The sequence below is a fragment of the Serratia sp. 121840015-1 genome (assembly GCF_053627655.1).
In genome coordinates, this window is record NZ_JBSEYF010000002.1 from 341,554 (window position 1) to 399,224 (window position 57,671).

The window sequence follows — 57,671 nt, forward strand, 5'->3', positions numbered from 1 at the left end:
CCCTTCGATATCGGTATCGATGCCGGCCATGATGCGCAGCAGGGTGGACTTACCGGCGCCGTTCAGGCCCAGTACGCCGATTTTGGCCCCAGGGAAGAAGCTCAGGGAGATGTTTTTCAAAATATGACGCTTCGGCGGTACGACCTTGCCGACGCGGTGCATGGTATAGACGTATTGAGCCACGTTGCTCTAAGCCTCTCTATATCAGTATTTATAGGATGTCTGGCGGCATGAGTGTAGCCCGTTTCGATCTCGGATCCCAGACATCGCTCAGCGATCGCTAAGTATAACCGTTTATGCGCCGATAAAGGCGCATATTGGTGGCTTATGGCGTGACGACGATCGCGACGCGGCGGTTTTCCGCGCGGCCGCTGGAGGTGCGGTTGTCGGCAACGGGATCGCGCTTGCCCATGCCGCGGGTTTCGATATTGGCGCGCGGAATGCCGACGCTGGCCAGCAGATCGGCCACCGCATCGGCGCGGCGCAGCGAGAGTTGGTCGTTATAGCTGTCTTCACCGTAGTTGTCGGTATGGCCGTCCAGGCGGAACTTGGTGATGCCGACGCTCAGCAACGCACGGCCCATCTTCTGCACCGTCTCGGTGCTTTCCGGGTTCAGCTTGCCGATGTTGTTGCCGAACAGCACTTTATCCGACAGGCCAAACTCCCAGCCGTTGTCAGTCAGCTTGAAGCCCTGCGATTGCAGCAGCGCAACCTGCTCGGGCGTCAGGCCCTGCGGCTTGCTCTGGCAGCCGGCGAGCGCCAGCAGGGCGACGAACACCATCGTCAGCAGTGAAAAACGACCTTTAAACAGTTGCTGTATCATAGTCAAAATCCCTAGTTCAAGTGTTATAGCCGGGGCTCTTATTTATGTATAGCCAGCCGCCAGCCTCCGTTATAACGATGCTTTGCCTGATACATCGCATCGTCAGCTTCGTGCAAAAGACCCTGAGGCGTCGAGGCGTGATCAGGGTACAGCGCAATACCGATACTCAGAGAGGTAATGACCGCCTCGTCGTTCGGCAAAATGACCGGTTGCGTCATGCAGTCGATGATGTTGTCAGCGATCTGCAGGACATCTTCCGTGCCGTGTACCGGCGCCAGCAGCACGGCGAATTCATCCCCGCCCAGACGCGCGACCAGATCGGTCTCGCGCAGCTGCGCGCGAATGCGTCCGGCAATGGTGGTCAGCACCGCATCGCCTGCGGCGTGGCCGTAACTGTCGTTCACTTCCTTGAAGCGATCGCCGTCGATAAACAGCACCGCCAATTTTGCCGGCGGCTCGATATCGCCCAGGGCGCGGCTCAGCCGCCCTTCGAAGAAGGCGCGATTCGGCAAGCCGGTCAGGCTGTCGTGCGTCGCCCGGTGGGCCAGCGAGTCGTTCTCCTGCTTCAGGTGGGCCTGCCAGGCCTCCAGCTCGTCGAGCAAACCGTTGAAATCGTTGCTGAGCTCATGCAGCTCGGCGATCGGCGCCGACGGCACCCGCAGGCCGAAGGTGCGATCGCGGCGCACCGCGTGCGCCACGTTGGCAATGTCGTCCAGCGAACTGACGATGCCGACCAGCATGCGGCGCGACAACACCAGGGCGCACAAGGTACTGAGCACCAGGCAGGCGATCATGCCGACCATGCCGCGCAACAGGAAACGCAGCAGGCTGCCGCCGTTGCCGCTCAGCCAGACCTGGCCGACCTGCTTGCCCTCGTGGGTGATGGGCAGGATGACCGGTTCGGGCAGCGCCCAGTGCGCGACGATCTGCTCCAGGCCGTGCAGCGGCCCATCGGTGGGATGGCGCCAGTTGGCCAGCATCTTGCCGTTGTTGTCGAGGATCCGCGCGTCCGATACTTCTTCGTTGGAGGCGATCAGCATCAGCGCCTCGCGCGCGGCGGTGCGGTCTTCAAACACCACGGCGGCCTCGACGGTATAACTGATGGAGCGCGCGATCAGGTGCAGGTTGTGGTTGGCATAGGCGCGCAGTGCAAACAGCGCCACCAGCGTCAAAAAGATGCCGGCGGTGCCGACGGCGATCAGCGCCAGCCCAAGATGCACCCGCTGCAGCACTCGGCCCAGCGTCGGGCGCGCATTGCCGGAGCGGTTTTTACGCAACAGCCTCATAGCGGCGGCGCCTGTTTGCGTGCCAGCTGCAGCACGTTGGGGTGGACGCGCACGCCGCTGCGCGCCAGGGCGTCCAGGTTGACCTTGAAGCTGGCCTGATCCCCATCGATCTGCAGGCAAAATGCGCTGCCGGCGGAGCATTCGCTATCGTTCTCGCTGATGCTGAGAATGGAGTTGCCGGAAATGCGCTGCATGAAATTTTGTCTCTGCGCGGCGGTGATGTTCCCTAAGTAGATAACATCGCAGCCGGTACTCAGCGTTGGGCTGTCGAACGGCACGCGCTCGGCTTTAATCGGACGCGGGGCGCTGAGCAGGATCGGATCGAACAACCCTTCGGCATACTGGGTGGGTGCGGTCACGCACAACCGGATCGGATTGGGTTCACGCGACCAGCGGGCGTAGCTGATGATGCCGACCACCACGGTCGTTACGGCGTGCGTGCGCTTTTGATAGGGATCATCGGCGGCGCGCGCAGGCCCGGGCAACGTCAGCAGCACCAACAAAACGATCAGCAACAGGCGACCGATATTCAGGCGTGCGGCATGGAAGCCCGGCACGGGGCTTTTTGCGCAACGCATCGCTATCGCGGTCTTACTTGCCATTTTCACCCGCCATTCCGGCCTGATCCACCGCCCGCAGGCCGTGGCCTGACAAGGAAAAATCCGGCCCGCTTGAAGGGACAATCGTTTTGCTGAAAGCTGTCAGTCGCACTGCCTAATGAACACTATCTAACCCATAATTGGCGCGGATTGTATTATAAGATGTCTTCGTTGGGCGCTTTATGTGCTGTTTTCTCGGAATTATCCTACTTATTTTTGATAGTATAAAAATGCCTACCCGGGTTTGCCACCGCTTTTCTGCAAAGTTGGCGCGTTTGGCCAGCTGTCAGGCGATTTGCGCAACGACTGCGTCATTTCGAAAATGTAATAATGTGATAGCTAATAATTAAAAAAGTATTTTACTTCTCCAATAAGCACCGGGGCGGCTAATAAAAATCCGGTGGCTGGAAATATCCCGCCGGCCTGATTTGTCAGCCAAAGTAAACGTTTTTTACCTGGCTCCCGTCATGGCGATACACTTCTTCTTCTACAGTATTGAATGGATAAGCGATTGCGCTGTCTATGGTAGATATCTGCGTCCGGGCCGTGCGCCCGGCTTTATTTTGTCCCGCGGCGCCGTGGCGCGGCGGTCACCGGGGAGCTGGGCGGCTCCTGCGGTATAACCAGTGAGGAAAGAGCGAGGATGGTCAAGGTGGACAAGCGACGGCTGTTGGCGATGGGGCTGTGCCTGACGGCGTTTTCCGGCGCGGCGCTGGCGGATTCTCTGGATGCGCAACGTCAGCGTTACCAGCAGATCAAACAGGCGTGGGACGGCAATCAGATGGACGTGGTGGCGCAGCTGATGCCGACGCTGCGCGATTACCCGCTTTATCCTTACCTGGAATACCGCGAGTTGACGCAGGATCTGAGTCAGGCGGGGTTCTCCGAGGTGAACGACTTTATCAAACGCAACCCGACGCTGCCGCCGGCGAAATCACTGGCGCCGCGCTTCGTCAATGAGCTGGCGCGTCGCGAAGACTGGCGCACCCTGTTGGCCTTCAGCCCGCAGCCGCCCAAACCGGTGGCGGCGCGCTGCAACTATTACTACGCCAAGTGGGCCACCGGCGATCAGCAGGCGGCCTGGAGCGGCGCCGACGAACTGTGGCTGAACGGCAAAACGCTGCCGAGCGCCTGCGATCGGCTGTTCAGCGTCTGGCGCGGCGCGGGCAAGCAGACGCCGCTCGATATTCTGGCGCGCATGAAGCTGGCGCTGAAAGAGGGCAACAGTTCACTGGTCAGCAACCTCTACAGCCAACTGCCGGCCGACTACCAGACCATGGGCAACGCCCTGGTGCGCTTGCAAAACGATCCGACCACCGTGGAAGCCTTCGCCCGCAGCGTGGGGCCGACCGACTTTACCCGCGCCGCCACCGGCATCGCCTTTGAGCGCCTGGCGCGGCAGGATGTGGAAAACGCGCGGGCGATGATCCCGACGCTTGCGCGGCTGCAGAAAATGAGCGACGACGAGCGGCTGGGGCTGGAAGAGGCGGTGGCCTGGCGCCTGATGGGCAACGATGCCACCTTTGAACAGGCGCAGTGGCGCGATCAGGTGATCCTGCGCAGCCGTTCGCCTTCGCTGCTGGAGCGCCGGGTGCGCATGGCGCTGGGTAACGGCGATCGGCAGGGCGTGGCGACCTGGCTGGCGCGCCTGCCGGAAGAGTCGCGCAACAAGGATGAGTGGCGCTACTGGCGCGCCAGTCAACTGATGGACGAAGGGAAACGCGCCGAAGGCGAGGAGATATTGCGTAACCTGATGACCGAACGCGGCTTCTATCCGATGGTGGCGGCGCAGAAGCTGAACGCCACTTATCCGGTGATGGTGGCGGTGGCGGCCAAGCCGCGCGCGTCGCTGACCGACGGGCCGGAAGTCGCCCGGGTGCGCGAGCTGATGTACTGGAATATGGACAACCTGGCCCGCAGCGAGTGGGGCTCCTACGTCGCCAGCCGCAGCCGGCCGGAACAAGAGGCGCTGGCGCGTTACGCCTTTGAGCAAAAATGGGCCGATCTGAGCGTGCAGGCGACCATCGTCGGCAAGCTGTGGGATCACCTGGAGGAACGCTTCCCGGTCGCCTGGCCGCAGGAGTTCCGCCGCGCCACCGATGATAAGGGGATCACCACCAGCTATGCGATGGCGATAGCGCGTCAGGAGAGCGCCTGGAATCCGAAGGCACAGTCGCCGGTTGGCGCTTCCGGCCTGATGCAGGTGATGCCGCGCACCGCGCAGCATACGGTGCAGATGTTCAACATCCCCGGTTACGTCGGCCCGAGCCAGCTGTTCGATCCGCAGACCAACATCACCATCGGCACCAGCTATCTGGAGTCGGTCTATCAGCAGTTCGGCCGCAACCGCATCCTGTCGACCGCCGCCTATAACGCCGGGCCGTCGCGGGTGAACACCTGGCTGGGCAACAGCGCAGGGCGGATAGATCCGGTAGCGTTCATCGAAAGCATTCCGTTTTCGGAAACCCGCGGCTACGTCAAGAACGTGCTGGCCTATGACGCGTTTTATCGCTATCTGACGCACCGGCCGGCCAAGGTGCTGACCGACGCCGAGTGGCAGAGACGTTATTGATTTTGACGGCCCTATGGTATGCTGCTGTACTAGTTAAATAGTATGGTGGCTGCCATGACGCAATTATCGTTAAACGACCCCGCTCTTTCAGAACAAGGCAATGAGGATTGGCTGCGCTTCGTCGCGCTGCTGCAGAATTCGTTTGCGCAAGAACTGCATCAACCGCTGCTGCAGCTGATGCTGACGCCGGACGAGCGCACCGCGCTGGGCACTCGGGTGCGGATCATTCAGGAACTGATGCGCGGCGAGATGAGCCAGCGTGAGCTGAAAAATGAACTGGGCGCGGGGATTGCCACCATCACCCGCGGATCGAACAGCCTGAAAGCGGCTTCACCGGCGCTGAAACAGTGGCTTGAGCAGCAGTTGCTGCACGACGCGCCCTAACAGGCTCGGGGTTATTGCTGATAGATGGCGTTGTGGAACGGCACCAGCGCCAGCAGCAGTGCCTGATGATAGACGCTGGTGCGGCTCAGCCGGCCGTCGGTGAAGACGCCGATGGCGCCGCCCTGACGCTTCACCTCGGGGTTGCCGGTGATTGCCGCCATTTCGCTGCCCAATTCGCGACCGTCGCGAATACCTTGTAAGATGACTTCCGGCAGCATTAGGCTCGCCGAGCGGGATTCGCCGCGGATGTGCGGGTTCTCGATGGTCATCCAGGCGAAGGTCATATTCTCTTCAATCCCGGCTTCTACGCCGACCCAAAAATCGGCCTCGGGCCTGACCTGGCGCGCTTCCATGACGCGTTGGCGTGAGCCGGTGCGCGTTTCGTGATTGCCTATCGGCTGCAGCGAGACGCCGCTGGCGACGTCGACGGCTTCAATGCGATAGTGGCCCGCGCCGAAGACGTCGTCGAAGGCCAGTTGAATAGCCTTGATCTTTGCCGGGTTGGTAGTTGCAGCGACAACATGGTACATAACGGGTTTGATATCCTTCTGGCCGATACGCCGGGCAGCGGCAAAAGCGCCGCCGGGCCGGGGATAAACGCAAATTTCACGCAGTATAACGGAAAACAAAAATGTTACAGGTATACCTCGTTCGCCATGGCGAAACGGAATGGAACGCGGCTCGCCGCATCCAGGGTCAGTCCGACAGCCCGTTAACCGCCATGGGTGAACACCAGGCCCGTCTGGTCGCCAGGCGCGTCAGCAAAGAAGGCATTACGCATATCATTACCAGCGATCTGGGGCGCACACGCCGCACCGCGCAGATCATCGCCGAAGCCTGTGGCTGCGAAGTGATTTGCGATCCGCGTTTGCGTGAGCTGCACATGGGGGTTCTGGAAGAACGCCTGATCGACAGTTTGACGCCGCAGGAAGAGCAGTGGCGCAAACAGATGGTCGATGGTACTCCTGACGGCCGTATCCCTCAAGGCGAATCCATGGAGGAGCTGGGCGAGCGCATGCGCGCTGCGCTGGAGAGCTGCCTGATGCTGCCGGAAGGCAGCAAGCCGCTGCTCGTCAGCCATGGCATCGCGTTGGGGTGTTTGATCAGTACGGTGCTCGGGCTGCCGGCCTATGCGGAACGTCGCCTGCGCTTGCGCAACTGCTCACTGTCGCGCGTCGATCACCAGCAGAGCCCGTGGCTGGCTTCCGGCTGGATCGTGGAAACGGCGGGCGATGTCACGCATCTGGACATGCCCGCGTTGGACGAACTGCAGCGTTAACGTCGAATCGGGATCAGGTAATCGCACTTGATCTCGATAGGCGCCTGATGCGGACGGCGCTCGCCTTTCGGATAGAAACGCTCGATGTCGTGCCCCTTGCGGCGCGTCAGCTGGAGCGCCGGCAGGCAGGTGCCGTACACCGTCAGGATGAAGTCTTGCAGCCCCTCGGTGGGCCCTTCGTAGCTGAACATCGCAAATTCCCCGCCCGGCAACACCAGCGGCTGGCCTTCCTGTACTTTGTCAGGCACCTGATCCGGCTCCAGCGCCGTGGTGTACAGCACTTCCTGTTCGTCGTCCTTCTCCTGGCTCGGGCGCGAGTGATGCAGCCCGTACAACACCGGCGGCAGGGTATCGACGTCACCGAGGAACTGGCGCCAGAACTGCGAGCGCAGTTCGGTGCGCACGGTGGTGATCTGTTCCAGCGTACAGGAGTAGCTTTGGGTCAGGCCAACCAGATGCTTATCCGGCAACGAAACGAATTCCGGCTGCGGCAGGGTGAAGGCCCCCAGACGGATCGGCGGACAGATGCCGAACGCGTTCCAGTCTTCGGCGCGGCGGTACAGCGCCGGCGTTTGCGCAAACTGTTTTTTGAAGGCGCGGGTGAAGGTCTGCTGCGAGTCGAAACGGTATTGCAGGGCGATATCCAAAATCGGCCGGCCGGTCAGACGCAGCGCGACGGCGGCTTTGGACAGCCTCCTTGCCCGGATGTAAGCACCGATGGCGTTACCGGTAATATCTTTGAACATCCGTTGCAGATGCCATTTGGAGTAGCCAGCCTTGGCCGCCACGTTATCCAGCGACAAGGGTTGGTCCAAATGGCTTTCCAGCCAGCTAAGCAGATCACGAATGATACCGGCTTGATCCATAGATCTTCCTCGTAAAGCTTGGGGGTAGGAACCCGAACTGTTGATTCGTCACGCTGGTGCTGCGCTATCAGACCGATCCATGAGCCATTATGCGTTGCACTCTTTGCCTCTGCTGCGCATGCCGCGCCAGAGTTGGATTGGGGTACACCGTAGTGGGCGCAAAGAAATAACGACGCCGCATCATAGCAATTTTTTTACTCCGCGACTCTCAAAGATTTTTGTCACGCTCTGTGCTAAAACGGACGGTGCGGACCCGTAAAAAACCGATTCCGTGAGCTTAGACATAAATAATGGCGATCGCCGAACCTATTTTTGCGGCAAGGTTATATCGGAGTTAAGTAAATGAAAAAAGGCTGGATATTTTTATTCGGTTTGGTTTGCGCAACCGTTGGCAGCGCGCAGGCGGAGCAGGTAGGTTCCGTTGATACGGTGTTTAAATTGTTGGGGCCAGACCACAAAATCGTGGTGGAAGCGTTCGACGATCCGGATGTTAAAAATGTAACTTGTTATATCAGCCGCGCCAAAACGGGCGGCATCAAAGGCGGCCTGGGGCTGGCGGAAGACACCGCCGACGCGGCCATTTCTTGCCAGCAGGTGGGGCCTATCGAGCTGAGCGACAAGATCAAAAACGGCAAGGCGGAAGGCGATGTGGTATTCCAGAAACGCACCTCGCTGGTGTTCAAGAAGCTGCAGGTGGTGCGCTTCTACGACGCCAAGCGCAATTCGCTGATTTACCTCAGCTACTCCGACAAGGTGATCGACGGCTCGCCGAAGAACGCGCTGAGTGCGGTGCCGATCATGCCGTGGGCCGAGACGAAATAAAAAAACGGGGTTCAGCATGCTGAACCCCGTTTTCATGACGGCAGGCCGGAATTACTCTTCCAGATCGCCGCAGAAGCGGTAGCCTTCGCCGTGAATGGTGGCGATGATTTCCGGCGTGTCCGGCGTCGATTCGAAGTGTTTGCGAATGCGACGGATGGTGACGTCCACGGTACGGTCATGCGGCTTCAGCTCGCGGCCGGTCATTTTCTTCAGCAGTTCGCCACGGGACTGGATCTTGCCCGGGTTTTCGCAGAAGTGCAGCATGGCGCGGAATTCGCTGCGCGGCAGCTTGTACTGTTCGCCGGCCGGGCTGATCAGCGAGCGGCTGTTGATGTCCAGCTCCCAACCGTTGAACTTGTAGCTCTCGACCAGGCGGCGCTCTTCGCCCAGGCTGCCCAGGTTCATGGTGCGCGACAGCAGGTTGCGTGCGCGGATGGTCAGCTCACGCGGGTTGAACGGTTTGGTGATGTAATCGTCGGCGCCGATTTCCAGGCCGAGGATTTTATCCACTTCGTTATCGCGACCGGTCAGGAACATCAAGGCGACGCTGGCCTGTTCGCGCAGTTCGCGCGCCAACAGCAGGCCATTTTTGCCTGGCAGGTTGATGTCCATGATGACCAGATTGATATCATTTTCAGACAGGATATTGTGCATCTCTGCACCATCATTGGCTTCATGAACAATGTAGCCTTCCGCCTCGAAAATGCTCTTCAGGGTGTTACGAGTGACTAACTCGTCTTCGACAATCAGAATGTGCGGGGTCTGCATATTTGCTACCTAAAATTGCCAACAAAATAGAAAATCGGAAGTACAGAAGTCTCTGTTTTCTTAGAGGAGGGCAGAGATAGCGCCACGTTCCCTCTCAGCAAATGACTAAAGTACGTAAACTCGTTCTTGATGCACTTTCCATCTCATGTCAACAAGATCGCTAGCCTGGTGGGGATGCTGTTCCCTACAACCCCTTGGGGTGCCAAATCGGCGCATATCCTAACCCCATTAACAGCAATATAACAGCGCGTGCCGAATTCATCACCCAACAAAACTACGCTTTGTTGACATATATCAAATTCAATTGTAGCACGTTAACAGATTTGTGAAAAACACTTACAGAAATGCCAGTTTAAGTCACAGAACCTCAAATTCTGTGAACGATTCAGCATTATCCGGCCCGATAGGATACAATTATTCGCTTATTGATCATCGTCTTGTTTTAACTCATTGATAAATAAATGCAGTAAAACATAAGCACGAATAATGACTATTACGACGGGTTTATTAGCTCAACGAGCCGTTTAATCTTGTTTGTTGCTATTAACGCGTTTATTGTTACGCAATTGTAAATATAAGCGGGCGCTGCGCCACCGTCAAAAACGCAGGCCCGCCTTCGGTGGAAGAGTGATGCAGCTTCATATTGTTTTAGTGGCTCCGGCGCGGCCGGAAAACGTTGGCGCGGCGGCGCGCGCGATGAAAACCATGGGCTTCACGTCGTTGCGCATCGTCGACAGCGAGGCGCACCTGCAGCCGGCGGCGCGCTGGGTGGCACACGGGGCCGGCGAGATCCTCGACGGCGTGCAAACGTTCGCCACGCTGGAGCAGGCGCTGGCGGACGTGGATTTCACCGTCGCCACTACCGCCCGCAGCCGCGCGCGCTTTCACTACTACTGCACGCCGCCTGAGCTGCTGGAGCAGTTGAGCGAGCGCCGGCAATGGGTCGGCCAGGCCGCGCTGGTGTTCGGTCGCGAGGATTCCGGCCTGACCAACGAGGAGCTGGCGCTGGCGGATTTGCTGACAGGGGTGCCGATGCAGGCGGACTATCCGTCGCTTAATCTGGGGCAAGCGGTGATGGTGTACTGCTACCAGTTGGCGAGCTTGATGGGCGTCAGCACGCCGCAGGAAACGGCGGCGTCGGAAGGGCAGCTCAAGGCGCTGCGCCACCGCGCCGATGCCCTGTTGAACGCATTGGAGGTCGGCGACGACCAAAAATTGCGCGACTGGCTGCACCAGCGGCTCGGCGTGCTGCAACAGCGAGATACGGCGATGTTGCATACGTTGCTGCACGACATCGAAAAAAAACTCGCCAAGTGATAGCGGCTTCATCAAGCAGTTACCCAGCGTAATCAACTGGTAAATAGGCTTTAATTTGTTTTTTTGTTCTGTCGTTTTGCTTTTCACCTGTTGCATCGCGCATTACCGCCGCTGAACGGAAAATAAGCAAAAAAAAGAAATCGTTTGACTTGGGATAGCGATTGCTTTAACCAATAGAGGGGACAGAGTATTTCATGAGACAGACAGACAACATGCGCAATATCAGCCTGAATACCACAATTATTACCACCACCGATACCACAGGTAACGGGGCGGGCTGACGCGCACAGGAAACACAGAAAAAAGCCCGCACCTAATCAGTGCGGGCTTTTTTTTCGGCTTAAATTCGGAGAGATCACACATGCGAGTGCTGAAATTTGGCGGAACCTCGGTGGCGAATGCAGAACGTTTTCTGCGCGTTGCCGACATCATGGAGAGTAACGCGCGTCAGGGACAGGTAGCCACGGTCTTGTCCGCCCCCGCAAAGATCACCAACCATCTGGTGGCGATGATCGACAAAACGGTGGCAGGCCAGGACATTCTGCCGAATATCAGCGACGCCGAGCGGATCTTTGCCGATCTGCTGAGCGGCCTGGCGCAGGCGCTGCCGGGTTTTGAATACGACAGGCTGAAGGGCGTGGTCGATCAGGAGTTCGCGCAGCTCAAGCAGGTGCTGCACGGCGTTGCGCTGCTGGGGCAGTGCCCGGACAGCGTGAACGCGGCTATTATCTGCCGCGGCGAAAAGCTCTCCATCGCCATCATGGAAGGGGTATTCCGCGCCAAGGGCTACCCGGTCACGGTGATCAACCCGGTGGAGAAACTGCTGGCGCAGGGCCACTACCTGGAGTCCACCGTGGACATCGCCGAGTCCACGTTGCGCATCGCCGCGGCGGCGATCCCGGCCGACCACATCGTGCTGATGGCCGGTTTCACCGCCGGTAACGACAAGGGCGAGCTGGTGGTGCTGGGCCGCAACGGCTCCGACTATTCCGCCGCCGTGCTGGCCGCCTGCCTGCGCGCCGACTGTTGCGAAATCTGGACCGACGTCGACGGCGTGTATACCTGCGATCCGCGCACCGTGCCGGACGCCAGGCTGCTGAAATCGATGTCGTACCAGGAGGCGATGGAGCTCTCCTACTTCGGCGCCAAAGTGCTGCACCCTCGCACCATCACGCCGATTGCCCAGTTCCAAATCCCTTGCCTGATTAAAAACACTTCCAACCCGCAGGCCCCCGGCACGCTGATCGGCAAAGACAGCACCGATGACGCGATGCCGGTGAAAGGCATCACCAACCTGAACAACATGGCGATGATCAACGTCTCCGGCCCGGGCATGAAAGGCATGGTCGGCATGGCCGCGCGGGTGTTCGCCGTGATGTCGCGCGCCGGCATTTCGGTGGTGCTGATCACCCAATCCTCTTCCGAATACAGCATCAGCTTCTGCGTGCCGCAGGGCGAACTGCAGCGCGCCCGCCGCGCGCTGGAGGAGGAGTTCTATCTGGAGTTGAAAGACGGCGTGCTGGATCCGCTGGACGTCATGGAACGCCTGGCGATCATCTCGGTGGTCGGCGACGGCATGCGCACCCTGCGTGGCATCTCCGCGCGCTTCTTCTCCGCGCTGGCGCGCGCCAACATCAATATCGTCGCCATCGCCCAGGGCTCTTCCGAGCGTTCAATTTCGGTCGTGGTCAGCAATGATTCCGCCACCACCGGCGTGCGCGTCAGCCACCAGATGCTGTTCAACACCGATCAGGTGATCGAAGTGTTCGTCATCGGCGTCGGCGGCGTCGGCGGGGCGCTGATTGAGCAGATCTACCGCCAGCAGCCGTGGCTGAAGCAAAAACATATCGACCTGCGGGTGTGCGGCATCGCCAACTCGCGCGTGATGCTGACCAACGTGCACGGCATCGCGCTGGACAGCTGGCGCGACGAGCTGGCCGGCGCGCAGGAGCCGTTCAATCTCGGCCGCCTGATCCGGCTGGTGAAGGAGTATCACCTGCTGAACCCGGTGATCGTCGACTGTACCTCCAGCCAGGCGGTGGCCGATCAGTATGTGGACTTCCTGGCGGACGGTTTCCACGTGGTGACGCCGAACAAAAAGGCCAACACCTCGTCGATGAACTATTATCAGCAACTGCGTGCGGCCGCCGCCGGTTCGCACCGCAAGTTCCTCTATGACACCAACGTCGGCGCCGGTTTACCGGTGATTGAGAACCTGCAAAACCTGCTGAACGCCGGCGATGAGCTGGTGCGCTTCTCCGGCATCCTGTCCGGTTCGCTGTCCTTTATCTTCGGCAAGCTGGACGAAGGGCTGTCGCTGTCGGCGGCGACCCTGCAGGCCCGGGCCAACGGCTACACCGAGCCGGATCCGCGCGACGATCTGTCCGGTATGGACGTGGCGCGCAAGCTGCTGATCCTGGCGCGCGAGGCCGGTTACAAGCTGGAGCTGAGCGATATCGAGGTCGAGCCGGTGCTGCCGCCGTCCTTCGACGCATCGGGCGACGTGGATCAGTTCCTGGCGCGGCTGCCGGAGCTGGATAAAGAGTTCGCGCGCAACGTGGCCAACGCCGCCGAGCAAGGCAAGGTGCTGCGCTATGTCGGCCTGATCGACGAAGGGCGCTGCAAGGTGCGCATCGAGGCGGTGGACGGCAACGATCCGTTGTATAAAGTGAAGAACGGCGAGAACGCGCTGGCCTTCTACAGCCGCTACTATCAGCCGCTGCCGCTGGTGCTGCGCGGCTACGGCGCCGGTAACGATGTGACCGCAGCGGGCGTGTTCGCCGATCTGCTGCGCACACTGTCATGGAAGTTGGGAGTTTAATATGGTTAAGGTGTATGCACCGGCCTCGATCGGTAACGTCAGCGTCGGTTTCGATGTGTTGGGCGCGGCGGTTTCGCCGATCGACGGCACGCTGCTGGGCGACTGCGTCAGCGTCGAAGCCGCCGAGACGTTCAGTCTGCAAAATGCTGGGCGCTTCGTCAGCAAGCTGCCGGCCGAGCCGAAAGAGAACATCGTTTATCAATGCTGGGAGCGTTTCTGCCAGGAGATCGGCCGCGAAGTGCCGGTGGCGATGCGGTTGGAAAAGAACATGCCGATCGGTTCGGGGCTGGGCTCCAGCGCCTGTTCGGTGGTCGCCGGGCTGATGGCGATGAACGAGTTCTGCGATCGGCCGCTGGATAAGACGACGCTGCTCGGCCTGATGGGCGAGCTGGAAGGCCGCATTTCCGGCAGCGTGCATTACGACAACGTGGCGCCTTGCTATCTGGGCGGTCTGCAGCTGATGCTGGAAGAAGAAGGCATCATCAGCCAGGAGGTGCCGTGCTTCGACGATTGGCTGTGGGTCATGGCCTATCCGGGCATCAAGGTCTCCACCGCCGAAGCGCGCGCCATTTTACCCGCGCAATACCGTCGTCAGGATTGCATCAGCCACGGCCGCTATCTGGCCGGCTTTATCCATGCCTGCCACACCCGTCAGCCGCAGCTGGCCGCCAAATTGATGCAGGACGTGATCGCCGAACCGTACCGCACCCGGCTGCTGCCGGGCTTCGCCGAAGCGCGCAAGGCGGCGCAGGAGATCGGCGCGCTGGCCTGCGGCATCTCCGGTTCCGGCCCGACGCTGTTCGCCGTCTGCAACGACGGCGCCACCGCGCAACGCATGGCCGCCTGGCTGCAACAACACTATCTGCAAAACGACGAAGGTTTTGTTCATATTTGCCGTCTGGATACCGCAGGCGCTCGACTACTGGGATAACGCATGAAACTGTACAACCTTAAGGATCACAACGAGCAGGTCAGCTTCGCGCAGGCGATCAAACAAGGCTTGGGCAAGCAGCAGGGGCTGTTCTTCCCGCTGGAGCTGCCGGAGTTCGAACTGACCGAGATCGACCAGCTGCTGGAGCAGGACTTTGTCACCCGCAGCAGCCGCATTCTGTCGGCCTTTATCGGCGAAGAGGTACCGGAAGCGGCGCTGAAGAAACGCGTGCAGGCCGCCTTTGAGTTCCCGGCGCCGGTGGCGAAAGTGACTGACGACGTCTCCTGCCTGGAGCTGTTCCACGGCCCGACGCTGGCGTTCAAAGACTTCGGCGGCCGCTTTATGGCGCAGATGCTGGCGGAAGTGGCCGGCGATCAGCCGGTGACCATTTTGACCGCCACCTCCGGCGATACCGGCGCCGCCGTGGCGCACGCCTTCTACGGCCTGAAAAACGTCCGGGTGGTGATCCTCTATCCGCAGGGCAAAATCAGTCCGCTGCAGGAGAAGCTGTTCTGTACCCTGGGCGGCAACATTCACACCGTAGCGATCGACGGCGACTTCGATGCTTGCCAGGCGCTGGTGAAGCAGGCGTTCGACGATCAAGAATTGAAAGACGCGTTGCACCTGAACTCGGCTAACTCGATCAACATCAGCCGCTTGCTGGCGCAGATCTGCTACTACTTCGAAGCGGTGGCGCAGCTGCCGCAGGAAGCGCGCAATCAGCTGGTGATTTCGGTGCCGAGCGGCAACTTCGGCGATCTGACCGCCGGGCTGCTGGCCAAGTCGCTGGGCCTGCCGGTGAAGCGCTTTATTGCCGCCACCAACGCCAACGACACCGTGCCGCGCTTCCTGACCAGCGGCCAGTGGCAGCCGCACGCCACGGTCGCGACGCTGTCCAACGCCATGGACGTCAGCCAGCCAAACAACTGGCCGCGCGTGGAAGAGCTGTTCCGTCGTAAGGTCTGGCAGCTGAAAGAGCTGGGCCACGCGGCGGTCAGCGATGAGACCACCAAGGAAACGATGCGTGAACTGGCCGAGCTGGGTTATATCTCAGAACCGCACGCAGCCATTGCCTATCGCGCGCTGCGCGATCAGCTGCAGGAAGGGGAGTTCGGTCTGTTCCTCGGCACGGCGCATCCGGCCAAGTTTAAAGAGAGCGTAGAAGCGATCCTCGGCCAGGAACTGCCGTTGCCGAAAGCGCTGGCGCTGCGGGCCGATCTGCCGCTGCTGTCGCACACGCTGCCGGCCGGCTTTGCCGAACTGCGCAAATTCCTGATGGCGCTGCCGGCCTGAAGTTCGGCAGGCTAGAATGCGAAAAGCCGTCTTGCGACGGCTTTTTTTATGCCTGCTCCGGGCGTTTGAATACCAGTTCATTGCCCTGCGAGGCGGCTTCGTCGAAGGCGTAGCCTTCCAGGTTGAAGTCCACCAGCTGCTCGCTGCGCGTCAGGCGGTTCTTGATGATAAAGCGGCTCATCAACCCGCGCGCTTTCTTGGCGTAGAAGCTGATGACCTTGTACTTGCCGTTCTTCTCGTCGAGGAACACCGGTTTGATCAGCGCGCCGTGCAGTTTGGCCGGCTTCACCGCCTTGAAATACTCGTCGGAAGCCAGGTTGACCACCACGTCGTCGCCCTGCTGCTCCAGCGCTTCGTTGAGTTTCTGGGTGATTTGATCGCCCCAGAAGCTGTACAGATCTTTGCCTTTCGGGTTTTCCAGCTTGATGCCCATCTCCAGCCGGTACGGCATCATCAGATCGAGCGGGCGCAGCACGCCATACAGACCGGACAGCATACGCAGATGCTGCTGGGCAAAGTCGAAATCGGCCTCGTTGAAATCCTGCGCCTGCAGGCCGGTGTAAACGTCGCCCTTGAACGCCAGCAGCGCCTGACGGGCATTGTCTGGGGTAAATTTGGGCTGCCACTCGCTAAAGCGCGCGGCGTTCAGCCCGGCCAGCTTGTCGCTGATGCTCATCAGGCTGGCGATTTGCGCCGGCGTCAGCTCGCGGCAAATTTTGATAAGCCGCTGAGACTTGTCCAGCAGTTCGGGCTGCGTGAAACGTTCTGTCGCCAGCGGGCTGTCGTAATCGAGAGTTTTTGCAGGGGAAATAATAACGAGCATGGCCAGATCCTGTTTATCCAAGTGCGGATACTGTAGCAAAAAGCGCAGGAAAAAGGGGCAATCGGTCCAATAGGCCGGGGCGCGCACCGCACGCGCCCCGGAAAACTCAGCGCGGTGGTTGATTACCGTCCCACACGCCCGGCTCCAGCTGCGACTTCAGCTCCGGATAACGGTTGGCGTCGAAGGTCGGCAGCTTGCCCAGGCGGCGTTGGCGATGGTAGTCGTCGGCCAGCTTCAGCGCCACCCGCGACAGCAGCAGGATGGCCGTCAGGTTGGTGATGGCCATCAGCGCCATGGAGGTATCCGCCATTTTCCACACCAGCGGCAGCTCCGCCAGCGCGCCGAACATCACCATGCCCAACGCCACGCAGCGGAAAATGATCAGGCCGCCCGGATGGTTGTGCTCGAGGAACACCAGGTTGCTCTCGGCATAGGCGTAGTTGGCGATGATCGAGGTAAAGGCGAAGAAAAAGATGGCGATGGCGACGAACGGCGCCCCCCAACTGCCGACGGCGGTCGACAGCGCGCGCTGGGTCAGATCGATGCCGCTGATGCTGTCGGTCGGCTGATCGAGAATGCCGGAGGAGAGGATGATCGCCGCGGTGGCGCTGCAGATGACGATGGTATCGATAAATACCCCGAGCATTTGCACGTAGCCTTGCGAAGCCGGATGCGGCGGATAAGGCGAGGCGGACGCCGCCGCATTGGGCGCCGAACCCATGCCGGCTTCGTTGGAGAACAGGCCGCGCTGCACGCCCTGGGTCATCGCCTGGGAGATGCCGTAACCGACGGCGCCGGCCGCGGCTTCCTGCAGGCCGAAGGCGCTTTTGAAGATCAGCGCCAGGATCGCCGGCATGTGTTCGATGTTATGGCCAATCACCCAGAGGGCCAACAGCAGGTAGGCGCCCGCCATCAGCGGCACCACCAGTTCGGCCACTTTGGCAATGGAGCGAATGCCGCCGAAGATTACCACGCCGCTCAACACCACCAGGCCGATGCCGACGTGCAGCGGCTGCAAATGGAAGGCGACGGCGGAGGCCTGGGCTATGGAGTTGGCCTGCACGGCGTTGAATACCAGGCCGAACGCGATGATCAGGAAGATGGAGAACAGCACGCCCATCCAGCGCATGCCGAGGCCCTTTTCCATGTAATAGGCCGGGCCGCCGCGGTAGTTGCCGCTATCGTCTTTGGTTTTGTAGAGCTGCGCCAGCGAGCTTTCCACAAAGGAGGTGGCCATGCCGATAAACGCCACCACCCACATCCAGAAGATGGCACCGGGGCCGCCGGCGGTCAGGGCGATGGCGACGCCGGTCAGGTTGCCGGTGCCGACGCGCGCCGCCAGCGTGGTACACAGCGCCTGGAAAGAGGAGATGCCGGCGCTGTCGCTTTTATTGCTGTTTTTCAACACCGAGAACATGTGGCTGAAGTGGCGGAGCTGGATAAAGCGGGTGCGCAACGTGAAGTAGATGCCGGTGCCGAGCAGCAGATAAATCAGCACCGACCCCCACAAAATATTGTTTATAAAGTTCATCAGGTCCGTCAAGGGATCCCTCCTCTTATCGAAATTTAATGCGCACCTTGCAGCATCCACCGCAGGTGAAAAACATTGGCCTATTTTTTACAAGAGCTTAGCTGGAATTGGTCCGGCGTCAGTCGATTAAGATTTTTCGCAGATTAGCGGACGAATTGCATCAATTTTTTCGAATTTAACATAATTTATTCGGACAATAGCACGTTATTGCCTTTCCATCCGCTCGGTTATGGCGAAAGATATCGGCGTAAACGGTTGCTCGCCCAAGGATAAAACAGATGCTTGCGCGCCGCGGTTTTCCAGCCTTGCACCGGGCTTGGCGCATGTTATTATCAGGGTAGGGCATGGTTGAACAATGCCAAAAGTTCATGCACAAACGATGAGATAATGCCAACATGACCGACAAATTAACTTCCCTGCGCCAGCTGACCACGGTGGTTGCAGATACGGGTGATATCGCGGCAATGAAGCTGTATCAACCGCAGGACGCTACAACCAACCCTTCGCTGATCCTCAATGCAGCCCAAATTCCTGAATACCGCAAACTGATTGACGAAGCCATCGCCTGGGCGCGCGGCCAGAGCAGCGATCGCGAGCAGCAGATCGCCGACGCCGCCGACAAGCTGGCGGTCAACATCGGTCTGGAAATCCTCAAACTGGTTCCGGGCCGCATCTCCACCGAAGTGGATGCGCGTCTGTCTTACGACACCGTCGCCAGCGTGGCCAAGGCCAAACGCCTGATCAAACTGTACAACGAAGCCGGCATCAGCAACGATCGCATCCTGATCAAACTGGCCTCGACCTGGCAGGGCATCCGCGCGGCGGAGCAGCTGGAGAAAGAAGGCATCAACTGTAACCTGACGCTGCTGTTCTCCTTCGCTCAGGCTCGCGCCTGTGCCGAAGCCGGCGTTTACCTGATCTCACCGTTCGTCGGCCGTATCCTCGACTGGTACAAAGCCAACGGCGACAAGAAAGAGTTCGCCCCGCACGAAGATCCGGGCGTGATCTCCGTGACCGAAATTTACCAGTACTACAAACAGCACGGTTACAACACCGTGGTGATGGGCGCCAGCTTCCGTAACGTCGGCGAAATCATCGAACTGGCCGGCTGTGACCGCCTGACCATCGCCCCTGCGCTGCTGAAAGAGCTGGCGGAGAGCGAAGGCGCGCTGGAGCGCAAACTGTCTTACACCGGTGAAGTGAAGGCGCGTCCTGCCGCACTGACCGAACCTGAGTTCTACTGGCAGCACAACCAGGATCCGATGGCGGTTGAGAAACTGACCGACGGTATCCGCAAGTTCGCCGTAGACCAGGGCAAACTGGAAAAAATGATCGCCGACCTGCTGTAATTCCCGCAGATCGCGCAGTAAAAAGGTGGCTCAGGCCACCTTTTTTTATGCCCGACGCTCCCGCCGGCGGGGGAAGCCCTTATACTCTCGGCAATGACAACAGAACGGGAGACGAACCCGTTCGGACCCCATCAGGCTGTAGAGGTTACGCATGGATATTTTACGTATTGGTTTGGTTTCCGTTTCCGATCGCGCTTCCGGCGGTGTTTATCAGGATAAAGGCATCCCGGCGCTGGAAGAGTGGCTGAGCGGCGCGCTGGCGACGCCGTTCAAGCTGGAAACCCGGCTGATCCCCGATGAGCAGACGCAAATTGAACAGACGCTGTGCGAGCTGGTGGACGAAATGGGCTGCCATCTGGTGCTGACCACCGGCGGCACCGGGCCGGCGCGCCGTGATGTCACCCCCGACGCCACGCTGGCGATCGCCGATCGTGTGATGCCCGGCTTCGGCGAGCAAATGCGTCAGATCAGCCTACACTATGTGCCAACGGCAATTCTTTCTCGCCAGGTGGGGGCGATCCGCAAACAGGCGCTGATCATCAACCTGCCCGGCCAACCGAAGTCGATCAAGGAAACGCTGGAAGGGGTAAAGGATGAGCAGGGCAATGCGGTGGTACACGGTATCTTCGCCAGCGTGCCTTATTGCATTCAGCTGCTCGACGGGCCTTACGTCGAAACGCACGCCGCGGTGGTAGCAGCATTTCGGCCAAAGAGCGCGCGTCGCGAGATAAACCTCTAAATTTCAGCATTCTGCGAGATCGGCTTCAGCCCGTCTGGTGTGAAAATAATTTGCCGCTATAGTAAGGATTCTTTTACAGAAAGCCTGCGGCTTTTATTTTTACAGCCTTTACCGACGGTGCCCTATGCCTCACGACACTAATCGCCGGCTGAACCGGCAAGACTACAAAACGCTGACGTTGGCCGCGTTGGGCGGCGCGCTGGAGTTTTACGACTTCATCATCTTCGTGTTCTTCGCCGCCGTGGTCGGCGATCTGTTCTTCCCGGCGGACATGCCGGAGTGGCTACGTCTGGTGCAAACCTTCGGCATCTTCGCCGCCGGCTATCTGGCCCGCCCGCTGGGCGGCATCGTGATGGCGCACTTCGGCGATCTGGTCGGCCGCAAGAAGATGTTTACCCTGAGCATTCTGCTGATGGCGTTGCCGACGTTGGCGATGGGCCTGCTGCCGACCTACGCCAGCATCGGCATTGCTGCGCCGCTGCTGCTGCTGTTGATGCGCGTGCTGCAGGGGGCGGCGATCGGCGGTGAGGTGCCGGGCGCCTGGGTCTTCGTTGCCGAACACGTGCCGCGCCGGCGCATCGGCTTCGCCTGCGGCACGCTGACCGCCGGGTTGACGGTGGGCATCCTGCTGGGCTCGGTGGTGGCGACGGTGATCAACACTACGCTCAGCCCGCAGAGCATCGCCGGCGGCGGCTGGCGCATTCCTTTCCTGTTGGGCGGCATGTTCGGCTTGGTGGCGATGTACCTGCGCCGCTGGCTGCAGGAAACGCCGATCTTCATCGAGATGCAGGCGCGTAAAGCGCTGGCCGAGGAGCTGCCGCTGAAGTCGGTGGTGCTCAACCACAAGCGGGAAGTGGTGGTATCGATGCTGCTGACCTGGCTGCTCTCCGCCGGCATCGTGGTGGTGATCCTGATGACCCCGACCTATCTGCAAAAGCAGTTCGGCATTGCGCCGGCCTTGACGCTGCAGGCCAACAGCATCGCCACCATCATGCTGATCGCCGGCTGCATCGTCGCCGGTTTATCGGCCGATCGCTTCGGCGCCAGCAAAACGCTGGTGGTCGGCAGTGTGCTGCTGGCCGGCTGCAGCTGGCTGTTCTATCAAACGGTGGGCGTGCACCCGGAAATGCTGTTCGCCTGCTATGCGCTGGTGGGGTTCAGCGTAGGCGTGGTGGGGGCCGTGCCGTACGTGATGGTGCGGGCGTTCCCGGCGGAAGTGCGGTTTACCGGCATCTCGTTCTCATATAATGTCTCGTACGCTATTTTTGGCGGTTTAACCCCTATTTTTGTGACGCTGATCATGAAATTGACCCCGTTAGCGCCCGCTTACTACGTGTTGGCGCTGTCGCTCATCGGGCTGCTGCTCGGTTTCTACCTGCATCGCGATCTGAACAGCGAAGCCGGGGAGCGGCGAGCCGATTCCTACAGCTAAAAAAAAGCCCTGCACTGCAGGGTTTTTTCATCAGGGAAGGGCGATTACGCCGCCACCGGTGAGGCCGCGACGCGGGCCGGAGCCGGCTCGCCAATCGGCAGCACCTTGCGGCCGTATTGCTCGTTGAGCACTTCGGCCATCGCCAGGTAAATGGCGCTGGCGCCACAGATGATGCCTTCATAGCCGGCGAAGGTCAGCAGCGCATGATTGCCGGTGATGTTGCCGACGGCCAGCAGGGCGAACAGCAGCGTGAGGCTGGCGAACACGAACTGCAGCACGCGGTTGGCGGCCAGGGTGCCGAAGAACATGAACAGGGTGAAGATGCCCCACAGCGCCAGGTAGATGCCCAGCACGTGCGCCTCGGTGGCCTCAGCCAGGCCCAGACGCGGCAGCAGCAGCAGGCCGACCAGGCTCAGCCAGAAGCTGCCGTAGGCGGTGAAAGCGGTCATGCCGAAGGTGTTGCCCTTCTTGTATTCCAGCAGACCGGCCAGGATCTGGGCCAGGCCACCGAAGAAAATCCCCATGCTGATGATGGCGGAGTTCAGTGGGAAAAAGCCCGCGTTGTGCAGGTTCAGCAAGACGGTGGTCATCCCGAAGCCCATCAGGCCGAGAGGGCCGGGATTCGCCAACTTGTTGGTGTGCATAAGTCCTCTGCGATAACAGAAAATTAACGGAAACAGCGAAGTAAAATAATAAATGGTCTGAATGGCCAAAAAATCGAAGTTTTCCACCAGAGCGCGCGCATCATAATGATCCCCGCAGCCGGAAACAATGATCTGAATGACGATAAAAAAAAGAAATTTTTTTCGCCTTGCCCCTTGATGCCGGATTGGATGGCCCCATCTTATTTGCAACCGCAGTTGCTAACCGCGGGTCGCACTGAGATATCGGGCAGTTGAAAAGCAAAAAATCGCCCGCATATAGGTTAGCAACCTGACTGATTATGAATTTTTTAGTGGAGACGTTTAGATGGGTAAAATTATTGGTATCGACCTGGGTACTACCAACTCTTGCGTAGCAATTATGGATGGTGCCAAGGCACGCGTGCTGGAAAACGCCGAGGGCGACCGCACCACTCCTTCTATTATCGCATATACCCAGGACGGTGAAACTCTGGTTGGCCAGCCGGCTAAGCGTCAGGCAGTGACCAACCCTGAAAACACCTTGTTCGCCATCAAGCGCCTGATCGGTCGCCGCTTCCAGGATGAAGAAGCGCAGCGCGACAAAGCGATCATGCCGTACAAAATCGTCGAAGCCGACAACGGCGACGCTTGGCTGGAAGTGAAAGGCCAGAAAATGGCTCCGCCGCAGATCTCTGCGGAAGTGCTGAAGAAAATGAAGAAAACGGCGGAAGATTACCTGGGCGAACCGGTAACTGAAGCGGTTATCACCGTACCGGCTTACTTCAACGACGCCCAGCGTCAGGCGACCAAAGACGCCGGCCGCATCGCGGGTCTGGAAGTCAAGCGCATCATCAACGAACCAACCGCTGCGGCCCTGGCCTACGGTCTGGACAAAGAAGTTGGCAACCGCACCATCGCGGTTTATGACCTGGGCGGCGGTACTTTCGATATCTCCATCATCGAAATCGACGACGTTGACGGCGAAAAAACCTTCGAAGTGCTGGCGACCAACGGTGACACCCACCTGGGTGGCGAAGACTTCGACAGCCGTCTGATCAACTACCTGGTGGAAGAGTTCAAGAAAGATCAGGGTATCGATCTGCGCAACGATCCGCTGGCGATGCAGCGTCTGAAAGAAGCCGCTGAGAAAGCGAAGATCGAACTGTCTTCCGCTCAGCAGACCGACGTTAACCTGCCGTACATCACTGCAGACGCGACCGGTCCAAAACACATGAACATCAAAGTGACTCGCGCCAAACTCGAGTCGCTGGTTGAAGATCTGGTTGCACGTTCTATCGAGCCGTTGAAAGTGGCGCTGAAAGACGCAGGCCTGTCGGTTTCCGACATCCAGGACGTGATCCTGGTGGGCGGCCAGACCCGTATGCCAATGGTGCAGAAGAAAGTCGCAGACTTCTTCGGCAAAGAGCCGCGTAAAGACGTGAACCCGGACGAAGCGGTTGCCGTGGGCGCTGCGGTACAGGGCGGCGTGTTGGCCGGTGATGTGAAGGACGTTCTGCTGCTGGACGTGACCCCGCTGTCGCTGGGTATCGAAACCATGGGCAGCGTGATGACGCCGCTGATCACCAAAAACACCACGATCCCGACCAAGCACAGCCAGGTGTTCTCTACCGCTGAAGACAACCAGTCTGCGGTAACCATCCACGTGCTGCAGGGTGAGCGTAAGCGCGCCAGCGATAACAAATCTCTGGGCCAGTTCAACCTGGACGGCATTCAGGCGGCACCGCGCGGCATGGCGCAGATCGAAGTGACCTTCGATATCGATGCCGACGGCATCCTGCACGTGTCTGCCAAAGACAAGAACACCGGTCGTGAGCAGAAGATCACCATCAAGGCATCTTCTGGCCTGAACGAAGACGAAATCCAGAAAATGGTGCGCGACGCCGAGCTGAACGCTGAAGCCGACCGCAAGTTCGAAGAGCTGGTACAGACGCGTAACCAGGCGGATCACCTGATCCACGGCACTCGCAAGCAGCTGGAAGAAGCGGGCGACAAACTGCCGGCGGAAGACAAAACGGCGATCGAAGCGGCGCTGAAAGATCTGGAAGCGGCGGTGAAAGGCGAAGATAAAGCCGAGATTGAAGCGAAGACTCAGGCTTTGGTGCAGGTTTCCGGCAAACTGCTGGAAATGGCCCAGGCGCAGCAGGCTCAGCAGGGTGCTGACGCCGGCGCGGACAACGCGGCGCAGAAAGACGACGACGTGGTTGACGCTGAGTTCGAAGAAGTTAAAGACAAAAAATAATCGCCCTTAAGCGGGCACGGGGCGGCCGAGATGCCGCTCCCGGAAACCAGCACGGGCGTCGAGGCAACTCTGCGCCCGTGCACGCATGTTAAGGGTAAGCGAAAGAATGGCGAAGAAAGACTATTACGAGATTCTCGGCGTCAGCAAGACGGCGGATGAACGTGAGATCAAAAAGGCGTACAAACGCCTGGCGATGAAATACCATCCTGACCGCAACCAGGAACAAGACGCCGAAACCAAGTTTAAAGAAGTTAAAGAAGCTTACGAAGTCCTGACCGACGACCAGAAACGCGCGGCCTACGATCAGTACGGGCACGCGGCCTTTGAACAGGGCGGCATGGGCGGCGGCGGCTTTGGCGGCGGTGCCGACTTCAGCGATATCTTTGGCGACGTGTTTGGCGACATCTTCGGCGGAGGCCGCCGTCAGCGCGCCAGCCGCGGTTCCGATCTGCGCTATAACATGGAGCTGACCCTCGAGGAAGCGGTACGTGGCGTCACCAAAGAGATCCGCATCCCGACGCTGGAAGAGTGCGACGTCTGCCACGGCAGCGGCGCCAAGCCGGGCAGCTCGCCGGTGACCTGTCCAACCTGTCACGGCCAGGGCCAGGTGCAGATGCGTCAGGGCTTCTTCACCGTGCAGCAGGCGTGTCCGCACTGCCATGGCCGCGGTCAGATCATCAAAGATCCGTGCAACAAGTGCCACGGCCACGGCCGGGTAGAAAAATCCAAAACGCTGTCGGTGAAAATTCCGGCCGGCGTCGATACCGGTGACCGCATCCGCCTGGCGGGTGAAGGCGAAGCCGGCGAGCACGGCGCACCGGCGGGCGATCTGTACGTTCAGGTGCAGGTGAAGGCGCACCCGATCTTCGAGCGCGAAGGCAACAACCTGTACTGTGAAGTGCCGATCAACTTCGCCATGGCGGCGCTGGGCGGCGAGATTGAAGTGCCGACGCTGGACGGCCGGGTGAAACTGAAGGTGCCTTCGGAGACCCAAACCGGCAAACTGTTCCGCATGCGCGGCAAGGGCGTGAAATCTGTGCGTGGTGGCAGCCAGGGCGACCTGCTGTGCCGCGTAGTGGTGGAAACCCCGGTCAATCTGAACGACAAGCAGAAGCAATTGCTGCGCGAGCTGGAAGAGAGCCTGGGCGGCCCGTCCGGTGACAAGAACAGCCCGCGTTCGAAGAGCTTCTTCGACGGGGTGAAAAAGTTCTTTGACGACCTGACTCGCTAACCTGCTGTTTCTGCTGGTTTATATTAGAACCCCGGGCGTCTGTCCCGGGGTTTTTATTTGCATGTTGCACCCCTAACTCCCTACAAATAATGTGACTTATGTGTGCTTTTGATCGGTTTTATCGAGTTATTTAGCATTTATAAACTTATTTTTTCGAACTAAAACGCCCTCTATACTCACTTCATGACTGTGGTTCGCAGGGCGCTACGCCCTGCACAGATTTGGAGAGACGTATTGTGACCAACATCATTCGTCAATTTTTACGTCAGGAAGCCGCGGGCGGCATCATTCTGATCGCGGCGGCGATCGTCGCCCTGATCATGGCCAACACCCCGGCGCAGGGGATCTATCAGGCATTCCTCAACCTGCCGGTGATGGTAAAAATTGCTTCGCTGGAGATCGCCAAGCCGCTGCTGCTGTGGATCAACGACGGCCTGATGGCCATCTTCTTCCTGGTGGTGGGGCTCGAGGTCAAGCGCGAGCTGATGCAGGGCTCGCTGTCCGGGCGCGACAAGGCGGTGTTTCCGGCGATCGCCGCGCTGGGTGGCATGCTGGCGCCGGCGCTGATTTATTTGCTGTTCAACGGCGCGGATGAAGTCACCCGTCAGGGCTGGGCGATCCCGGCTGCGACCGATATCGCCTTCGCGCTGGGCGTAATGGCGCTGCTGGGTAACCGCGTGCCGACCAGCCTGAAAGTGTTCCTGCTGGCGTTGGCGATCATCGATGACCTGGGCGTGATTATCATCATCGCGCTGTTCTACACCCACGAAGTGTCGATGGTGGCGCTGGGCGTGGCGGCGGCGGCGGCGGTGCTGCTGGCGGTGATGAACTGGCGCGGCGTGGGTAAAACCTCGCTGTATATGATGGTCGGCCTGGTGTTGTGGGTCGCGATCCTCAAGTCCGGGGTGCACGCGACGCTGGCCGGGGTGATCGTCGGCTTTATGATCCCGCTGAACGTCAAGAAGGGGCCGTCGCCGTCGGAGACGCTGGAACATGAGCTGCACCCTTGGGTCGCGTTTATGATCCTGCCGCTGTTCGCATTCGCCAACGCCGGGGTTTCTTTGCAGGGCGTATCGCTGGAAGGGTTGACGTCGCTGTTGCCGGTCGGGATTGCGGCCGGGCTGTTTATCGGCAAGCCGCTGGGGATTTTCCTCTTCAGCCTGCTGGCGGTGAAAATGGGCATCGCCCGCTTGCCTGAGGGGATCGGTTTCAAACAGGTGTTTGCCGTTTCGGTGCTGTGTGGTATTGGTTTCACCATGTCGATTTTCATCGCCTCGCTGGCGTTCGGCGATGCGGATGCGGCGCTCAGCACCTATTCCCGCCTGGGGATCCTGCTGGGCTCCACTGCGGCGGCGGTGGCAGGGTATGGGTTGCTGCGTCTGGCGTTGCCGCGGGTGCGTTAATCCTGCGTGTGCCCGATAAGGGCACACAATAAAATGGCTGGTCGGAGCTGCGCGGTATAAAATATGTGCAGCTTCGGCCGTTCTTCGTTGGGACTAATGGGGCTATACGTTGTCTGAAGCAGGGAAAGGAAGTTTGTCGCTCGTCACGGCACACCGTTTGCCGCTGCGAAACGTTGTTAAGGAGAGCCGCTCGTGAGGATGTCGCATATCAACTTTAATCACCTTTACTATTTCTGGCAGGTCTGCAAGGCCGGTTCCGTGGTCGGTGCCGCCGAAGCGTTGTTTTTGACGCCGCAGACCATCACCGGCCAGATCAAAGCGCTGGAGGAGCGGTTGGACGGTAAGCTGTTCAAACGCCAGGGGCGCGGGTTGGTACCTTCGGAGCTGGGGCAGCTGGTGTTCCGCTATGCCGACAAGATGTTTATGCTCAGCCAGGAAATGCTGGATATCGTCAACTACCGCAAAGAGTCGAACCTGCTGTTCGACGTTGGCGTGGCGGACGCGTTGTCGAAGCGCCTGGTCAGCCAGGTGTTGGAAGCGGCGGTGGTGGTGGATAACGAACAGATCCACCTGCGCTGTTTTGAATCGACGCACGAGATGCTGCTGGAGCAGCTCAGCCAGCACAAGCTGGATATGATCCTGTCGGATTGCCCGGTGGACTCCAGCCAGCAGGAAGGGCTGTTCTCGCTGAAGCTGGGCGAGTGCGGCATCAGCTTCTTCTGCCGCCAGCCGGCGCCGGAGCTGCCATTCCCGGCCTGCCTGGAGCAGCGCAAGCTGCTGATCCCCGGCCGCCGCTCGATGCTGGGGCGCAAGCTGCTCAACTGGTTCAATACGCAGGGCATTCAGGTGGAAATCCTGGGCGAGTTCGACGATGCGGCGCTGATGAAGGCTTTCGGCATGTACCACAATGCGATTTTCGTGGCGCCGACGCTGTATGCGCAGGATACCTATAACGATGACAACGTGGTGGAGATTGGGCGCATCGACAGCGTGCAGGAGGAGTACTACATCATCTTCGCCGAGCGCATGATCCAGCATCCGGCGGTGCAGCGCGTGTGCAACAAAGACTTCTCGGCGCTGTTTTCCTGCTAGTGGTTCACTGAACGCAGGGCGTAAAAAAACCGGCCTGAGCCGGTTTTTTTATCAAGCAGATAACGAAATGCTTATTGCATTGCGTTGATGCGTGCAGTCAGGTTTGACTTATGACGCGCTGCTTTGTTTTTGTGGATCAGGCCTTTAGCTGCCTGACGGTCCACCAGTGGCTGCATTACCAGGAATGCAGTTTGTGCTGCTTCTTTGTCGCCAGCTGCGATAGCTGCGTCTACCTTCTTGATGAAGGTACGCACCATTGAGCGACGGCTAGCGTTATGCTTGCGGCGTTTCTCAGACTGTACGGCGCGTTTCTTAGCTGATTTGATATTAGCCAAGGTCCAACTCCCAAATATATTCTATTGAGGACAATTCAAAGGCCGAGGAATATGCCCTTTTAGCCTTCGTTTGTCAATGGATTTGTGCAAATAAGCGCCGTTTGTACAGGCGGCACTCGCTACGTTGTGATGGCGCAGGATTTTACCAGCTTCGCTCTTGGGAATACAGTGTTTCGCGAGAAAATTCGCCAATGTTTTGCCGCGGCGGACGCAAGCCGTTGGCCGTGGTCGAGAATCGGCCCGGCAGTGCCGGATAAACTGCGGCGAAGCCGTTTCACGCGCAGATTATCTCCGGTATGGTATGTCTATTACATAAAGGCACCAATCGCGGGTTAACCTTACCGGCTGTACAAGGTATAATCCGCCGATTTCCACTGTTTTGAGCCAGCTATGGAGCTAATTCGCGGCATTCACAATATCCGGGCGCGCCACCATGGTTGCGTGCTCACCATCGGCAACTTTGACGGCGTACACCGCGGTCATCAGGCGTTGCTGGAGCAGTTGAAGCAACAAGGGCAACGCCTCGGGCTGCCGGTGATGGTCATGATCTTTGAGCCGCAGCCGCTGGAGATGTTCGCCGCAGACAAGGCGCCGGCCCGCTTGACGCGCCTGCGCGACAAGGCCAACTACCTGGCGCAGGCGGGCGTCGATTACCTGCTGTGCGTCAAGTTCGATCCGCGTTTTGCCGCCAACACCGCGCAGGCGTTCGTCGCCGAGCTGCTGGTGGAAAAACTGGGCGTCAAATTCCTGATGGTGGGGGATGATTTTCGCTTTGGCGCCGGGCGTCAGGGCGATTTTCCGCTATTGCAGCAGGCCGGAAAAGAGTACGGCTTCGAGGTGGTCAGCACCCCGACCTTCCGCGAAGGCGAGCGGCGCATCAGCAGCACCGCGATCCGCACCGCGCTGAGCGAGGACGACCTGCCGCTGGCGGAGACCCTGCTGGGCCACCCGTACAGCATTTCCGGGCGCGTGGTGCACGGCGACGAGCTGGGCCGCACCATCGGCTTCCCGACCGCCAACCTGCCGCTCAAGCGCCTGGTGGCGCCGGTGAAAGGGGTGTATGCGGTAGAAGTGTACGGCCTGGGGCCGCAGCCGCTGCCGGGCGTGGCCAATATCGGTACGCGCCCGACCGTCGCCGGCGTGCGCCAGCAGCTGGAAGTGCATCTGCTGGATGTCACAATGGATCTTTACGGGCGCCATATTGAGGTGGTGCTCCGCGCAAAATTGCGCAATGAACAACGGTTTGCTTCGCTCGATGCCCTGAAGCAGCAAATCGCCAATGATGTGGTGACGGCCCGGAAGTTCTTCGGGCTACAGACACCGGTTTAATCTCTATAGCCGAAAACGGAACCGAGAATCTAATGAGTGACTACAAGAATACCCTGAACTTGCCGGAAACAGGGTTCCCGATGCGCGGCGACCTCGCCAAGCGCGAACCTGGCATGCTGCAACGTTGGTATGAACAGGATCTGTACGGGATTATTCGTACTGCCAAAAAGGGCAAAAAAACCTTCATTTTGCATGACGGCCCTCCGTATGCGAACGGCAGCATTCACATTGGTCACTCGGTTAACAAGATTCTCAAAGACATTATCATCAAGTCGAAAGGGATGGCCGGCTTCGACTCGCCTTATGTGCCGGGTTGGGACTGCCACGGCCTGCCTATCGAACTGAAGGTTGAACAGCTGTACGGCAAACCGGGCGAGAAGCTGACGGCGGCCGAATTCCGTCAGAAGTGCCGCGAGTACGCGGCCGAGCAGGTTGAAGGCCAGAAGAAGGATTTCATCCGCCTGGGCGTGCTGGGCGACTGGGATCGCCCATACCTGACCATGGACTTCAAAACCGAAGCCAACATCATCCGCGCGCTGGGCAAGATCATCAGCAACGGCCACCTGCTGAAAGGCGCCAAGCCGGTTCACTGGTGCACCGACTGCGGATCGTCGCTGGCGGAAGCGGAAGTGGAGTACTACGACAAGACTTCGCCGTCGATCGACGTGAGCTTCCATGCAGCAGACGCGGCTGCCGTGGCGGCCAAGTTCGGCGTGAGCCACTTCAACGGGACTATCTCCCTGGTTATCTGGACCACCACCCCGTGGACCCTGCCGGCCAACCGCGCGATCTCGCTGCATCCGGACTTCACCTATCAGCTGGTGCAGGTTGACGGCCAGTGCCTGATCCTGGCGGCCGAGCTGGTGGAAAGCGTGATGAAACGCGCCGGCATCACCGAATGGGCGGTGCTGGGCAGCTGCAAAGGCGCCGATCTGGAGCTGCTGCGCTTCAAACACCCGTTCATGGACTTCGACGTGCCGGCGATCCTCGGCGAGCACGTGACGCTGGACGCCGGTACCGGTGCGGTGCACACCGCGCCAGGCCACGGCCCGGACGACTTCGTGATCGGCCAGAAATACGGCCTGGAAGTGGCCAACCCGGTAGGGCCGAACGGCTGCTACCTGACCGGCACTTACCCGCTGCTGGACGGCAAGTTCGTCTTCAAGGCCAACGATCTGATCGTCGACCTGCTGCGTGAGAAAGGCGCGCTGCTGCACGTCGAGAAGTTCCTGCACAGCTATCCGTGCTGCTGGCGCCACAAGACGCCGATCATCTTCCGCGCCACGCCGCAATGGTTCGTCAGCATGGATCAGAAAGGCCTGCGTCAGCAGTCGCTGGAAGAGATCAAAGGCGTGCAGTGGATCCCGGATTGGGGCCAGGCGCGCATCGAAATGATGGTGGCCAACCGCCCGGACTGGTGCATCTCGCGTCAGCGCACCTGGGGCGTGCCGATGTCGCTGTTCGTGCACAAAGAAACCGAGCAGCTGCACCCGCGCACCGTTGAGCTGATGGAAGAAGTGGCCAAGCGCGTCGAGCAAGACGGCATTCAGGCCTGGTGGGATCTGGACGCGGCCGATATTCTCGGCGCGGAAGCCGCCGACTACGTGAAAGTGCCGGATACGCTGGACGTGTGGTTCGACTCCGGTTCCACCCACGCTTCGGTGGTTGACGTGCGCCCTGAGTTCCAGGGCCACAGCGCCGACATGTATCTGGAAGGCTCCGACCAACACCGCGGCTGGTTCATGTCATCGCTGATGATCTCCACCGCGATGAAAGGCAAGGCGCCTTATAAAGAAGTGCTGACCCACGGCTTCACCGTCGACGGCCAGGGCCGCAAGATGTCCAAGTCGATCGGTAACACCGTCAGCCCGCAGGACGTGATGAACAAACTGGGCGGCGACATTCTGCGTCTGTGGGTGGCATCGACCGATTACACCGGCGAAATCGCGGTCTCCGACGAGATCCTCAAGCGCTCCGCAGACTCTTATCGTCGCATCCGCAACACCGCGCGCTTCCTGCTGGCCAACCTGAACGGGTTCGAGCCGAGCACCGATTGCGTGGCGCCGGAAGACATGGTGGTGCTGGATCGCTGGGCGGTCGGCCGTGCGCTGGCGGCACAACAGGATATCGAGCAGGCTTACGCCAACTATGATTTCCACGAAGTGGTGCAGCGTCTGATGCAGTTCTGCTCGGTCGAGATGGGCTCCTTCTACCTGGATATCATCAAGGATCGTCAGTACACCGCGAAGAGCGACAGCGTCGCCCGCCGCAGCTGCCAGACCGCGCTGTATCACATCGTGGAAGCGCTGGTGCGCTGGATGGCGCCGATCATGTCGTTCACTGCGGACGAGATCTGGGGCTTCATGCCGGGCAAACGCGCGCAGTACGTGTTTACCGAAGAGTGGTACGACGGCCTGTTCGGGCTGGCGGAAGGCGAGCCGATGAACGACGCTTTCTGGGCCGAGCTGCTGAAAGTGCGCGGCGAAGTGAACAAGGTGCTGGAGCAGGCGCGTGCCGACAAACGCCTTGGCGGTTCGCTGGAAGCGGCGGTAACGCTGTATGCCGACAGCGAGCTGGCGGCGCGCCTGAACAGCCTGCAGGATGAGCTGCGCTTCGTGCTGCTGACCTCTGCGGCAAGCGTTGCGCCATTGGCGGATGCGCCGGCCGACGCGCAGGCTTCCGAGCTGCTGAAAGGGCTGAAGATCGCCTTCAGCACGGCACCGGGTGAGAAGTGCCCGCGCTGCTGGCATTACACCACCGATATCGGCCTGGTGGCGGAACACGCAGACATCTGCGGCCGCTGTGTGAGCAACGTCGCCGGTGACGGCGAGAAGCGTAACTTTGCCTGAGAACTCGCGCCTGATGAGTAAATCAATTTGTTCGACCGGCCTGCGTTGGCTGTGGGTTGTGGTGGCGGTGCTGGCGCTGGATTTTGGCAGCAAGCAGTGGATCCTCGCTAACTTTACGCTGGGCCAGTCCCAGCCGTTGATCCCGTCGTTCAACCTGTTTTACGCGCGCAACTACGGCGCTGCGTTCAGCTTCCTGGCCGACCATGGCGGCTGGCAGCGCTGGTTCTTCGCCGCCATCGCCATCGCCATCGTTGCGGTGCTGCTGGTGATGATGTACCGCAGCACCGCGCAGCAGAAGCTGAACAACATCGCCTACGCCTTTATTACCGGTGGGGCGTTGGGCAATCTGTTCGATCGCCTGTGGCACGGTTTCGTGGTCGATTTCATCGACTTCTACGTCGGTGACTGGCACTACCCGACCTTCAATCTGGCGGACAGCTTCATCTGCGTGGGCGCGGCGATGATCGTGCTGGAAGGTTTCCTGTCGCCGGCGAACAAAGGCGCAAAGAGTAAAGGTGAGTAATATGACGGCTCAGATTATCAGTGACAGCGCGGTGCTGGTTCACTTTACGCTGAAACTGGAAGACGGTTCGACCGCCGAATCCACCCGCAGCAGCGGCAAACCGGCGCTGTTCCGTCTGGGTGACGGTAGCCTGTCGGCGCCGCTGGAGGCGCAGCTGCTCGGCCTGCGCGCGGGCGACAAATGCGCCTTTACCCTGCAGCCGGAAGCGGCGTTCGGCGCGGAGAACCCGGATCTGGTCCAGTTCTTCTCGCGCCGCGACTTTGCGGAAACCGGCGTACCGGACGTGGGCACCATCATGCTGTTTACCGCCATCGACGGCAGTGAAATGCCGGGGGTGGTGCGCGCGGTGGCGGAAGATTCGATCACCGTCGATTTCAACCATCCGCTGGCGGGCCATCCGGTGACCTTCGATATCGAAGTGCTGGAGATCGATCCGCAGCAGGAGGAGACGCATGCAAATATTGCTGGCTAACCCGCGCGGCTTCTGCGCCGGGGTTGATCGTGCGATCAGCATCGTGGAACGCGCGCTGGAACTGTATGGCGCACCGATCTACGTGCGGCATGAAGTGGTGCACAACCGCTACGTGGTCGACAGCCTGCGTGAGCGCGGCGCGGTGTTTATCGAAGAGATCGCCGAAGTGCCGGATGGCTCTATCCTGATCTTCTCGGCGCACGGCGTTTCTCAGGCGGTGCGCGCCGAAGCCAAGGCGCGCGATCTGACCATGCTGTTCGACGCCACTTGCCCGCTGGTGACCAAGGTGCATATGGAAGTGGCGCGCGCCAGCCGCCGCGGCACCGAAGCGATTCTGATCGGCCACGCCGGGCACCCGGAAGTGGAAGGCACCATGGGCCAGTACAGCAACCCGCAGGGCGGCATGTACCTGGTCGAGTCGCCGGAAGACGTGTGGAAGCTGCAGGTGAAAGATGAAAGCAACCTGTGCTTCATGACGCAGACCACGCTGTCGGTAGATGATACCTCGGACGTGATCGACGCCCTGCGCCAGCGTTTCCCGAGCATTATCGGCCCGCGCAAGGATGACATTTGCTACGCTACCACCAACCGTCAGGAAGCGGTGCGCAACCTGGCCGGCGATGCGGACGTGGTGCTGGTGGTGGGGTCTAAAAACTCCTCCAACTCCAACCGACTGGCGGAACTGGCGCAGCGCGTCGGCAAACCGGCTTATCTTATCGATTCGGCGGCGGATATTCAGGAGAGCTGGCTGAGCGGGGCGCGCCATATCGGCGTTACCGCCGGTGCCTCAGCGCCGGACGTGCTGGTGCAGGAGGTGATCTCTCGCCTCAAAGCGCTGGGCGGTATGGACGTGCATGAAATCAGCGGGCGTGAAGAGAACATCGTGTTCGAAGTGCCGAAAGAGCTGCGCGTGGACGTTCGTCAGATAGACTGACAGGCGCCGGCGGATGACAACGGGGAGCCCAGGCTTCCCGTTTTTTTGGGCATTCGCATGGCATTGAAAATAAAACGCTGCGCATATTCAAATTTTCTGCTAACTAAAGTCAAATTTATTCTGAGTATTTGAAATAGCGTCGGTGTCATTAATTATATAAGCTGACGAAAAGTCATTGATCAAGGTATCATTAGTCTGCAATCTAAATAAGGCCTGGCGTTGGCAAGGTGATTACAATAATTACAATAATGGGTGTTGCAGATGTTTCTTATTTTATTCCTGCCGAATATGTTCTAAGGCGTTTAATCCTTTCTCCTTTAAATAGAGCTTCATATGCTCCAGCAATCGTCGGACTTTTAATGGCTGAATCTCCCGACGCGGCATAATGGCATAGCAATTTATTTCCGGTAATCGCCAGTCGGGCAATATTTCAATCAGCTCGCCGCTGAGCAACTCACGCTCAACGTTGGCGAAGAAATTGCGAATGATACCCTTGCCGGTCAGCGCCAACTCCTTCATCGCCATACCGCTGTTGGTGAACAAGCGCCCGGTCATGCGCATGCGGTGTTCACCGCCGTCGCGATGGATCAGACGAACAAACTGCGGGTTTCCGAGCGGTGTAAAGGTCACCCAGTGGTGATGCGTCAGCGCCTGCGGCGAATCCGGCACGCCGTGGTGCGCCAGGTAGGCCGGCGAGGCGCACAGCACTTCGCGGCAGCGCGCCAGCCGGGTGGAAACGTAGCTGGAGTCGGCCAGCACGCCGCCGCGTATCGCCAGATCGATGCGTTGCGTGATGAGGTCTATCTTCTCATCGTGGATTTCCAGCCGCAGCGTGAGCCGCGGGTGCTCGTCGAGGAAGCTCTGCAGCGCCGGCACCAGATAGTGGGTGGCGAATTCGGTCGAGGTGGCGACGCGTAGTTCACCCACCAGTTCGCCACGCAGCGCGGCGATCCGTTGTTGGCCGCGTTCGGCGGCGTGGATCATCAGCAGGCAATCTTCATAAAAGCACAATCCGGCTTCGGTCAGACTCAATGAACGCGTCGACCGCAACAGTAATTGAATGCCCAGATGTTCCTCCAACTGGCGAATATGTTGGCTGACGGCCGAGGTCGTCATGCCCAATTCTTTTGCCGCCATGCTGAATGCGCCGCAATCGACCACTTTTGAGAAAATGGCCATGCGTTTTAAAATATTGCTCATAGTTTGTTAAGCACAACTTAACCAAGATTGTGAATTATACGGGCTAATAATATAGCACCATCTCTTCTATATTGCCTGAAGCATATAAACGCCGGGCTAATTATTATCTCGCAGAGGTTTTTTCTCTTTTGATAAATCTTATTGCGCTTTTCAATAATACACCCGCGCCGCATCGCAACAGGAGCACATTGTGGACAGCGTTCAGAAAGATGAAATAGCGTTAAAAATCCTACGTGAATTATTGCAATACCGCCGCCGTTTCCCCGGTGGCGACACCTCAATTGCCGAAGAAGAACAACGGGTCACTCAGGTGCAATTGCCACGCATTCGGGCATTCATTGAAAACGAGCAGCGCATCGAATTCGTGCTGCCGGCCTTTCCGACCAAGTCGCCCAACACCAACAAGGTGATCGGCGCGGTGCCGGACATGGCGGAGCGGCTGTCGCTGATCTTCCTCAACTCGCTGTGCCAGCGTATTCAACTCTATTACCCGCCGGGTGCGCATATCGTTATCTGCTCCGACGGCCACGTGTTCGGCGATCTGATCCGCGTCAGCGACGAAGCGATCAACCACTATCAGCGCGAGATTGAAGGCCTGCTGCATGAAGTGGGTGCGACGCACCTGAGCGTGTTCAACCTCGGCGACGTCAAAGGCCTGGCGGAGCATACCGACGATTACGATCTGCTGCGCCGGCTGTTGGTGGACGGCTACGCCGAGTCGGAAGAGGCGATCAAGCAACAGCTGATGCAGGACGAACAGGGCCTCTTGCTGTACCGCGCCATCACGCGTTTCCTGTATGAAGACAGCCAGCTGCCGGGCTACAGCGGTTCCAACGCCGCGCTGCAGAAGGACGCCAAGCAGCGCGCCTGCGGCGTGATCCAACGCAGCTGGGCCTGGGGCAACCTGCTGGCGCAACATTTCCCGGCTGCGATCCGTCTGTCGATTCACCCGCAGCCGGTCGACAGCCTGAAAATGGGCATCCACATGATGCCGACCAAAGACGACTGGCTGACGCCGTGGCACGGCGTGGCGGCGAACGTGAACGGCCAGTTCGTGCTGATGAAGCGTAAAGACGCGCAGAGCCTGGACGGCGAACTGGTGGAGATCCGCGGCACGCCGAGCCATTACCTGATCGAGCAGCCACAGATGGCCTGAGGCCGCCGCAGGCTTTTGCGCCCGAAATCCTGGCGGGCGCGTTTTTGACGGCACGTTGCCGTGTGAGCAGCACATTCGATGCAAGGAGAATCACCGATGAACAACCAACCGCTTAATTGCCATATCCAACCGAATACCCCGTTCGGCGCGATCCTGACGCCGCAGCACCCGGGGCAAAAGATCGGCGAGCTGCCGGTGGCGGCGCTGCGAGCGCTGGCGCAGGAACACCACTTGCTGGTGCTGCGCGGATTCGACTCCGGTTTCAGCGAGGCGGAAGTCCTGACTCGCTATGCCGAACAGTGGGGCGAAATCATGATGTGGCCGTTCGGTGCGGTGCTGGACGTGAAGGAACATCCGGACGCCAAGGATCATATCTTCGACAGCAGCTACGTCCCGCTGCATTGGGATGGCATGTATAAGCCGACCATCCCTGAGTTCCAGCTGTTCCACTGCGTGGCGGCGCCGTCGCAGGACGAAGGCGGGCGCACTACCTTCGTCGATACCACGCGGCTGTTGGCCAATGCGGACGAAGCGCTGCTGGATCAGTGGCTGTCGGTCTCGATCACCTACCGCATCAAGCAGGTGGTGCATTACGGCGGTGAAGTCTGTTCGCCGCTGGTGGTGCAGCACCCGAACGGCAGGGGGTTAATCATGCGCTACAATGAACCGCCGACGGAGGGGAAAAAATTCCTCAACCAGCATGCGCTGGAATATCACGGCGTGCCTGAACAGCAGCAGGAACAGTTCCACCACACCCTGCAGCAGCATCTGTACGATCCGCGTCACTATTATGCTCACCAATGGCAACAGGGTGACGTAGTGGTGGCGGACAACTTCTCGCTGCTGCATGGCCGTGAGGGCTTTACCGCCCGTTCCGCGCGTCATTTGCAGCGCGTGCATATCCAGAGCAACCCGGTGTGCGCCAATCTGGCGCTGAAGCCGGCCAACGCAGAAGCGTAAAGGAGCATTATGGCAAGGATACTGATGGCGGCGGTCGCCACTCCGGGGCACGTCTACCCGATGTTAGCCATCGCTCGCCACCTGATTGCCCAAGGGCATCAGGTGCGGGTGATGACCGGCGCGCTGTTCCGCGAACGCGCCGAGGCGGTTGGGGCAAGCTTCGTGCCGTTCGACGCGCAGGTGGATTTCGATTATCGCCACCTGGAGGAACATTTCCCCGAGCGCGCCGCGCTGCCGCCGGGCAATGCGCAGATGGCGCTGGCGCTGAAGGATTTCTTCGCCGCACCGATCCCGTTGCTGGATCGGCAACTGCGTGCGGCCATCGCCGCCGAAAAGACCGATCTGCTGATGGTGGAGAACTGCTTCTACGGCGTGCTGCCGCTGCTGCAGTCCGCCGAGCGGCCGCCGGTCTTCGGTATCGGCGTCACACCGCTGTCGTATTCTTCGCGCGATGCTATTTTTTATGGCCCGCGTATCCCGCCGGCGCTGCTGCCACAGGCGCTGACCCGCGAGCAACTGGTGGATGAAGAAACGCGCGTGCTGCTTGATGAGGTGCAGCAAAGCTTTGATGCGGCACTGGTGCAGGCGGGCGGGCGGGCGCTGAATCGCCCGTTTACCGACGCGCTGATCGGCGGCTGCGAGCGTTTCCTGCAGTTGGCCACCACGGCGCTGGAATATGAGCGCGACGATCTGCCGAGCGGCGTGCGCTTCGTCGGCCCGCTGCGCAGCGGCGGCCAGCCGGCGGCGGAAGAGACGCTTTGGGAGAAGGACGACCGCCGGCCGCTGGTGATCGTGTCTCAGGGCACGCTGGCCAATGTCGATTTGCATCAGCTGATCGTGCCGACGCTGCAAGCGCTGGCGCATCTGCCGGTGAGGGTGTTGGCCACCACCGGCGGGCGGGCGACGGAAGGGCTGATGGAGGCACTGCCGGGCAATGCCAGGGTGCGGGAGTTTATCTCCTTCGAACGCTGGCTGCCGGAGGCGGCGCTACTGATCACCAACGGCGGTTATGGCTCGATCAACTATGCGCTGGACAGCGGCGTGCCGCTGATCGTCGCCGGCACTGGCGAAGACAAACTGGAGGCGGCCGCGCGCGTGGTGGCCGCCGGCTGTGGCATCAGCCTGCACACCAGCACGCCGAGCGCCGAACAGATTCTGGCGGCGGCGACGCGTATTCTGCAACAGCCGATCTATCGGCAACGCGCGGCGCTGGTGCGTGAGGACTATGCTCGCCACGACGCGCTGACGGCGATTGCCAACGAAGTGGCCGCCATTACCGCCTGACCTCGCCGATCTCCCTTCCTCAGGCGCCGTTTTCGGCGCCTTTTTTCTGCATTTTTTTGCCATGCAAACTGCATGATTATGTACAATCGTCGCAGGCCGCCAAATCGGTTGAATGTTAATCTCACGACAGCGCCGCTGATGAGAACGGAGGAATATCATAATTTTCTAATTATGAAATGAATCCTCTGGCGACGCTGAAGCGGGGCGGTTACCCTGAATCGATAGCCTAATGGGATAGGCGTCAAATCAAGAAGAGAGCAAGCATGAGTGATTCACAAATCCGCATTGCGATTGCGGGCGCCGGCGGCCGGATGGGTCGTCAATTGATCCAGGCGGTGCAGCAGGCGGAAGGCGTGGTGTTGGGGGCGGCGCTGTCGCGCCCGGGCTCCAGCCTGGTCGGCGTCGACGCCGGCGAACTGGCGGGCATCGGCGCGCTGGGCGTCAAGGTGAGCGACAGTCTGGAGAAGGTGGCGAACGAGTTCGATATTTTGATCGACTTCACCCGCCCGGAAAGCACCCGGGGTTACCTGGATTTTTGCGTGGCGCACCACAAGGCGATGGTGATTGGCACTACCGGCTTCGATGACGCCGGCAAACAGGCGATCCGCGATGCGGCGCAGCATATCGGCATCGTGTTCGCCGCCAACTTCAGCGTCGGCGTCAACCTGGTGTTGAAACTGCTGGAGAAGGCCGCGCAGGTGATGGGCGACTATACCGATATCGAAATCGTTGAGGCGCACCACCGCCACAAAGTGGATGCGCCGTCGGGCACGGCGCTGGCCATGGGCGAAGCGATCGCCGGCGCGCTGGGGCGCGACCTGAAAAGCTGCGCGGTCTATGCGCGCGAAGGCCATACCGGCGAACGCGATCCGAAAAGCATCGGCTTTGCCACCATTCGCGCCGGCGACATCGTCGGCGAGCACACCGCGATGTTCGCCGACATCGGTGAACGGGTGGAAATTACCCATAAGGCCTCCAGCCGGATGACTTTTGCCAGCGGCGCGGTGCGTGCGGCTGCCTGGTTGCATAACCGGGATAAAGGCCTGTTTGATATGCGTGACGTGTTGAATCTGGACCAATTATAATTAATTTGCATACCATCGTGATGTGGTTGTATTGATCATAATGCTATGATAATCGGACAATAATTTTATTGTCCTTTTTTTTAACATGAAAAATTAAGCGTTGGTGTGTTTTTATTTCATTGATTGTTATTTATTGATGTTTTCCTTGCTAATCATCCCGTTTTTATCCACCAGATCTCATTTCAGCGTCTTTTGGAGCCCATTCTGGCGCCATTTTTCGTCATTCAGCCTCGCAACCGTTTTCCAGCCCCGGTTTTCTGTGTTTTTATCGCCGCTCAAGCCGCATGAGCGGCGAGAACTGCAAAAATAAAACAAAAAAAGGCAGTTTGGGTAGACAAGCCGGACACTCATCATTAAAATGCGCCCAATTTGCCAAAAATTGGCCTCGCGGACGGTTTTTGCATTGATTTAGATCGCGATATCTGAATTAATATGCAAATATTGTGATTGATTATTCCTCGGAGGGTGTTTTGATAAAGTCAGCGCTATTGGTTCTGGAAGACGGAACCCAATTCCACGGTCGGGCCATCGGGGCAGAGGGAACGGCAGTGGGGGAAGTGGTCTTCAATACGTCGATGACCGGTTATCAAGAAATCCTCACTGATCCTTCCTATTCCCGCCAGATCGTTACTCTTACTTATCCTCATATCGGCAATGTCGGCACTAATGCTTCCGACGAAGAATCCTCCGCAGTACACGCCCAAGGCCTCGTCATTCGTGACCTCCCGCTGATCGCCAGCAACTACCGCAACGAAGAAAGCCTGTCCGACTACCTCAAGCGTCACAACATCGTGGCAATCGCCGATATCGATACCCGTAAATTAACCCGCCTGCTGCGCGAGAAGGGCGCCCAGAACGGCTGCATCATCGCCGCCGACTCGACGGACTCCGCGCTGGCCCTGGCCAAGGCGCAAGGTTTCCCGGGGTTGAAGGGCATGGATCTGGCGAAAGAGGTCACCACCCAAGAGGCCTACAGCTGGCAGCAAGGCAGCTGGACGCTTGAAGGCGACCTGCCTGAAGCCAAGACCGCCGCGGAGCTGCCGTTCCACGTAGTGGCTTACGACTACGGCGCCAAGCGCAACATCCTGCGCATGCTGGTGGATCGCGGCTGCCGCCTGACCGTGGTGCCGGCGCAGACCCCGGCCGACGAGGTGCTGAAAATGAATCCGGACGGCATCTTCCTGTCCAACGGCCCGGGCGACCCGGAGCCATGCGACTACGCCATCGCCGCCATCAAACAGTTCCTAGAAACCGACATTCCGGTGTTCGGCATCTGCCTGGGTCACCAGCTGCTGGCGCTGGCCAGCGGGGCGAAAACCATGAAGATGAAGCTCGGCCACCACGGCGGCAACCACCCGGTGAAGGATCTGGACAACAACACCGTGATGATCACCGCGCAGAACCACGGCTTCGCCGTCGATGAAAACAACCTGCCGGCGAACCTGCGCGTCACGCACAAATCGCTGTTCGACCACACGGTGCAGGGCATTCACCGCACCGACAAAGCGGCGTTCAGCTTCCAGGGGCACCCGGAAGCCAGCCCAGGCCCGCATGATGCCGCGCCGCTGTTCGATCACTTCATCGAACTGATTGAGACTTACCGTTCTAACGCCAAATAATCAGGAGCAGTAAAAAATGCCAAAACGTACAGACATAAAAAGCATCCTGATCCTCGGCGCTGGCCCGATCGTTATCGGCCAGGCGTGTGAGTTCGACTACTCGGGTGCCCAGGCGTGTAAAGCGCTGCGCGAAGAGGGTTACCGCGTCATTCTGGTTAACTCCAACCCGGCGACCATCATGACCGACCCGGAAATGGCCGATGCGACCTATATCGAGCCGATCCACTGGGAAGTGGTGCGCAAGATCATCGAAAAAGAGCGCCCGGATGCGGTGCTGCCGACCATGGGCGGCCAGACGGCGCTGAACTGCGCGCTGGAGCTGGAGCGTCAGGGTGTGCTGGCCGAGTTCGGCGTTACCATGATCGGCGCGACGGCCGATGCGATCGACAAGGCTGAAGACCGTCGCCGTTTCGACGTGGCGATGAAGAAAATCGGTCTGGACACCGCGCGTTCCGGCATTGCGCACACCATGGAAGAAGCGCTGGCGGTAGCCGCTGACGTCGGCTTCCCGTGCATCATCCGCCCTTCCTTTACCATGGGCGGCACCGGCGGCGGCATCGCCTACAACCGCGAAGAGTTCGAAGAGATCTGCGAACGCGGTCTGGACCTGTCGCCGACCAACGAGCTGCTGATCGATGAATCGCTGATCGGTTGGAAAGAGTACGAGATGGAGGTGGTGCGTGATAAGAACGACAACTGCATCATCGTCTGCTCCATCGAAAACTTCGACGCCATGGGCATCCACACCGGCGACTCGATCACCGTCGCACCGGCCCAGACCCTGACCGACAAGGAATACCAAATCATGCGCAACGCCTCGATGGCGGTGCTGCGTGAGATCGGCGTCGAAACCGGTGGCTCCAACGTGCAGTTCTCGGTCAACCCGAAAACCGGCCGCCTGATCGTTATCGAAATGAACCCGCGCGTGTCGCGCTCTTCGGCGCTAGCGTCGAAAGCCACCGGCTTCCCTATCGCCAAGATCGCCGCCAAGCTGGCGGTGGGCTACACCCTCGATGAGCTGATGAACGACATCACCGGCGGCCGCACCCCGGCATCGTTCGAACCGTCCATCGACTACGTCGTGACCAAGATCCCGCGCTTCAACTTCGAGAAGTTCGCCGGCGCCAACGACCGCCTGACCACCCAGATGAAGTCGGTCGGCGAAGTGATGGCCATCGGCCGCACCCAGCAGGAGTCGCTGCAAAAAGCGCTGCGCGGCCTGGAAGTGGGCGCTACCGGCTTCGACCCGAAAGTAAGCCTGGACGATCCGGAAGCGCTGACCAAGATCCGCCGCGAGCTGAAAGACGCCGGCTCTGACCGCATCTGGTACATCGCCGACGCCTTCCGCGCCGGTCTGTCGGTCGACGGCGTCTTCAACCTGACCAACGTCGACCGCTGGTTCCTGGTGCAGATTGAAGAGCTGGTGCGCCTGGAAGAGCAGGTGGCCGACGCGGGCATCAACGGCCTGAACAAAGAATTCCTGCGCACCCTGAAGCGCAAGGGCTTCGCCGATGCGCGTCTGGCCAAGCTGGCCGGCGTCGCCGAGAGTGAAATTCGCAAGCTGCGCCACAGCCACGGCCTGCATCCGGTGTACAAGCGCGTGGATACCTGCGCGGCGGAATTCGCCACCGACACCGCCTACATGTATTCCACCTATGAAGAAGAGTGCGAGTCCAACCCGACCAACGACCGGCCGAAAGTGATGGTGCTGGGCGGCGGGCCGAACCGTATCGGTCAGGGCATCGAGTTCGACTACTGCTGCGTGCACGCCTCGCTGGCGCTGCGCGAAGACGGTTACGAGACCATCATGGTCAACTGCAACCCGGAAACCGTCTCTACCGACTACGACACCTCCGACCGCCTGTACTTCGAGCCGGTGACGCTGGAAGACGTGCTGGAAATCGTGCGTATCGAGAAGCCGAAAGGCGTGATCGTGCAGTACGGCGGCCAGACCCCGCTGAAGCTGGCGCGCGAGCTGGAAGCCGCGGGCGTGCCGATCATCGGCACCAGCCCGGACGCCATTGACCGTGCCGAAGACCGCGAGCGCTTCCAGCAGGCGGTCAACCGTCTGGGCCTGAAGCAGCCGGCCAACGCCACCGTCACCGCCATCGAGCAGGCGGTGGAGAAGGCGGCGGGCATCGGCTATCCGCTGGTGGTGCGCCCTTCCTACGTGCTGGGCGGCCGAGCGATGGAGATCGTCTATGACGAAACCGACCTGCGCCGTTACTTCCAGACCGCGGTCAGCGTGTCCAACGATGCGCCGGTGCTGCTGGACCGCTTCCTGGACGACGCGGTGGAAGTGGACGTCGACGCCATCTGCGACGGCGAGCGCGTGCTGATTGGCGGCATCATGGAGCACATCGAGCAGGCGGGCGTGCACTCCGGTGACTCCGCGTGTTCGCTGCCGGCGTACACCCTGAGCCAGGAAATTCAGGACGTGATGCGTCGTCAGGTGGAAAAGCTGGCGTTCGAGCTGCAGGTACGCGGCCTGATGAACGTGCAGTTCGCGGTGAAAGACAACGAAGTCTACCTGATTGAAGTGAACCCGCGCGCCGCGCGTACCGTGCCGTTCGTGTCCAAAGCGACCGGCGTGCCGCTGGCCAAAGTGGCCGCGCGCGTGATGGCGGGCAAAACGCTGGTTGAGCAGGGCGTGACCGAAGAAATTATCCCGCCGTACTACTCGGTGAAAGAAGTGGTGCTGCCGTTCAACAAATTCCCGGGCGTCGACCCGATTCTGGGGCCGGAAATGCGCTCTACCGGGGAAGTGATGGGCGTGGGCCGCACTTTCGCGGAAGCCTTCTCCAAAGCGATGTTGGGCAGTAACTCGGGCATGAAAAAGCAGGGCCGCGCGCTGCTGTCGGTGCGTGAAGGCGACAAGGCTCGCGTGGTCGATTTGGCCGCCAGCCTGCTGAAGCAGGGCTTCGAGCTGGACGCCACTCACGGCACCGCGGTGGTGCTGGGCGAAGCGGGCATCAACCCGCGCCTGGTCAACAAGGTGCACGAAGGGCGTCCGCACATTCAGGACCGTGTCAAGAACGGCGAGTACACCTACATCGTCAACACCACGGCCGGCCGTCAGGCGATTGAAGACTCCAAGCTGATTCGCCGCAGCGCCCTGCAGTACAAGGTGCACTACGACACCACGCTGAACGGCGGCTTTGCCACCGCGATGGCGCTGAAAGCGGATCCGACCGAGCAGGTCACGTCGGTGCAGGAAATGCACGCGCGCATCGGCAAATAACCGCGCGATAACGCTACGCCAGGGGCGCTGCAGATGCAGCGCCCTTTTTTATTCAGCGAATTTGTCGGCTGGCGTTAAAAATTTCCGCTATCAATCAGTGGGCAAACTGTCACCCTGTGTGATTGGTATATGCTTGGTGTATTGGCAAGGAACGAAGGAACGACGATAACAATGATTCTGATAATTTATGCTCACCCGTATCCCCGGCATTCGCATGCCAACCAGCGCCTGCTGCAGGCGGTGAGGGATCTCCCCGAGGTAGAGGTGCGCTCGCTGTATGAGCTGTACCCCGATTTCAATATCGACATCAACGCCGAGCAGCGGGCGCTGGAGCGCGCCGACCTGGTGGTGCTGCAGCATCCGATGCAATGGTACAGCTTCCCGCCGCTGTTGAAGCTGTGGATCGACAAAGTGCTGGAGCACGGCTGGGCCTACGGCCACGACGGCAACGCGCTGGTGGGTAAAGACTGCCTGTGGGCGGTGACCAGCGGCGGCGACGAGCACCACTTCGAGCTGGGCGACTTTCCCAACTTCGCCGCGCTGGCGCAGCCGCTGCAGGCCACGGCGATTTACTGCGGCATGAACTGGCAGCCTTTTTTCGCTCTGCATAACACCTTTACCTGCAACGAACCGGCGCTGCTCGCCGCCGGCGAAGCCTACCGGCAGCGGTTGGTCGACTACCTGATGGAACATGCCGAAGCGGAAACACGGGAGGCCAGCCATGGATAACCACCACATGATGATCGAGGGGCTGATCTACCTCGGCTCCGCCGCGCTGTTTGTGCCGATCGCGGTGCGACTGGGGCTGGGCTCGGTGCTCGGCTACCTGATTGCCGGCTGCATCATTGGCCCCTGGGGGCTGAAGCTGGTGTCGGATGCCGAGTCGATCCTGACCTTCGCCGAGATCGGCGTGGTGCTGATGCTGTTTATCATCGGCCTGGAGCTGGATCCCAAGCGGCTGTGGACGCTGCGCGCCTCGGTGTTCGGCGGCGGCAGCATTCAGATGGTGGGCTGCGGCCTGGCGCTGAGCGCCTTCTGTTACTTCCTGGGCCTCAACTGGAAGGTGGCGCTGTTGATTGGCCTGACGCTGGCGCTCTCATCCACCGCCATCGCCATGCAGGCGATGAGCGAACGCAACCTGACGCCGTCGCCGATCGGCCGCAGCGCATTTGCGGTGCTGCTGTTCCAGGATATCGCGGCGATCCCGCTGGTGGCGATGATCCCGCTGCTGGCCAGCAGCGGCGCCACCACCACGCTGGGCGCTTTCGTGCTGTCGGCGGCCAAGGTGGTGGGCGCGTTGACGATAGTGGTGTTGCTCGGCCGCTACGTCACCCGCCCGCTGCTGCACTTCGTCGCCCGTTCGGGCATGCGCGAGGTGTTCAGCGCCGTGGCGCTGTTCCTGGTGTTCGGTTTCGGCATCCTGCTGGAGATGGCCGGGCTGTCGATGGCGATGGGGGCGTTCCTCGCCGGGGTGCTGCTGGCGAGCTCGGAATACCGCCACGCGCTGGAGAGCGATATTCAGCCGTTCAAGGGGCTGCTGCTGGGGCTGTTCTTTATCGGCGTCGGCATGTCGATCGATTTCGGCACGCTGTTCCATCATCCGCTCCTGATCGCCTCGCTGCTGCTGGGCTTTATGCTGATCAAGGCGGCGCTGCTGTGGCTGATTGGGCCGCTGCTCGGCGTGCCGAAGCGCCAGCGCGGCCTGTTCGCCATTCTGCTGGGGCAGGGCAGTGAATTCGCCTTCGTGATCTTCAGCGCCGCGCAGCTGGCCGGCGTCCTGCCGGTCGAATGGGCCAAGTCGCTGACGCTGGCGGTGGCGCTGTCGATGGCGGCCACGCCGCTGCTGCTGGTGATCGCCGCGCAGCTGGAGAAAAATGCGCCGAAAGAGGAGCGCCCGGCTGACGTTATCGACGACGAGAATGCCAGCGTGATCATCGCCGGCTTCGGCCGTTTCGGTCAGATCGCCGGCCGCTTGCTGTTGGCCAACGGCGTACACACCGTGGTACTGGATCACGATCCGGACCATATCGAGACGCTGCGCAAATTCGACACCAAGGTGTTCTACGGCGACGCCACGCGCGCCGATTTGCTGGAGGCCGCCGGCGCCGCCCACGCCAAGGTGCTGATCAACGCCATCGACGACGTGGAAGACAGCCTGGCGTTAACCGAGCTGGCCAGACAGCACTTCCCGCATCTGAAGGTGGTGGCGCGAGCGCGCGACGTCGATCACTGGTATCAGCTGCGGCAGCTGGGGGTGGAAAAACCGGAGCGCGAAACCTTTGAAAGCTCGCTGCGCATCGGCCGTGAAACGCTTGAGCTGCTGGGGCTGGACGCCTATGAGGCGCGCGAGAAGGCGGATACGTTCCGCCGCTATAACCTGAAGATGCTGGAAGACACGCTGGAGAATTATCAGGACACCGAGTTCCGCATCGCCAGCCTGCAGCGGGCCAAGGAGATGCTCAGCGCGGCCATCGAGCAGGATCAGAATCGGCTGGCGCGGGTGCAGCAGACCGGCTGGCGCGGCAGTATCGACGGCAAGGCGCCGGAGGATGAAGTGGTGGAAGCTAAAGGATAAGAGTAGGGGCGCCAGATCGGCGCCCCTTTTTTTGCTTAGCTCAGTGCGACCTTGATGCCCAAGGCGATCAGCATACCGCCCAGCAGCTTGTCGACGATCTTCTGGGTCTTTTCCAACCCGCGACGCACCGGCCCGCTCTGGATCAGGAACACCAGCAGCGGCCACCAGATGACCGACAGGCCGAGAATAATCCCCGCGTACCACAGCTTGTCGCCCAGGCCGGAATCGATCTGCAGCTGATGCGCGGCGCGATAAATGCGCGGGAATATGCGAGATAAATTGAGGTGGAAATATTTTCACTATGTGAAGCGGAATTACATAAATGCAATGGCCGAGAGTGAACTCGGCCATTGGTATTACAGCAGAATACCTACCCCATCACAGTACGTCCTAAATCGCGCAGCAGTCAGCGCTTGCTGACCTTCCGTCATCACACCCTCATAAATCGTAAATGCTGCCACGTCATTCGTGCCTTGCAGATTTTGAGTCTCTAGCGCCGGGCCGCCGACAGCAAATGCGCGATTTGACAGGCCTGGGATAAAGCCGGTGGGGAACGGGTTGATGGCCGTCTGTCCTGTCGTCCAGTCTCGCACCGACACATGCGTATCTGAGCAGGTGAGTGAAATCAATGAGAACACCGAAACGTCTTTCACGATATTCACGGAAAGAGGCTTGGTTGTATCTGGCGCATTCGGGTCAAACACCCCGGCCTGGGCGGTCATTTTGCCCATCGGTGCGCCGGGGTCGTTCTTGACGATAAACAGCGAGAATCCGTGCGAAACCTTGGCCGGTAGCTCGACGTTCTGCCCGCTGAAGGTGCCGATAAACATCGGTGTGTGCTCAGGGTCGGCGAATGTGTCGTTTGAACGTACCACGCAGAAAATGGTGTGATTGCGACGCTGGAAAACGCTGGTGCGCAGAAAATCACTTCCTCCCTTGAACCGCAGGAAGTTGGGGTGGACTTCCGGATTACCCACGGTGGTAAAACCAGGTTGTCCAAATGCCAGGTTGCGGATGGATTTCTCAATTGACCCACCCAGGTATGCCCAGGCCAGCAACCCCGGAAATACCGGGGGAACGATAAACGCGTTTTTATCGTTGCTTAAATCGCTGGATTTATCGCGTGTTGCAATGCCCATTTAAATAACCTCCGGAGTGGTTTGATATGCGGTTGACCAGTTCTCAAGCCCATAGGGTTTATTGACCAGTTCGGGAATGTTGGCTTCTGGATACATGCCACTGTCTGCAAGGTAGGTGTATTCAGTCAGACTCAACCCCTGGCTGGAATCGCACACCATCCCGTTGCCATCGTGATTCGTCTTATCGGCATAACGAATAATCAATTCGCCGATAGGCTCTCGTTCCAGTACCAGGTGAATGACAGAGGTACGTTTAATTTCGACACTGACAATAGCGATGGGGGTATCAATTCCACCAACGCGGTCTAACGCGCTGTATCCCTTGTCAGCATAGGACTGTTCAACATACCCCACGCGCGGTGCCTTGAACTGCAGCGGAGGCACGGGGACATGCTTCGCGAGCAGAACATCTTTACCGCGCCGAACGGCTTTAATGAGTTTGACGCATTTCCAGCTTTGCTTCAGTACAGAAACGCGGAAACCTACCTCGGTAATTTTTTCGCCCAGGTTCCTTGTGCCATTCGCATCTAAATGCCCGCTGGGTTTATTGGTATAGGGGTAATACGGCCCGACCATAAAAACAAAATCCAGTTCATCATCAATTTCCAGCTGCGCCATACCTACGGACATATCCTTATCATCACGGGTATACGACGCGCCTGTTTGCACGGTCAATATTGGGAATTTGCGATTATCTGGCAAATACGCGATGCGGTCGGTCTGCATATCATTCAACAATTGAATAGTGGCTGCTTTAAATGCCGCTTTACTGGTATTGGGATAATCGTTCTCACCCTGAATATAAACCACTGCCCCGACCTGATAACTTTTTCCCTCGGCATCAGCAATAGCTTTTACCCCCTGCATCGCATCTACAAAGCGCTGATAGAGGTTTGGGTTCGCATTTTTGCTCAGCTGTGCCACTGTTCGGCCACCGACACCGGCAGCACTGGCGACAAATACACGTTCCGGGTCTGAGGCCTTACCGAAATAGTCGAGGTATTTACGGCGCAGTGAGTTTGTAAAGCCCTCTGCGGGGGACTCGCCGTAAATAATCGTGCCAGGTGCAGCTGCGGCGACTTGTTCGTCCGTCAGCAGGTTACCCTGTGCGTCACAGCAGGTGGCAATCAGCGGTTTCAGCGCGGCCCCGTTACGCGGTACAAATTCGGGGGCCGTCGGCGATTTGGGCATCACGGAGTCACCGAACATCAGGCTGTCGATAAACTGCGTGCGGCTCAGGCGCGGGTAGGCTTCAGTGCCGTTTTGCAGTGACTGGCCGTAATAAATGAAATGAATGTAATTAGCCACCAGGCTGACAACAGTATTTCCAACCGATGCCAACATCCAGCGGCTTTGTTCAGCCAGCTGCTCCAGGGAATTAATAGTTTCCTGCAACCAGTCAGGTTGAGAGGATGACGATGAACCTGCACCAGCAGCCACAGCAAAAAAGTTTTTATCCACGCTATATTGCCCCGGATATGGCACCGTGAAAACATCAAATTCCGGCGTCGCGAAAACGCCGTCGATATACGCGATATGAGGAAAACCGGCAAAATCAATCGATGAAAATGTCGGCTCGTTACCAGAGTCAACTTCTTGTATCCGGTCTGAGACTGTTTTTACATATGCGCCGCTGGGCAAGTCTTTCGGTAATAATACTGCGGTGCCCGATACGTTCTGACCCTCGATACTCCAAATTAGTGGATCGCTGCTGCGAACGGAAAATTTCGCGCCTTCGGGTATGCGCCCTTCATTAATTAATTGCTGAGCATAATCCAGCGAACGCAGTGGAGACTCGCCCGCCTGATAGCTGTCAACATATTGCTTCAGATATGACGTACGGCTGGCCAACTGCTGAGCCTGCCAGTTGTCCGGGCCGTTATCCCCACCGAGCACAGGCGTGGTCATTTCTAACTGGAAAATGCCATCTACCCAAACGGGTGATTCTGGTAATGTCTTGGCCACGTTATTGCCCCCCGTGGGTATAAACACCGTTGTGATTAATAGCGCCGTTATGCGTAATACCACTTAACGTCTCGATTATTGTTACTCGCCCAAATCGACCTAAAATCGGGTCGTCATGACGAGACATGTCATACATTATTTCAGCCGCCGTATCGACGCCTCCTATCGATGAGTCATTGTTAATAAGTTGCAGGGTCGTCAGTGGTTCAAATGAAAGCCGAAAAAGCTCAACAAGCATGTGCTGATTTGACTCTGCCAGATTGATGCTTTCATAACGAAACACAAACTCATCCCGGTTATCCGAAAAGATCGAAATGCTTGAGCTATTGGCATGCGCATAGTCAACGCTAATAGGCTGATGAACGGGAGTTGATATGAAATTAATCATTCCCCAGGAGGCATCAACACTGTAATCACGCCCCTCAACCATGCCATTAATTTCAACTCCCCAAACATTTTGGTGGGACAATGCAATACGGTCGCCAGCCGATATTTTTTGCGGCAACACTTCTTTTTCTATAACTCTCGGATAATTACGGACCACATTGGAATTCAACAGCAGTGACAAATTTTCAGCCGAAAAATTATGCCATGTCGATGTCACAACACCTGATTGAGACGTCATGTAACGTCGTGTATTAACCAGTTTTCCGCCTCGCGACGACTTAGACGTCTTTTGTTCAAACGCCAGCGTTACCGATAATGCTGATACATCACCTATCCAGCGGAATGCACCGGGACGACCATTTTCATCACGACGCGCTAAATAAACTTTACCCTGGCCATAATAGTACGTTTCATTCATGGGGCGGTACTCCGTTCACGCAGCGTCAGTGATATTTTGCCCTCGTTCAAAACAACGCCGGACGATGTAAATAATGTCATGTCATCAGCGGCGCGATAAATTCCAGCTGACCAGGCAACCGGCGCTGACGTTCCCGTGATGGACTCAATCACAAACGCGCTGGCATCACCGGCCAGCACCAGCACGGTCAGTAACGAACTTTGGGAATAACTGGCCAACATCAGCACCTGATGCTCACCAAACAGATATGGTGAGTCAGGCCAGGTCCCTGCAGGGTAGTCGATATCATCAGCCGGGATGGACAGCCCACGCGCAACGAATGCAGGTGCCGCGCCATCGGTAGCTCCAGCCGCCTCTCCCAACGCAATAAACTCCGGTACCGCGCCGGTGGTGGTATCCGCTGGCGTCGCGGCTTGCCAGTCAGCGCCGGTAATGACCTCCAATGCCGGGATGGTCACCGATACCGGTGATGGAACCGGAATATAGCGCCCGGCCGGGAGCGTGGACTGGTAGTGATACAGTGATTCTGTGCCGTTGCGTGTGGTACTGAGCGTCAGAATATGCACAGCCGCATCCACGCCATCGGTGTGGTACGGTAGCTTGACCGTGTTGCCATCTGATATCTGCGTCCAGACCGTTTCTGACGTGTCCTGACGCACCAGCGCCACGCTGTACTTTGACCCCGGCTCCGGGCCAATACTGGCTTCTGTGCAGTCAATCAGCCGGTCTGCCTGCAACACGCGGTCACGATGTGCGAACGTCAGCGTGTAGCCCGCTGCTAGGGCCACTTCGGCAGGATACGGAACACCGTTCACCCGGATGTTGCCTGGCAGGTACGGGCGATATTGGCGCTGGGCCATAGTGATGTTGCCAACAGGTGCCAAATTTGCGGCCAGCGTCTCGGTGCCGGTCCGCGTCAGCAGGCGCACATCCACGTTCTCGCCGCCCAGGTACTCCTGGCCATCGGATTCGATGGCATCACGGTAGAATCGGATCGGTGTCCCTGCAGCATGTTCAGCGGGCAGCGTGTCAGCACAGGCCCGCCCCACTGATAGGGTGCCAGCAGACACATTAACCTGGTCAATTCGGACTATCTCGTTGCCCACGATCGCGCCGTCGCCTACGGCAGGCGGGAACGGCATCACCACGCGCAATGTGCGATTCAGCGGACCGACGGCCGCCAGCAAACTGCCGGACGGCGTCCAGTCACCCTGGTTGCGATCGACAAATCCGGCACCGGCGGCGCGACTTTGGATTTGATAGTTGATGGAGAGCGACGTCGGCGCACTGGCCATGATGCCGACAAACCCGGAACCAGGTTTGACATAGGCCAGTTCAGACTCGGAGAGCGTCCCAGCCAGTACCGCGTAGGGCAACTCAATCAGCTGCATATCCGTCACCGGCCGCGCCGCCTGGTCGGGGGGCGTCCAGCCACCAGGCTGCTCACCGGTGCTGTAGGACGTCGACGGTAGCCCGAAAACGTCCTGCACCACGGTGATTTTCAGGGAACCATCATCGCCTTCGCTGATCTGGCCAACACGCAACACCATATTCGCGATATTGCGGTCGGGCAGGCTCACACGGAATACGCCGCCTGGCTTCAGAATGCCGCCGCGCCGGTCGAAGTTGATCACGAGCCGCGTCAGCCCGGATGTCCCCATTTCCAGATCGCGCTGCGCGACGCGAGCACCCAGGTCATGGGTCGGAATAGCACGGTACTCGACCGTGCTGCTGATAAGCCCCACGGCCTGAATCGCCCCCAGATTTTGCGCCTTGACCTCGCCATCGCTGTTGGTGACCGGATCATGATAGGTCACGACCACTTCATTCGGTGCCGTGTCTGCGCTGCTGCTGTCATCGTCCTGGACGCTGATGATGCCGTTGTCATACGTGAACAGCGGCAGATCATCGACCACATAATCGTCGCGCAACAGCTTCAGCGCCATCTTGCCGGTCTCGAGGTCGCCATATTGCACCGCGCCAATATGGTCGAGCACCTGCTGTACAAAGGTGTCCAGGCTGTCCTGGCGGTTATAACGGAAGCACAAACCAAACTGCTCGTCGTAGAGGCGATCAGCAGCAATACGATAACTGTCGAGGTCCAGATCATCGACCAGCGACAAACCGCGCCCCCAATCCCGATTCGTTGCGCATTCGACCAAAATATGCGCCGGGTTCATCGCGTGAATACGGCGCAGGTTCGCGACCTGCTCCGGGGAGAGTTTCGACTCGTCATCGAGCTGGCCGACGGTGTTCTCCAGCAGAATACGCATTTTCTCCGGATACCAGGCAATGTTGTTGTCCCACCCGGAGGTTGTGCGCCGCACGCGAAACGACCACGGCTTCGGGCTGGCGCTGTAGCAACTGACCAGGCCAGAGAAAAACGTCGTTACCACGCCGCGAAAGCCCGGTACCAGACCGGTCAGAAGTTTGAGCAATGACGGAGGGGGGACCTGGTCCGGACCGCCCATCATCACGTCGAGCGTGCCCTGGATACCGCCTTCGCCGCCGGTATCCTCGCCGCCAAACAGGTTTGGCTGGTCGATGTAAACGGAAGTATTTCCCGAAAGCTGCCCCTCAGTGCCTGCGAACACGGTCTTTTTATCGGCGCTGATTGCGACGATCTCGTTAACTGGGCCACGTCCCAACCCTGAGTGGATGTCCCAGGAGTAGCGATACCCAACCGTGACTTTTTTTGACCCTTTACCGCCACCACCCATCTATTGATTCTCCTCGTTTTTTTCCGCCAGGCGGACGATGTTTATTGCCAATGCATCCCCGGTGGCCAGGAATTTTTCAGAGTCGATGCCGCCCTCGCGGAGGAATGCCTCTAAGTCCAGATGGTAGCGAGAGAAGAAGGTTCGCAGTCCCCATGCACAGCCGCCACCGGCGCGGATATGTTCCATCGTGATTTTCATGATGCACTCCTATTTTCTGATGGCGTCATAGCGGTAGTTGCCGTAACCGAGCACGAACCAGTCATCGGTCCAGCAGTCGCCGAAAAATACACACTGAGGCGTGCCTTCGGTCGGCTGAGGTAGCTGCCAACTTTCTTCCGTCGCCGCTTCCGGCGTGTTGTTTTTCGGCCGAGGGGCCAGTGCCTGGTTGACCAGGTATGACGCGACGATAACCGCGACATATTTGGCGATGGCGAACCACACGATGACCTCCTAAAACAGCTTGATGATTTGATACGGGGATTTACCCGGCATGTGCGGCATCCCCCCGTAGTTCAGGTGATTGCTGAATTTGCTGTCGCACTGGGCAATCGTGCGGTTGCAGCCCGGATACAGCGTCACTACCTGGCCAACGGCGAAACCGGCCGAGCCGCCGAACAGATTCATCTGGTTGCCGTTTTGCGCCCGCAGGCCGCGCAGCTCGGTGACGCCATCCACGGCCCACTCAACATAGCCGCCGGAGAACCATTCGGACGCCGTGCCCTCGGGCAGATTGACCGTGATACTGACGCCATCCATCGCAATCACGACCAGCCCGCCGACACCGAACGCCAGCGGATCAACCTTGCAGTTGTGGTCATACAGCGCATAGGGGCAGGCGCGGCCGTAAGTCAGGCGCAGACCGACGCGGGAAAACGTGCTGGCCAGGCTGGAGGTCATCAGTTTGGTGCGTTCGATTGCCTCACGCTTGGCCTCGGTCACCGTACCCACCCAGACCGTGCGAAACTCAGCTGCAGCATCTTCCGCATGTAGCCGATACACGCGGATGCGCACCGGGCTTGAGGGCGGAACACCACGGAATAGCATGGCGACGGCGTTATTGGCAGGCACGGTGATATCCATGCCGTCGCCGTTCCCGGCGCTGAGTCCGCTGTCGCTGATGGCCACTGCTTGCCAGTCGACATTGGCGAAATGAATGTCGCGATCGGCGTTGGTGTAGCGGTAATGCACCGCGCCGCCACGAATAAACTCGTACAGGGTCAGCGGCTGGCCGTTTGCCACCGAATATTCGTACTCACTCCAGCTCATCCCGGACTCCTATAAATGAGGTGGTGACGCTGGCGAAACCGTCAGCGTCGGTGGTGTGCTGCCAGGCAACCGAATCATTGTTTTGCCTGGCGAACGTCATAAATGACACGCTGGCGATTTGGCGCTGCGGGACGGTGACCGACTCGCCGTCCAGCGCCAGCAGTTCTGCCTGGCCGCTGATGGCCACGCCGGTCATACGCCTGTACAGCGTGCGGCCGTCGGCCAGCAAGATGCGCAGATCACGCCGCCCAGGTACGACGCTCATCTCGCTGAGCCCGCAGCGGATCACCGGCAATGTGTTCCCGGCCAACGCACCCGCCGGGGTCAGATCGTCATTCTGGCTCGGCACCCACAACGCGCGCTGGCGGCCGCGCAGGTGGTACATCAGCTGGCGCAGCGCAAATTGCTCGCTGCGGCCCATCAGCGACCAGGTGTGGCGCTGCAGATAGAACGGGCGGCGTGCGGTGTCGAGGCGGGCCGGGATACCGCTGCCGTTATCCAGCTCGATCATCAGGCGCTGATATGCGCCGGTCAGGTTTTCCGACCAGTCAGCCTCCGGTTCCAGCACCGGATGGCCACGGTACAGCGCGAGACCGGTTGCTGCCGAGAATGGGTTATGTTCGGCGATACGAAAACGCACCTGGGCGCTGGCCAGGCCACCTGTGATGCGGGTGAACGACGGAGGGTCAGTCAGCACTGCAGGGCGCACGGGGTACACCGCTGTACCCGCCCGCCAGCCCGCTGCCAGTGGCTGGGACAGGGTCAGCGAATCAGCTCCGATCGCGCTGACGGTCACCAGCGCGGCAGGTGATGCAATAGCCTCGGCATTTTTCAGCAACACCGTTCCACCCACTGAAAAATCGCGGCCGCGCGTATCAACCTGCAGTTGAGAGGCTCCGGCCGTGACCGAGGCCTGCAACTCGGTCACGTCCGGGAATACCGGCATTGCCCAGGTGCAGCCGCCAGCCTCCCACACCGCGTTCTCCAGCCACTGGCGATCAACGTCACCCGCGAGGATGCCGAACTCAAACATACGACGCGGCGACAACCGGCGAGAAATGCGCTGCTCGGCACCGCTCGGCGACTGTAATACGTCGGTTTTCCACTCGAGCGTCTCGGTGATGCCGCCGGTCCAGTCGGGCTCCATCAGCCAGGGAAATAATGCCGCCATCACTTCACCCCCAGCATCTGCTTGAGAGTGGGAACATTGGCGCGCAGGACCGTCATGAGACTGCGTCCCCCCTCAACGGACTCCACCCCTTTGGCGAACGCATCGGCAGCATCGAATACCAGCGTCTGCTGCAGTGGTTGCAACATGGCCGGTCCGGCTGATGGGCCCGCTAACGAGGTATCCGGTACCGAACTCGGTGCACTTGCAACGGGGGCGGGTAACCCGGCCAATCCGCCGGTCGCATGCCGGGCGCGTGGCAAATACCCCTCCAGCGCCGCCATGCCGTGGCGGTTAAAGTCATGCAGAAAATCCAGCGCACCGGGTTGTTGTACGACTGCAGCGCGGGTGACGAACTCGTAATCGGACAGCATCGCGGGGATAGAGTCGCTGGTTGTCGTGCCAGGACCGCGAATGTGGCCACCGTCTGCCGCAAACAAACTGCCCAGCACGCCGCCCATCCCGCCAGACGAACCGACCAGGCTTGAAGTGGCCATTTGCGCCAGCTGCTGCGCGGCAATTTGGGCCATGCTGTTGATGATAGTCAGCGCCAGATTCTTCACCGCATCGCTCAGGCTCATGGTGCCTTTGGCCAACCCCATCAGCGAGCTCTCGATACCGCTCTGCAGCCCGTCACGAAATGCGATCGTCAGCTCATTACCTGCCTGATTGAGCTTATCCAACTGCAGCTCGAGCTGGCGGATCATGTCGCGGACTTTCTCACCGGCTTCGCCTGGCGCGTTGGCCATCTCTTTGAGCTGCGGCAGGTAGCCCTTGACCTTATCGCCGACCTCCTGATGCA

The 57,671-nt window shown here is 59.4% G+C and carries 50 protein-coding genes, 1 pseudogene and 1 other annotated feature (2 of these 52 only partly in view); of the genes and pseudogenes, 29 read left to right on the plus strand and 22 right to left on the minus strand.

From position 1 onward, the window contains the following. From ettA to ACUXAC_RS15055, 4 genes are all read right to left on the minus strand, one after another. Positions 1–183, minus strand: the 5' end (the start) of a protein-coding gene (ettA, locus tag ACUXAC_RS15040) for an energy-dependent translational throttle protein EttA (RefSeq protein ID WP_025159620.1). 1,485 nt of this gene lie to the left of the window's left edge; only the first 183 of its 1,668 coding nucleotides appear in the window; its start codon is at positions 181–183; the stop codon falls past the left edge of the window. Positions 184–325: 142 nt separating this feature from the next. Next, positions 326–823: an OmpA family protein gene (locus tag ACUXAC_RS15045; protein ID WP_019455003.1), complete on the minus strand. Its 498-nt coding sequence runs from the start codon at positions 821–823 to the stop codon at positions 326–328. Positions 824–861: 38 nt separating this feature from the next. Further along, entirely contained in the window at positions 862–2,109 is a 1,248-nt protein-coding gene (locus tag ACUXAC_RS15050) for a diguanylate cyclase domain-containing protein (RefSeq protein ID WP_038878524.1), read from the minus strand. Further along, the gene (locus ACUXAC_RS15055; RefSeq protein WP_060422355.1) at positions 2,106–2,711 is read right to left on the minus strand and encodes a YfiR family protein; all 606 of its coding nucleotides are present in this window, start codon (positions 2,709–2,711) and stop codon (positions 2,106–2,108) included. Before ACUXAC_RS15055 ends, ACUXAC_RS15050 begins: the two co-directional genes overlap by 4 nt. A 640-nt stretch (positions 2,712–3,351) precedes the next feature. Here ACUXAC_RS15055 and sltY point away from each other — a divergent pair. Both sltY and trpR read left to right on the plus strand, forming a co-directional pair. Then, entirely contained in the window at positions 3,352–5,280 is a 1,929-nt protein-coding gene (gene sltY / locus ACUXAC_RS15060; protein WP_387443087.1) for a murein transglycosylase, read from the plus strand. Positions 5,281–5,334: 54 nt separating this feature from the next. Then, positions 5,335–5,664, plus strand: a complete 330-nt coding sequence (gene trpR, locus ACUXAC_RS15065) for a trp operon repressor (protein ID WP_016929152.1) — start codon at positions 5,335–5,337, stop codon at positions 5,662–5,664. An 11-nt stretch (positions 5,665–5,675) separates the two neighbouring features. Here the strand turns inward: trpR and yjjX are convergent, their stop codons facing one another. Further along, positions 5,676–6,194 (minus strand): inosine/xanthosine triphosphatase, encoded by a 519-nt coding sequence (yjjX, locus tag ACUXAC_RS15070; protein WP_060422361.1) that lies wholly within the window; start codon positions 6,192–6,194, stop codon positions 5,676–5,678. Positions 6,195–6,295: 101 nt separating this feature from the next. On the opposite strand from yjjX, the gene gpmB reads away from it, so the two are divergent. Further along, the gene (gene gpmB / locus ACUXAC_RS15075) at positions 6,296–6,943 is read left to right on the plus strand and encodes a 2,3-diphosphoglycerate-dependent phosphoglycerate mutase GpmB (RefSeq protein WP_038878534.1); all 648 of its coding nucleotides are present in this window, start codon (positions 6,296–6,298) and stop codon (positions 6,941–6,943) included. Here gpmB and robA read toward each other — a convergent pair. Beyond that, entirely contained in the window at positions 6,940–7,809 is an 870-nt protein-coding gene (gene robA / locus ACUXAC_RS15080; protein ID WP_038878537.1) for an MDR efflux pump AcrAB transcriptional activator RobA, read from the minus strand. The genes gpmB and robA overlap by 4 nt on opposite strands. Before the next feature lie 342 nt (positions 7,810–8,151). On the opposite strand from robA, the gene creA reads away from it, so the two are divergent. Continuing rightward, positions 8,152–8,631 (plus strand): protein CreA, encoded by a 480-nt coding sequence (creA, locus tag ACUXAC_RS15085; protein WP_038878540.1) that lies wholly within the window; start codon positions 8,152–8,154, stop codon positions 8,629–8,631. Positions 8,632–8,682: 51 nt separating this feature from the next. Here creA and arcA read toward each other — a convergent pair whose 3' ends face one another. After that, complete coding sequence (arcA, locus tag ACUXAC_RS15090; protein WP_004933003.1) at positions 8,683–9,399, minus strand: two-component system response regulator ArcA; 717 nt, start codon at positions 9,397–9,399, stop codon at positions 8,683–8,685. A 630-nt stretch (positions 9,400–10,029) separates the two neighbouring features. Here arcA and ACUXAC_RS15095 point away from each other — a divergent pair. The 5 genes from ACUXAC_RS15095 to thrC all read left to right on the plus strand — a co-directional run bounded on the left by ACUXAC_RS15095 (position 10,030) and on the right by thrC (position 15,761). After that, positions 10,030–10,716: a tRNA/rRNA methyltransferase gene (locus ACUXAC_RS15095; RefSeq protein WP_387443095.1), complete on the plus strand. Its 687-nt coding sequence runs from the start codon at positions 10,030–10,032 to the stop codon at positions 10,714–10,716. Positions 10,717–10,928: 212 nt separating this feature from the next. Further along, on the plus strand, positions 10,929–10,997 hold the full coding sequence (thrL, locus tag ACUXAC_RS15100; RefSeq protein ID WP_071998276.1) for a thr operon leader peptide: 69 nt from the start codon (positions 10,929–10,931) through the stop codon (positions 10,995–10,997). After that, positions 10,936–11,053: a sequence feature (Thr leader region), on the plus strand. (Overlaps the previous gene by 62 nt.) Positions 11,054–11,077: 24 nt before the next feature. Beyond that, positions 11,078–13,537: a bifunctional aspartate kinase/homoserine dehydrogenase I gene (thrA, locus tag ACUXAC_RS15105; protein ID WP_180548107.1), complete on the plus strand. Its 2,460-nt coding sequence runs from the start codon at positions 11,078–11,080 to the stop codon at positions 13,535–13,537. Between the two features lies 1 nt (position 13,538). Beyond that, positions 13,539–14,468 carry a homoserine kinase gene (gene thrB / locus ACUXAC_RS15110; RefSeq protein ID WP_004932993.1) on the plus strand — a complete coding sequence of 310 codons (930 nt, stop codon included), beginning with the start codon at positions 13,539–13,541 and terminating at the stop codon, positions 14,466–14,468. Positions 14,469–14,471: 3 nt separating this feature from the next. Beyond that, complete coding sequence (gene thrC, locus ACUXAC_RS15115) at positions 14,472–15,761, plus strand: threonine synthase (RefSeq protein ID WP_319856729.1); 1,290 nt, start codon at positions 14,472–14,474, stop codon at positions 15,759–15,761. Between the two features lie 46 nt (positions 15,762–15,807). Here thrC and yaaA read toward each other — a convergent pair whose 3' ends face one another. Beyond that, on the minus strand, positions 15,808–16,584 hold the full coding sequence (gene yaaA / locus ACUXAC_RS15120; RefSeq protein ID WP_060440926.1) for a peroxide stress protein YaaA: 777 nt from the start codon (positions 16,582–16,584) through the stop codon (positions 15,808–15,810). A gap of 106 nt (positions 16,585–16,690) precedes the next feature. Next, entirely contained in the window at positions 16,691–18,127 is a 1,437-nt protein-coding gene (locus ACUXAC_RS15125; RefSeq protein ID WP_319856727.1) for an alanine/glycine:cation symporter family protein, read from the minus strand. A 383-nt stretch (positions 18,128–18,510) separates the two neighbouring features. On the opposite strand from ACUXAC_RS15125, the gene tal reads away from it, so the two are divergent. The 3 genes from tal to ACUXAC_RS15140 all read left to right on the plus strand — a co-directional run bounded on the left by tal (position 18,511) and on the right by ACUXAC_RS15140 (position 21,635). Next, entirely contained in the window at positions 18,511–19,464 is a 954-nt protein-coding gene (tal, locus tag ACUXAC_RS15130) for a transaldolase (protein WP_004932982.1), read from the plus strand. Positions 19,465–19,615: 151 nt separating this feature from the next. Beyond that, positions 19,616–20,203 (plus strand): molybdopterin adenylyltransferase, encoded by a 588-nt coding sequence (mog, locus tag ACUXAC_RS15135; RefSeq protein WP_004932980.1) that lies wholly within the window; start codon positions 19,616–19,618, stop codon positions 20,201–20,203. Positions 20,204–20,327: 124 nt separating this feature from the next. Next, complete coding sequence (locus tag ACUXAC_RS15140; RefSeq protein WP_060422391.1) at positions 20,328–21,635, plus strand: MFS transporter; 1,308 nt, start codon at positions 20,328–20,330, stop codon at positions 21,633–21,635. Between the two features lie 44 nt (positions 21,636–21,679). Here the strand turns inward: ACUXAC_RS15140 and satP are convergent, their stop codons facing one another. Next, positions 21,680–22,279 carry an acetate uptake transporter gene (gene satP / locus ACUXAC_RS15145; RefSeq protein ID WP_060440925.1) on the minus strand — a complete coding sequence of 200 codons (600 nt, stop codon included), beginning with the start codon at positions 22,277–22,279 and terminating at the stop codon, positions 21,680–21,682. Between the two features lie 325 nt (positions 22,280–22,604). Here satP and dnaK point away from each other — a divergent pair, with 325 nt between their 5' ends. From dnaK to nhaR, 4 genes are all read left to right on the plus strand, one after another. Then, a complete protein-coding gene (dnaK, locus tag ACUXAC_RS15150) occupies positions 22,605–24,518 on the plus strand; it encodes a molecular chaperone DnaK (protein WP_004932972.1) in 1,914 nt (637 codons plus the stop codon). A gap of 106 nt (positions 24,519–24,624) precedes the next feature. Continuing rightward, positions 24,625–25,749, plus strand: a complete 1,125-nt coding sequence (gene dnaJ, locus ACUXAC_RS15155; protein ID WP_004932969.1) for a molecular chaperone DnaJ — start codon at positions 24,625–24,627, stop codon at positions 25,747–25,749. A 236-nt stretch (positions 25,750–25,985) separates the two neighbouring features. Continuing rightward, the gene (gene nhaA / locus ACUXAC_RS15160) at positions 25,986–27,152 is read left to right on the plus strand and encodes a Na+/H+ antiporter NhaA (protein WP_087762940.1); all 1,167 of its coding nucleotides are present in this window, start codon (positions 25,986–25,988) and stop codon (positions 27,150–27,152) included. A 192-nt stretch (positions 27,153–27,344) separates the two neighbouring features. Continuing rightward, complete coding sequence (gene nhaR / locus ACUXAC_RS15165; RefSeq protein WP_025159627.1) at positions 27,345–28,244, plus strand: transcriptional activator NhaR; 900 nt, start codon at positions 27,345–27,347, stop codon at positions 28,242–28,244. Positions 28,245–28,315: 71 nt separating this feature from the next. On the opposite strand, the gene rpsT is transcribed toward nhaR, so the two are convergent. Beyond that, entirely contained in the window at positions 28,316–28,579 is a 264-nt protein-coding gene (gene rpsT, locus ACUXAC_RS15170) for a 30S ribosomal protein S20 (protein ID WP_033637053.1), read from the minus strand. A 390-nt stretch (positions 28,580–28,969) separates the two neighbouring features. Here rpsT and ribF point away from each other — a divergent pair, with 390 nt between their 5' ends. From ribF to ispH, 5 genes are read left to right on the plus strand one after another with little or no spacing between them, the layout of a single operon-like run. After that, complete coding sequence (gene ribF, locus ACUXAC_RS15175; protein ID WP_033637054.1) at positions 28,970–29,908, plus strand: bifunctional riboflavin kinase/FAD synthetase; 939 nt, start codon at positions 28,970–28,972, stop codon at positions 29,906–29,908. Between the two features lie 32 nt (positions 29,909–29,940). Beyond that, positions 29,941–32,757: an isoleucine--tRNA ligase gene (ileS, locus tag ACUXAC_RS15180; protein ID WP_454266753.1), complete on the plus strand. Its 2,817-nt coding sequence runs from the start codon at positions 29,941–29,943 to the stop codon at positions 32,755–32,757. A gap of 13 nt (positions 32,758–32,770) precedes the next feature. Next, positions 32,771–33,280, plus strand: coding sequence for a signal peptidase II (lspA, locus tag ACUXAC_RS15185; protein WP_454266754.1), 510 nt, complete (start codon positions 32,771–32,773; stop codon positions 33,278–33,280). A gap of 1 nt (position 33,281) precedes the next feature. Next, positions 33,282–33,752 carry an FKBP-type peptidyl-prolyl cis-trans isomerase gene (gene fkpB, locus ACUXAC_RS15190; protein WP_038628869.1) on the plus strand — a complete coding sequence of 157 codons (471 nt, stop codon included), beginning with the start codon at positions 33,282–33,284 and terminating at the stop codon, positions 33,750–33,752. Continuing rightward, positions 33,733–34,686 carry a 4-hydroxy-3-methylbut-2-enyl diphosphate reductase gene (gene ispH, locus ACUXAC_RS15195; RefSeq protein WP_038873368.1) on the plus strand — a complete coding sequence of 318 codons (954 nt, stop codon included), beginning with the start codon at positions 33,733–33,735 and terminating at the stop codon, positions 34,684–34,686. The genes fkpB and ispH overlap by 20 nt, the downstream gene beginning before the upstream one ends. 273 nt (positions 34,687–34,959) lie before the next feature. Here the strand turns inward: ispH and ACUXAC_RS15200 are convergent, their stop codons facing one another. Further along, on the minus strand, positions 34,960–35,886 hold the full coding sequence (locus ACUXAC_RS15200) for a LysR family transcriptional regulator (RefSeq protein ID WP_060422398.1): 927 nt from the start codon (positions 35,884–35,886) through the stop codon (positions 34,960–34,962). 190 nt (positions 35,887–36,076) lie between these two features. Here ACUXAC_RS15200 and pvcA point away from each other — a divergent pair, with 190 nt between their 5' ends. The 8 genes from pvcA to kefC all read left to right on the plus strand — a co-directional run bounded on the left by pvcA (position 36,077) and on the right by kefC (position 47,806). Then, a complete protein-coding gene (gene pvcA / locus ACUXAC_RS15205) occupies positions 36,077–37,042 on the plus strand; it encodes an L-tyrosine isonitrile synthase (RefSeq protein ID WP_060422401.1) in 966 nt (321 codons plus the stop codon). 96 nt (positions 37,043–37,138) lie between these two features. After that, the gene (locus tag ACUXAC_RS15210; protein ID WP_049241990.1) at positions 37,139–38,002 is read left to right on the plus strand and encodes a TauD/TfdA dioxygenase family protein; all 864 of its coding nucleotides are present in this window, start codon (positions 37,139–37,141) and stop codon (positions 38,000–38,002) included. Between the two features lie 24 nt (positions 38,003–38,026). Then, complete coding sequence (locus ACUXAC_RS15215) at positions 38,027–39,286, plus strand: glycosyltransferase (RefSeq protein ID WP_421115341.1); 1,260 nt, start codon at positions 38,027–38,029, stop codon at positions 39,284–39,286. A 263-nt stretch (positions 39,287–39,549) separates the two neighbouring features. After that, positions 39,550–40,371 (plus strand): 4-hydroxy-tetrahydrodipicolinate reductase, encoded by an 822-nt coding sequence (gene dapB / locus ACUXAC_RS15220; RefSeq protein WP_060422408.1) that lies wholly within the window; start codon positions 39,550–39,552, stop codon positions 40,369–40,371. Positions 40,372–40,841: 470 nt separating this feature from the next. Further along, positions 40,842–41,990 carry a glutamine-hydrolyzing carbamoyl-phosphate synthase small subunit gene (gene carA / locus ACUXAC_RS15225; RefSeq protein ID WP_421115334.1) on the plus strand — a complete coding sequence of 383 codons (1,149 nt, stop codon included), beginning with the start codon at positions 40,842–40,844 and terminating at the stop codon, positions 41,988–41,990. Positions 41,991–42,006: 16 nt separating this feature from the next. After that, positions 42,007–45,231 carry a carbamoyl-phosphate synthase large subunit gene (carB, locus tag ACUXAC_RS15230; RefSeq protein ID WP_454266755.1) on the plus strand — a complete coding sequence of 1,075 codons (3,225 nt, stop codon included), beginning with the start codon at positions 42,007–42,009 and terminating at the stop codon, positions 45,229–45,231. 171 nt (positions 45,232–45,402) lie between these two features. Then, a complete protein-coding gene (gene kefF / locus ACUXAC_RS15235) occupies positions 45,403–45,960 on the plus strand; it encodes a glutathione-regulated potassium-efflux system oxidoreductase KefF (protein ID WP_060422413.1) in 558 nt (185 codons plus the stop codon). Next, positions 45,953–47,806: a glutathione-regulated potassium-efflux system protein KefC gene (kefC, locus tag ACUXAC_RS15240; protein WP_038873391.1), complete on the plus strand. Its 1,854-nt coding sequence runs from the start codon at positions 45,953–45,955 to the stop codon at positions 47,804–47,806. Before kefF ends, kefC begins: the two co-directional genes overlap by 8 nt. A gap of 35 nt (positions 47,807–47,841) precedes the next feature. Here kefC and ACUXAC_RS15245 read toward each other — a convergent pair. From ACUXAC_RS15245 to ACUXAC_RS15290, 10 genes and pseudogenes are all read right to left on the minus strand, one after another. After that, positions 47,842–48,042 (minus strand): annotated as a pseudogene (locus ACUXAC_RS15245) (LysE family translocator); the annotation flags it as partial. Positions 48,043–48,162: 120 nt separating this feature from the next. After that, entirely contained in the window at positions 48,163–48,945 is a 783-nt protein-coding gene (locus tag ACUXAC_RS15250; protein ID WP_454266756.1) for a hypothetical protein, read from the minus strand. Then, entirely contained in the window at positions 48,946–50,910 is a 1,965-nt protein-coding gene (locus ACUXAC_RS15255; RefSeq protein ID WP_439069129.1) for a sialate O-acetylesterase, read from the minus strand. Between the two features lies 1 nt (position 50,911). After that, a complete protein-coding gene (locus tag ACUXAC_RS15260; RefSeq protein WP_439069128.1) occupies positions 50,912–51,715 on the minus strand; it encodes a phage tail tube protein in 804 nt (267 codons plus the stop codon). After that, positions 51,712–54,435, minus strand: a complete 2,724-nt coding sequence (locus ACUXAC_RS15265) for a hypothetical protein (protein ID WP_454266757.1) — start codon at positions 54,433–54,435, stop codon at positions 51,712–51,714. Before ACUXAC_RS15265 ends, ACUXAC_RS15260 begins: the two co-directional genes overlap by 4 nt. Further along, positions 54,436–54,633 (minus strand): hypothetical protein, encoded by a 198-nt coding sequence (locus tag ACUXAC_RS15270; RefSeq protein ID WP_454266758.1) that lies wholly within the window; start codon positions 54,631–54,633, stop codon positions 54,436–54,438. A 9-nt stretch (positions 54,634–54,642) separates the two neighbouring features. Further along, positions 54,643–54,876 carry a hypothetical protein gene (locus ACUXAC_RS15275; RefSeq protein WP_454266759.1) on the minus strand — a complete coding sequence of 78 codons (234 nt, stop codon included), beginning with the start codon at positions 54,874–54,876 and terminating at the stop codon, positions 54,643–54,645. 9 nt (positions 54,877–54,885) lie between these two features. Beyond that, entirely contained in the window at positions 54,886–55,701 is an 816-nt protein-coding gene (locus tag ACUXAC_RS15280) for a phage BR0599 family protein (RefSeq protein ID WP_454266760.1), read from the minus strand. Next, positions 55,688–56,872 (minus strand): hypothetical protein, encoded by a 1,185-nt coding sequence (locus ACUXAC_RS15285; protein WP_454266761.1) that lies wholly within the window; start codon positions 56,870–56,872, stop codon positions 55,688–55,690. Before ACUXAC_RS15285 ends, ACUXAC_RS15280 begins: the two co-directional genes overlap by 14 nt. Further along, positions 56,872–57,671, minus strand: partial view of a phage tail length tape measure family protein gene (locus tag ACUXAC_RS15290; protein WP_439069124.1) — the final stretch only. 2,473 nt of this gene lie beyond the right edge of the window; only the last 800 of its 3,273 coding nucleotides appear in the window; its start codon lies off the right edge, out of view; its stop codon occupies positions 56,872–56,874. Before ACUXAC_RS15290 ends, ACUXAC_RS15285 begins: the two co-directional genes overlap by 1 nt.

Excerpts from the sequence above, each read along its gene's own strand:
- ACUXAC_RS15210 (WP_049241990.1), top strand. The coding sequence starts at position 37,139 with ATGAACAACCAACCGCTTAATTGCCATATCCAACCGAATACCCCGTTC.
- dnaK (WP_004932972.1), top strand. The coding sequence starts at position 22,605 with ATGGGTAAAATTATTGGTATCGACCTGGGTACTACCAACTCTTGCGTA.
- thrB (WP_004932993.1), top strand. The coding sequence starts at position 13,539 with ATGGTTAAGGTGTATGCACCGGCCTCGATCGGTAACGTCAGCGTCGGT.
- ACUXAC_RS15260 (WP_439069128.1), bottom strand. The coding sequence starts at position 51,715 with ATGAATGAAACGTACTATTATGGCCAGGGTAAAGTTTATTTAGCGCGT.
- carB (WP_454266755.1), top strand. The coding sequence starts at position 42,007 with ATGCCAAAACGTACAGACATAAAAAGCATCCTGATCCTCGGCGCTGGC.
- ribF (WP_033637054.1), top strand. The coding sequence starts at position 28,970 with ATGGAGCTAATTCGCGGCATTCACAATATCCGGGCGCGCCACCATGGT.
- kefC (WP_038873391.1), top strand. The coding sequence starts at position 45,953 with ATGGATAACCACCACATGATGATCGAGGGGCTGATCTACCTCGGCTCC.
- gpmB (WP_038878534.1), top strand. The coding sequence starts at position 6,296 with ATGTTACAGGTATACCTCGTTCGCCATGGCGAAACGGAATGGAACGCG.
- lspA (WP_454266754.1), top strand. The coding sequence starts at position 32,771 with ATGAGTAAATCAATTTGTTCGACCGGCCTGCGTTGGCTGTGGGTTGTG.
- kefF (WP_060422413.1), top strand. The coding sequence starts at position 45,403 with ATGATTCTGATAATTTATGCTCACCCGTATCCCCGGCATTCGCATGCC.
- ileS (WP_454266753.1), top strand. The coding sequence starts at position 29,941 with ATGAGTGACTACAAGAATACCCTGAACTTGCCGGAAACAGGGTTCCCG.
- arcA (WP_004933003.1), bottom strand. The coding sequence starts at position 9,399 with ATGCAGACCCCGCACATTCTGATTGTCGAAGACGAGTTAGTCACTCGT.
- dapB (WP_060422408.1), top strand. The coding sequence starts at position 39,550 with ATGAGTGATTCACAAATCCGCATTGCGATTGCGGGCGCCGGCGGCCGG.
- trpR (WP_016929152.1), top strand. The coding sequence starts at position 5,335 with ATGACGCAATTATCGTTAAACGACCCCGCTCTTTCAGAACAAGGCAAT.
- robA (WP_038878537.1), bottom strand. The coding sequence starts at position 7,809 with ATGGATCAAGCCGGTATCATTCGTGATCTGCTTAGCTGGCTGGAAAGC.
- sltY (WP_387443087.1), top strand. The coding sequence starts at position 3,352 with ATGGTCAAGGTGGACAAGCGACGGCTGTTGGCGATGGGGCTGTGCCTG.
- ACUXAC_RS15050 (WP_038878524.1), bottom strand. The coding sequence starts at position 2,109 with ATGAGGCTGTTGCGTAAAAACCGCTCCGGCAATGCGCGCCCGACGCTG.
- thrA (WP_180548107.1), top strand. The coding sequence starts at position 11,078 with ATGCGAGTGCTGAAATTTGGCGGAACCTCGGTGGCGAATGCAGAACGT.
- ACUXAC_RS15270 (WP_454266758.1), bottom strand. The coding sequence starts at position 54,633 with ATGAAAATCACGATGGAACATATCCGCGCCGGTGGCGGCTGTGCATGG.
- yaaA (WP_060440926.1), bottom strand. The coding sequence starts at position 16,584 with ATGCTCGTTATTATTTCCCCTGCAAAAACTCTCGATTACGACAGCCCG.
- ACUXAC_RS15265 (WP_454266757.1), bottom strand. The coding sequence starts at position 54,435 with ATGGGTGGTGGCGGTAAAGGGTCAAAAAAAGTCACGGTTGGGTATCGC.
- fkpB (WP_038628869.1), top strand. The coding sequence starts at position 33,282 with ATGACGGCTCAGATTATCAGTGACAGCGCGGTGCTGGTTCACTTTACG.
- ACUXAC_RS15285 (WP_454266761.1), bottom strand. The coding sequence starts at position 56,872 with ATGGCGGCATTATTTCCCTGGCTGATGGAGCCCGACTGGACCGGCGGC.
- ACUXAC_RS15140 (WP_060422391.1), top strand. The coding sequence starts at position 20,328 with ATGCCTCACGACACTAATCGCCGGCTGAACCGGCAAGACTACAAAACG.
- ACUXAC_RS15200 (WP_060422398.1), bottom strand. The coding sequence starts at position 35,886 with ATGAGCAATATTTTAAAACGCATGGCCATTTTCTCAAAAGTGGTCGAT.
- yjjX (WP_060422361.1), bottom strand. The coding sequence starts at position 6,194 with ATGTACCATGTTGTCGCTGCAACTACCAACCCGGCAAAGATCAAGGCT.
- thrC (WP_319856729.1), top strand. The coding sequence starts at position 14,472 with ATGAAACTGTACAACCTTAAGGATCACAACGAGCAGGTCAGCTTCGCG.
- dnaJ (WP_004932969.1), top strand. The coding sequence starts at position 24,625 with ATGGCGAAGAAAGACTATTACGAGATTCTCGGCGTCAGCAAGACGGCG.
- ACUXAC_RS15250 (WP_454266756.1), bottom strand. The coding sequence starts at position 48,945 with ATGGGCATTGCAACACGCGATAAATCCAGCGATTTAAGCAACGATAAA.
- ACUXAC_RS15095 (WP_387443095.1), top strand. The coding sequence starts at position 10,030 with ATGCAGCTTCATATTGTTTTAGTGGCTCCGGCGCGGCCGGAAAACGTT.
- satP (WP_060440925.1), bottom strand. The coding sequence starts at position 22,279 with ATGCACACCAACAAGTTGGCGAATCCCGGCCCTCTCGGCCTGATGGGC.
- ACUXAC_RS15055 (WP_060422355.1), bottom strand. The coding sequence starts at position 2,711 with ATGGCAAGTAAGACCGCGATAGCGATGCGTTGCGCAAAAAGCCCCGTG.
- ACUXAC_RS15045 (WP_019455003.1), bottom strand. The coding sequence starts at position 823 with ATGATACAGCAACTGTTTAAAGGTCGTTTTTCACTGCTGACGATGGTG.
- ispH (WP_038873368.1), top strand. The coding sequence starts at position 33,733 with ATGCAAATATTGCTGGCTAACCCGCGCGGCTTCTGCGCCGGGGTTGAT.
- mog (WP_004932980.1), top strand. The coding sequence starts at position 19,616 with ATGGATATTTTACGTATTGGTTTGGTTTCCGTTTCCGATCGCGCTTCC.
- ACUXAC_RS15280 (WP_454266760.1), bottom strand. The coding sequence starts at position 55,701 with ATGAGCTGGAGTGAGTACGAATATTCGGTGGCAAACGGCCAGCCGCTG.
- tal (WP_004932982.1), top strand. The coding sequence starts at position 18,511 with ATGACCGACAAATTAACTTCCCTGCGCCAGCTGACCACGGTGGTTGCA.
- ACUXAC_RS15215 (WP_421115341.1), top strand. The coding sequence starts at position 38,027 with ATGGCGGCGGTCGCCACTCCGGGGCACGTCTACCCGATGTTAGCCATC.
- creA (WP_038878540.1), top strand. The coding sequence starts at position 8,152 with ATGAAAAAAGGCTGGATATTTTTATTCGGTTTGGTTTGCGCAACCGTT.